Annotated in this window: 30 protein-coding genes and 3 pseudogenes (1 of these 33 cut by a window edge); 18 read left to right on the top strand and 15 right to left on the bottom strand. The window is 59.3% G+C overall.

Annotated features, from left to right (window positions below; all coding sequences use genetic code 11):
* The first annotated feature begins 272 nt into the window (after positions 1–272).
* From G8760_RS11725 to G8760_RS11690, 9 genes and pseudogenes are all read left to right on the top strand, one after another.
* A complete protein-coding gene (locus G8760_RS11725; protein ID WP_166351053.1) occupies positions 273–2,957 on the top strand; it encodes a family 78 glycoside hydrolase catalytic domain in 2,685 nt (894 codons plus the stop codon).
* A 224-nt stretch (positions 2,958–3,181) separates the two neighbouring features.
* Entirely contained in the window at positions 3,182–4,771 is a 1,590-nt protein-coding gene (locus tag G8760_RS11720) for an ABC transporter substrate-binding protein (protein WP_343074387.1), read from the top strand.
* A gap of 97 nt (positions 4,772–4,868) precedes the next feature.
* Positions 4,869–5,834: an ABC transporter permease gene (locus tag G8760_RS11715; protein WP_166351049.1), complete on the top strand. Its 966-nt coding sequence runs from the start codon at positions 4,869–4,871 to the stop codon at positions 5,832–5,834.
* A complete protein-coding gene (locus tag G8760_RS30810; RefSeq protein ID WP_207782258.1) occupies positions 5,831–7,795 on the top strand; it encodes an oligopeptide/dipeptide ABC transporter ATP-binding protein in 1,965 nt (654 codons plus the stop codon). Before G8760_RS11715 ends, G8760_RS30810 begins: the two co-directional genes overlap by 4 nt.
* A 184-nt stretch (positions 7,796–7,979) precedes the next feature.
* The gene (locus tag G8760_RS11705; protein ID WP_166351047.1) at positions 7,980–9,218 is read left to right on the top strand and encodes an alpha/beta hydrolase-fold protein; all 1,239 of its coding nucleotides are present in this window, start codon (positions 7,980–7,982) and stop codon (positions 9,216–9,218) included.
* Between the two features lie 203 nt (positions 9,219–9,421).
* Positions 9,422–9,619, top strand: a pseudogene (locus tag G8760_RS31115) (DUF5060 domain-containing protein); the annotation flags it as partial.
* Positions 9,620–9,640: 21 nt separating this feature from the next.
* A complete protein-coding gene (locus tag G8760_RS11700; RefSeq protein ID WP_246222509.1) occupies positions 9,641–11,089 on the top strand; it encodes an apiosidase-like domain-containing protein in 1,449 nt (482 codons plus the stop codon).
* A gap of 133 nt (positions 11,090–11,222) precedes the next feature.
* Positions 11,223–14,363 (top strand): class I adenylate-forming enzyme family protein, encoded by a 3,141-nt coding sequence (locus tag G8760_RS11695; protein WP_343074386.1) that lies wholly within the window; start codon positions 11,223–11,225, stop codon positions 14,361–14,363.
* A 1,336-nt stretch (positions 14,364–15,699) separates the two neighbouring features.
* Complete coding sequence (locus G8760_RS11690; protein WP_166351189.1) at positions 15,700–16,998, top strand: glycosyltransferase; 1,299 nt, start codon at positions 15,700–15,702, stop codon at positions 16,996–16,998.
* A gap of 403 nt (positions 16,999–17,401) precedes the next feature.
* Here G8760_RS11690 and G8760_RS11685 read toward each other — a convergent pair whose 3' ends face one another.
* From G8760_RS11685 to G8760_RS11665, 5 genes and pseudogenes are all read right to left on the bottom strand, one after another.
* Complete coding sequence (locus G8760_RS11685) at positions 17,402–17,641, bottom strand: tyrosine-type recombinase/integrase (RefSeq protein WP_166351041.1); 240 nt, start codon at positions 17,639–17,641, stop codon at positions 17,402–17,404.
* A 223-nt stretch (positions 17,642–17,864) separates the two neighbouring features.
* Positions 17,865–18,077 (bottom strand): annotated as a pseudogene (locus tag G8760_RS31110) (site-specific integrase); the annotation flags it as partial.
* A 152-nt stretch (positions 18,078–18,229) separates the two neighbouring features.
* Positions 18,230–20,053, bottom strand: a complete 1,824-nt coding sequence (locus G8760_RS11675; RefSeq protein ID WP_166351039.1) for an ABC transporter ATP-binding protein — start codon at positions 20,051–20,053, stop codon at positions 18,230–18,232.
* On the bottom strand, positions 20,053–21,798 hold the full coding sequence (locus G8760_RS11670; protein ID WP_207782257.1) for an ABC transporter ATP-binding protein: 1,746 nt from the start codon (positions 21,796–21,798) through the stop codon (positions 20,053–20,055). The genes G8760_RS11675 and G8760_RS11670 overlap by 1 nt, the downstream gene beginning before the upstream one ends.
* A 343-nt stretch (positions 21,799–22,141) precedes the next feature.
* Positions 22,142–22,502: pseudogene (locus G8760_RS11665) on the bottom strand (IS21 family transposase); the annotation flags it as partial.
* A gap of 520 nt (positions 22,503–23,022) precedes the next feature.
* Here G8760_RS11665 and G8760_RS31105 point away from each other — a divergent pair.
* Together G8760_RS31105 and G8760_RS11655 are read left to right on the top strand one after the other, a co-directional pair.
* Entirely contained in the window at positions 23,023–23,706 is a 684-nt protein-coding gene (locus G8760_RS31105) for a glycoside hydrolase family 78 protein (RefSeq protein WP_166351035.1), read from the top strand.
* 18 nt (positions 23,707–23,724) lie between these two features.
* On the top strand, positions 23,725–24,576 hold the full coding sequence (locus G8760_RS11655) for an ATP-binding cassette domain-containing protein (RefSeq protein WP_246222507.1): 852 nt from the start codon (positions 23,725–23,727) through the stop codon (positions 24,574–24,576).
* A 99-nt stretch (positions 24,577–24,675) separates the two neighbouring features.
* On the opposite strand, the gene G8760_RS11650 is transcribed toward G8760_RS11655, so the two are convergent.
* Positions 24,676–24,966, bottom strand: a complete 291-nt coding sequence (locus G8760_RS11650; protein WP_166351033.1) for a hypothetical protein — start codon at positions 24,964–24,966, stop codon at positions 24,676–24,678.
* A 411-nt stretch (positions 24,967–25,377) separates the two neighbouring features.
* A complete protein-coding gene (locus tag G8760_RS11645; protein ID WP_166351031.1) occupies positions 25,378–25,719 on the bottom strand; it encodes a hypothetical protein in 342 nt (113 codons plus the stop codon).
* A 265-nt stretch (positions 25,720–25,984) separates the two neighbouring features.
* Between G8760_RS11645 and G8760_RS11640 the strand changes: the two genes are divergently transcribed.
* Positions 25,985–26,704 (top strand): RES family NAD+ phosphorylase, encoded by a 720-nt coding sequence (locus G8760_RS11640; protein ID WP_166351030.1) that lies wholly within the window; start codon positions 25,985–25,987, stop codon positions 26,702–26,704.
* Here the strand turns inward: G8760_RS11640 and G8760_RS11635 are convergent.
* The 5 genes from G8760_RS11635 to G8760_RS11615 all read right to left on the bottom strand — a co-directional run bounded on the left by G8760_RS11635 (position 26,701) and on the right by G8760_RS11615 (position 31,402).
* Positions 26,701–27,642 (bottom strand): AbiTii domain-containing protein, encoded by a 942-nt coding sequence (locus G8760_RS11635; protein WP_166351028.1) that lies wholly within the window; start codon positions 27,640–27,642, stop codon positions 26,701–26,703. The genes G8760_RS11640 and G8760_RS11635 overlap by 4 nt on opposite strands.
* A 500-nt stretch (positions 27,643–28,142) precedes the next feature.
* Entirely contained in the window at positions 28,143–28,709 is a 567-nt protein-coding gene (locus G8760_RS11630; RefSeq protein WP_166351026.1) for a DUF6036 family nucleotidyltransferase, read from the bottom strand.
* Positions 28,709–29,227, bottom strand: a complete 519-nt coding sequence (locus G8760_RS11625; protein WP_207782256.1) for a helix-turn-helix domain-containing protein — start codon at positions 29,225–29,227, stop codon at positions 28,709–28,711. The genes G8760_RS11630 and G8760_RS11625 overlap by 1 nt, the downstream gene beginning before the upstream one ends.
* A gap of 398 nt (positions 29,228–29,625) precedes the next feature.
* On the bottom strand, positions 29,626–30,414 hold the full coding sequence (locus G8760_RS11620; protein WP_166351024.1) for a nucleotidyltransferase domain-containing protein: 789 nt from the start codon (positions 30,412–30,414) through the stop codon (positions 29,626–29,628).
* 94 nt (positions 30,415–30,508) lie between these two features.
* The gene (locus G8760_RS11615; RefSeq protein ID WP_166351022.1) at positions 30,509–31,402 is read right to left on the bottom strand and encodes an arginase family protein; all 894 of its coding nucleotides are present in this window, start codon (positions 31,400–31,402) and stop codon (positions 30,509–30,511) included.
* Between the two features lie 609 nt (positions 31,403–32,011).
* Here G8760_RS11615 and G8760_RS11610 point away from each other — a divergent pair.
* The 4 genes from G8760_RS11610 (at position 32,012) to G8760_RS11595 (ending at position 35,483) form a co-directional block, all read left to right on the top strand.
* Entirely contained in the window at positions 32,012–32,332 is a 321-nt protein-coding gene (locus tag G8760_RS11610) for a nucleotidyltransferase family protein (protein ID WP_166351020.1), read from the top strand.
* Complete coding sequence (locus tag G8760_RS11605; protein ID WP_166351018.1) at positions 32,329–32,736, top strand: HepT-like ribonuclease domain-containing protein; 408 nt, start codon at positions 32,329–32,331, stop codon at positions 32,734–32,736. Before G8760_RS11610 ends, G8760_RS11605 begins: the two co-directional genes overlap by 4 nt.
* Positions 32,737–33,362: 626 nt before the next feature.
* The gene (locus G8760_RS11600; RefSeq protein WP_166351016.1) at positions 33,363–34,457 is read left to right on the top strand and encodes a hypothetical protein; all 1,095 of its coding nucleotides are present in this window, start codon (positions 33,363–33,365) and stop codon (positions 34,455–34,457) included.
* Between the two features lie 507 nt (positions 34,458–34,964).
* Positions 34,965–35,483: a hypothetical protein gene (locus tag G8760_RS11595; RefSeq protein WP_207782255.1), complete on the top strand. Its 519-nt coding sequence runs from the start codon at positions 34,965–34,967 to the stop codon at positions 35,481–35,483.
* Here G8760_RS11595 and G8760_RS11590 read toward each other — a convergent pair.
* Positions 35,480–36,727, bottom strand: coding sequence for an IS30 family transposase (locus G8760_RS11590; RefSeq protein WP_343074396.1), 1,248 nt, complete (start codon positions 36,725–36,727; stop codon positions 35,480–35,482). The genes G8760_RS11595 and G8760_RS11590 overlap by 4 nt on opposite strands.
* A gap of 417 nt (positions 36,728–37,144) precedes the next feature.
* On the opposite strand from G8760_RS11590, the gene G8760_RS11585 reads away from it, so the two are divergent.
* Together G8760_RS11585 and G8760_RS11580 are read left to right on the top strand one after the other, a co-directional pair.
* Positions 37,145–37,546 (top strand): hypothetical protein, encoded by a 402-nt coding sequence (locus G8760_RS11585; protein WP_166351012.1) that lies wholly within the window; start codon positions 37,145–37,147, stop codon positions 37,544–37,546.
* Positions 37,547–38,954: 1,408 nt separating this feature from the next.
* Positions 38,955–43,445: a CHAT domain-containing protein gene (locus G8760_RS11580; RefSeq protein WP_207782253.1), complete on the top strand. Its 4,491-nt coding sequence runs from the start codon at positions 38,955–38,957 to the stop codon at positions 43,443–43,445.
* Between the two features lie 665 nt (positions 43,446–44,110).
* Here G8760_RS11580 and G8760_RS11575 read toward each other — a convergent pair.
* Both G8760_RS11575 and G8760_RS11570 read right to left on the bottom strand, forming a co-directional pair.
* Entirely contained in the window at positions 44,111–44,632 is a 522-nt protein-coding gene (locus tag G8760_RS11575) for an ASCH domain-containing protein (RefSeq protein ID WP_166351008.1), read from the bottom strand.
* Positions 44,629–44,820, bottom strand: partial view of a GNAT family N-acetyltransferase gene (locus tag G8760_RS11570; RefSeq protein ID WP_166351006.1) — the final stretch only. Its footprint extends 1,884 nt past the window's final position; the window shows 192 of its 2,076 coding nt (coding positions 1,885–2,076); its start codon lies off the right edge, out of view — the gene reads right to left on this strand; its stop codon occupies positions 44,629–44,631. Before G8760_RS11570 ends, G8760_RS11575 begins: the two co-directional genes overlap by 4 nt.

The following is a 44,820-nucleotide window of genomic DNA, read 5'->3' as shown; positions in this document are numbered from 1 at the left end:
ATGGTACCTGACCAGGCCTTAGTGGCATTTCCGTTACCGAAACACATGTATCGAAAACCTCACCAAAGCCTAGCTTGCGAGATTACGGAGGTTGAAAAGCACTGTTCAATTAGCCACACTAACCCCACGGGCCGATCCACAGCCAGGCAACCAACTCATACCCCTGTGACCAGGGCGTTCAGCAGCTCCATCGACTGTTGACTGATAATCACGGGCTTGTCAGCATCGCTCGTTATCCGGATGAGGCACCAGTGATCGAATGGAGGTTGTCAATGACCGCGCCGACGCACTTGAAAGTGGAGCATCTGGATCACCCGCTAGGGCTCATGATGCACCAGCCACGCCTGTCGTGGCACCTACCGGACGGTGCTCGGTGTCAGCTCGCCTATCAGTTACGCGCAGGGGAATGGGATTCAGGTCAGGTGGAGTCCGCCACCTCGATACTGGTGCCGTACGACGGTCCAACGCTTCGGTCGGGGCAACGGATCGACTGGACCGTACGAGTCTGGACTGATCTCGGGCAAAGCGACTGGGCCCAGCCAGCCTGGTGGGAAATGGGCCTGCTCAGCATCGACGACTGGGAGGCGCAATGGATCGAGCCACCGCACACCACAAGAGAACCCTCGACGCCACGACACCCAGCATGGTACCTGCACACAACCTGCACCCTGCCCCACAACATACAACGAGCCCGCCTCTATGCCACCGCCCACGGCATATACGAACTCGCCATCAACGGCAAACGAGTAGGCAACGCAGAACTAACCCCAGGATTCACCAACATCGACACACAACTCCATGCGCAGACGTTCGCAGTGTCGGACCTCGTTGTGCCTGGCAAGAACGTTCTGACGGCCGTCGTGTCCGGGGGGTGGTTGACATGGGCGAGACGACTCAGGGACCGGGACCAACGGCCTGGGCTCTTGGCGCAGCTCGACGTTTACGACGACGCAGGGACGCGCGTACGGATCGGGACTGGTCCAGACTGGACGGCCGCATCTGGCCCGCTGTTGCGAGCTGATCTGCAGCATGGTCATGAGGTGGATCTAAGTCGCCGAGGGAAGTTCTGGTTCTCTCCTGGCGCCACTGCTGCAGCCGGCTCGATAGCAGTGTCGGTCGTCGAGCACGACCTGTCGCGGCTCACCTCGTCACCCGCACCGCCGGTCCGGAGAGTGGAGGAGTTGCGCCCCGTCACCGTTGCCCGGATCGCACCATTACGGCATGTCGTCGACCTTGGACAGAACATCAATGGGTGGATTCGCCTATCCAACCTAGGGAAAGCCGGGACGGCGCTAACGCTGACACACGGCGAAGTACTGGACTCCACGGGTGATGTCACAGTCGAGCACATCAACGACTCGCCGCCCGAACATGCGCGATTTTTCCAGAGTGACCATGTGATCGCGAGTGGCAAGCCCGGTGAGTACGTTGAACTGCGACACGCCACTCATGGCTTCCGGTATGTGCGGGTCGAAGGTGCCAGCAACCTGACTGTCGATGATGTGACAGGTGTTGTCGTCCACACGGACAACCGCAGAACAGGCTGGTTCGAGTGTAGTGATCAACGCATCAACCGGCTACACGACGCTGTAGTGTGGACTCTGCGCGGCAATATGTGCGACATTCCAACCGACTGTCCGACAAGGGAACGAGCTGGCTGGACCGCCGACTGGCAGCTGTCGTTTCTCACGAGCGCCTTCCTCTTCGACGTCGCAGGATTCACGACCAAATGGTTGCGAGACCTCGCTGCTGAACAATTGCCCAGCGGTGCTGTGCGTCACTGTGCTCCGGAACACATGCCTGATGAGATTCAAAGCGAAGCTGGCATGCCGCCAGGGTCGGCGGGCTGGGGGGATGCTGCGGTAATCGTGCCATGGCGTGCGTATCTCGTCTATGGTGACACGGATCTTCTTCGGGCCCAGTGGTCGTCGATGACGGCGTGGCTGAGATATGCCGCCCAGAGGGCCCGAGAACGGCGCCACCATGCCCGCGTCGCCCAGCGCCAGATCCCGGCCGAGCATGAGCGCTACATCTGGGACACTGGCTTTCATTGGGGAGAATGGCTGGAGCCCGACATGCTCCCTAACAATGCTGGGCGAGAAGATATGCAGGCTTATGTCACCGGCTTGAGCGATGCTGATCATGGGCATATTGCAACGGCATATCTATATCATTCGGCAAGTCTTATGGCGAAGATCGCCAATGTGATTGGTCAAGATGACGACGCTCTGCGGTATGCGGAGTTGGCCGCTGTGACAAGAACCGGGTGGCAACAAGAGTTTCTCAGCTCGGATAACAAGCTCCGCCCTGACACTCAGTCCAATTACGTTAGGGCGCTAACATTCGGTTTAGTCCCGAGCGCACACCGCACGCAGGTGTCGCAGCGTTTATGCGACCTGATACGCCAAGCCGGTACTCGCCTCGCGACCGGGCATCTCGCCACGCCGGACTTACTGCCCGCGCTCGCTGACAATGGCCACACCGATCTTGCCTACCAGCTCCTTCTTCAAGAGGAAGCACCGTCGTGGCTTGCAATGCTCAACCGCGGCGCCACCACAATGTGGGAACACTGGTCGGGCCTCGACGAGGCGGGACGACCCAGTGCGCCGGCCGGCGTTGGGTCCCTGAATCACAACAGTAAGGGGGCGGTCGCTAGTTTTCTCCATCGTCATGTCGCCGGCATCCAGATCCTCGACCACGCTCCCGCGTACCGGACCTTCAGAATCGCTCCTCAACCCGGTGGCGGGCTCACCTTCGCCCGCGCCATGCATGACTCTCCATATGGCCGGATTGAGAGTTCCTGGACGGTTGAGAATGACTCGTTCGTGCTCGATGTCGTCGTGCCTCCGGGAACCCTAGCGGAGGTAGCTCTGCCAGACGGGCAGCTAGTCGAGGTGCAGGCGGGCCGGGCTCGCCATCGATGCCGCATGCCCTCAGTACCTGTCCAGTCAGCGTAAAGATGGCTCCGCCCGACCCCCGCAATCGCCATGATCTTCTCGCCATGGCCAATTTAGCTGGCCAACTATTTGGGAGGGAGCTTCTAACAACCCAAGACGGAAGGCGTGAAGGATCCCTTTGAGAATGCCGCTGATCTACAGGGCCTCGGCCGTAACGGCGCACGCGTCGCCGTGTCGGGCTGGTCACTAAGCTCTTCAACTCGACGAGAAGATCGGAATTGACAATGCCGACACGTAGAGATGGGAAACTTACACGACGACGCCTATTCTGGCTCACAGCCGGAGCAGCGGCCGTCTCCTGTTCGACCAACGACGACGGCGGGCCCGGCACATCGGGACAAGGTGTCGATGCTAAAACTCCCAATGAGAGGTCGCTTGTTTTGCGATTTCACGACCGGACCGTTGCGCCCGACACGCTCGATCCCGCAAGAGGAATGGGCGTTCCCCTAGGCTATGACTCACTGATTTACGAGGCTCCTGATGGATCACTTCAACCCCAAATAGCGGAGGAGTGGGGTTACGTGGGTGATGGGAATGAGACTTTTGAGATCAGGCTTCGCAGTGGACTGAGTTTCACGGATGGCGAGCCTGTGAACGCTGAGGCTGTCAAGGTCAATATCGACTATAGGCTCGATCCCGCGGCGGGCAGCCAGTCAGCAGCCTTTCTTGGGTCCGTGACTGACGTGGAACTTGTCGACGATCTGACGCTGCGAGTCCATGTGTCCGAGCCCGACCCTTTGATGCCAGCAATATTCACGCAGCACTGGGGCGGTCCAGGGATTCTCATCAGCCCAGCAGCGCTAGAGGATCCTGGTGTCCTTGCAACGGGCACGTTTGGTGTGGGGCGATACATGATCGATCCTGGACGCACAGTCATGGGTGATCACTACACGTGGATTCCTGATCCAAACTATTGGGACCAAGATGCTATTTTTTGGGACGAGATAGTGATTCATCATATGCCCGAACTAAGTGCCGCATTGGCTGCGTTGCAATCTGGGCAAATAGATCTAATGCGTGCCGACGCAACGATAATCGAGGCTGGTCAGGCGGCCGGATTCGCGGTCGAAGGTCCCGGCATGCCGATTGTCCAGGGGTTCGCACTCATCGACCGTGACGGGGAAACAGAGCCAGCCCTTGGTGACGTTCGGGTCCGGCAAGGCCTGAACTATGCGATTGATCGCGAAAAGATCGCAAGGGCTCTGTTCGGAGATCTAGGGATGCCAACCGACCAGATGTCTGCACCGTCCAGGTCGGGCTGGAACGATGAGCCGTTCTATCCTTATGACCCGGATCGCGCGGCCCAACTATTTGCGGAGGCGGGCTATGGCGAAGGCTTCTCGTTCCGAGTGCGTATTCCGCCGGATGACGCGTTCACGAGGCTTACCGAAGCGGTCGCCGACGATCTCCGCAAAGTCGGAGTTGAACTACAAGTCGATGCTGTTCCCGGAAATCAGTTCGATCAGGGGGATGGTTCGACTAATCGCGAATATGGAGCAATCCTGATGGGTTGGGGGATTCATCCTCCGTTCCGCATGGGCAGAAGTTGGTGGTTGCCCAATTCTCCGAATAATGCATTTGGGACGGTTGACGAGCAGCTTGTTGAGTTAGACGAGGAGCTTGCGATAGCCGACGCTGAAGTGCAGGAGGAGTTGGATCAACGAATTATATCCCGAGTCGCGGAACTGGCGTGGTTCCTTCCCATCGTTATATTCGGCGAAGCTGTCCTTTATGACGATCAAGTGGTGAATCTTCCATGGACTGATTTTGCGAGCTTCCCATGGCCGACCGAATTTCGACCCGCCGTCGAGTAGGGCAAGCCACTGGTGCACGTCTGCGCCTATCTTTAAGAACGATACGACGAGCTCATTTGGTGGAATGCTGGTTGACCTTGGAAGGAGGTGGATTGCGGTGTTTCGGCTGGTGGTCCGGCGATTGTTGGTTTCGGTTGTGCTGATATTCGTTATCTCTCTGCTTACCTTTGTGTTGCAGGCGTTGGCGCCAGGGGATATGGCTCAGACTATCCTGAGGTCTGGTTCCACTGGAGGGCTGGGTGGAGGTTATTCAGATGAACAGTATGCTGAACTGCGACAAGAACTGGGCATTGACCGGCCGCTCCTTGCACAATATGGAGGTTGGCTCGCAGGCGCGGTCGGTGGAGACTTGGGCACGTCTCCGATCAGTGGCCTAGATGTTAGGTCGGCGATCATCAGCCGGCTCCCGGTGACGATGTCGTTAGTGGTTCTTGGAACAATCGTAACGGTAATAGTTGGCGTTGGAATGGGAGTGGCCAGCGCCGTCCGGGGTGGCCGCCTGGGAAAGTTGATTGACGTACTGGCCTTGGTGGGGTTCGCGATGCCAAGCTTCTGGTTGGGTCTTCTGTTGATGAGCTTGTTTGCGGTGACGTTGGGGGTCCTTCCAGCAACGGGATATGTTCCCATTGATGTGTCAGTAGGCGACTGGGCGCGAAGCATGATCCTGCCTGTGTCGACCTTAGCACTATCCGGGATAGCTGTCTTCGCAAAACAATCGAGGGATTCAATGCTGGATGCTTTGTCGCGCGACTATGTCCAGATGCTGCGTGCAAATGGAGCATCGGAATCGTCGGTGGTTCTTCGGCACGCCCTGCGGAATGCCGCAATACCGGTCGTGACGCTAGCCGGGCTGATGTTCATAGGATTGTTCAGCGGGGCGGTGTTCATCGAAAATGTCTTCTCACTGCCGGGAGTGGGCCGACTATTGGTGCAGGCGACGAACCAACATGATCTACCGGTCGTGCAGGGAGTTGTAGTGATGCTTGCTCTCGTGGTGGTCGTGATCAATCTTGGCATAGATCTGCTGTATGGGTGGCTCAACCCTAAGGTGCGAGTGACATGAGTGACATGATCACGAGGGGTACTCAACTATCGAACGTGTCCCTTGCTGGCGACAGCTCCGGCGGAGGAGCCGGCAGACAGCCGGTGGCTCGCTTTATTCTGAGAAGTCCGCTAGCTGTGGCGTCGCTGTGCTATTTGGCAATTCTGCTTTTAGCAGCCGTAGCGGCTCCAGTACTTGCGCCATACGATCCAGGCGCCCTGGATCTCGAAAGAGTATTACTGGGACCGACAGCCGAGCATCTCCTTGGGACGGACCCGTTGGGGAGAGACGTGCTGAGTCGATTGATGTATGCGGGGCAAGTGAGTTTCGTAAATGCAAGTATCGCAGTGGTGACCTATCTGCTGGTAGGCGTTAGCAGTGGATTAATTGCGGGGTTCTTAGGCGGGTGGACAGACCGTGTGTTCGCGTGGGTGGTAGATCTATTGATTGCGATCCCTGCCCTTATCGTGCTACTGGTCGTTATTTCAGTATTCGGTGGCAATGTCGTCGTAGCCATGGTGGCGTTAGGGATCCTGGGAGCACCGGGCTTCGCCCGCGTAGTCCGAGCTGTGACCTTGGCTGTCAGGAACGAGCTGTATATTTCTGCCGCAAAAGTCATCGGGCTGCCTAACCGACACATCATCGCCAAACACGTCTTGCCCCAGGTGGCTGGTCCGATATTGGTGCATGGGTCGTTATTCTGCGGTGCAGCTCTGTTGATCGACGCTGGCCTCGCATATCTCGGATTTGCGGTCGATCCGGGAGCGCCAACATGGGGGGGAATGATAGTTGAGGCGAGTACCGTAATGCAGCAACAATTGTGGCTTCTTGTCCCCCCCGGAGTAACGCTGGGATTGGCGACCTTGTCATTCGCATTGCTAGGAGACTCTATTCGAGACGCCAGGGCCGAACGGAGCGCCAGAGTGGTCGTTCGGCCATCGCGCGGAAAGCACCGGGTAGAGGCAGAGCCAACGCCGGCGCCCTCTCAAGATGCCGCGGAAGGCCGGGAAATACCGCTACTCGAAGTGAAGTCGATGTGTGTGACGTTATCAACCGAGAACGGTCCTGCGGCCGTGGTTGAGAATGTCAGTTTACACATTGGGTCCGGCGAAACTGTGGGATTGGTAGGTGAGTCTGGGTGCGGGAAGTCGATCTTGGCTAAGAGCGTGCTGGGGCTACTGCCGGCGGGTGGGCGTGTGGCGGGAGGGAGCGTTGTCTTTGATGGCATAAACATGGTGACTGCGGAACGGCGGGCAGTTCGCCGGTTGCGAGGTTCTGAGATCGCGATGATCTCCCAAGAACCCATCGCAAGTCTCGACCCTGTGTTCACGGTGGGACAGCAGGTTGGCGAGCTGGTACGAAGACATCATGGTGAAGGACGGCGCGCGAGCCGGGAACGGATGATGGATCTACTGGCCGACGTAGCACTGCCGGATCCGGGCCAGGTGGCGCGACGTTACCCACATGAACTCTCCGGGGGAATGGCGCAGCGAGTTGCCATAGCCATGGCGCTGGCGGGCGAGCCTCGCTTGCTAATCGCGGACGAGCCGACCACGGCGCTGGACGTGACCGTGCAAGAAGAGATCCTTGAACTATTGAGAGATCTCCAGCACGAGCGAGGGATGGCCATTCTGCTGATTAGCCATGACTGGGGTGTTGTTGCGGAGAACTGCCGTAGAGCGTATGTCATGTATGCGGGACACGTCGTAGAGTCGTGTACGGTATCGGAGCTGTTCACTCAGCCGGCCCACCCCTACACCGTCGGCCTGCTTGCTTCTGCGCCCCGCCGAACCCAGCCGGGTGGAGTTATACCCGCGATTCCTGGCCGAGTCCCAAGTCCGGGCTACTGGCCGCGGGGCTGTCACTTTGCTCCCCGGTGCTACCTGGCATCCGTGGAATGCACTGAAGATAGTGTTCCTCTTGTGGAATCGGCACCCGGCCATCTCACACGCTGTCTTCATCATGAGCTGATAACTGCCTAAGAAAGGGAACTTCCGTCAGTGGCAGGTTCCAATGTGGTGGCGACTAACTGCAAAGACCTAGATTCCGCACGACGCATTTGTTCACACTCACGCGCGTGAAGTGGTTCTACGGCAGAGGTATCAACATGTGGCCGGATCATGACAAGTCAAAGGTGGAGAGGGCTCTAGTGAAGGGATGCAGCCCATGGGTGAGTTGGATGAATTGAGGTGGCGCCAGAAGGTTCCATCGCCCCGGATAGAAGCTCTTCGTAGGGAAGTGGAGGTCAGCCCCCACGCCACGGAGGAGTTCTGGGGAATGGTCAGAGACGCCGGCTCACCTCTGGTCGAGGAGATTCCGGACGAGCCCGATGCCCGTTGCGTCACATTTCTCTATCGAGATTCGAGCAGCGAACTTGAACATGTGGCGCTGTGCTGGTTCGTTGTCCTGTCTGACTTCGCGAACAACCTACTGCTCCGGGTGGGAGAATCGGACGTGATGGCGCTGAGTCTACGACTCCCAGTGGGGGTGCGGTCCGAGTATCTGCTCTCGCCCGATGAGCCCCTGAGGTCCGATATTGATCCACATCGATGGCGAGTCGACCCGTTGAACCCTCATAGGCTGGAAATACCGCATAATGAGTGGCGCCCAGATATTCCCACGCAGTATTCGCTGCTTGAACTCCCCGGTGCCGAAGAGCGCATCTGGAGCTTTCCGTCAGGGGACCGTGGCGGGAGGTCAGACATGCGAATTTACATCGACGACGGTGATGGAAGGGCTAGGCGGCTGTGGTTTCACAGGGTAGGATCATTCGCAACCTCACCTGAGCGACTCCTCATAATTCTCGACGGTTGGGACTTCCTTTTCTGTAAGAATACAGCTTCTGCATTGTCGAGGATGCATGAGCACGGCCATATCCCTACGACGGGCGTCGTCTTCGTAGATGCCGGTACTAGATTGATGCGAATGCAGGATCATTCGGAAATAAGCGCCTTCTCCGAATATTTGGCAACTAGGATCGTGCCAATTGCTGAGCGACACTTCGGACTTAAGCATGATGTGCGCGCCACTACTCTATGTGGGATGAGTAGTGGCGGATTTGTATCTCTCGCATCGGCGTTCCGCCATCCCGACACGTTTGGAAATGTCCTAGCCCTGGCAACCCCGGCTGAAATCCCTTCTGACGACCTGCCTGACGGATTGATCGGTGCGGCGGGAAAGGTCGCGCCTGACGAGCGGCCACGGATACATTTGCAGGCCGGTCTCTTAGAGGTCGACCCTCGCAGGTGGCCGGAGAGTCAGATACTCGGATCTAACCGGACCCTGTTCAAAGAGCTTGATTCGATGGGTTTCGATGTCGTGCTCGATGAGGTGCCGTGTGGTCACGGTATGACGGACTTCGCTGAGAGCATGGTCGGGGGAATTCGCCGTCTATTTGGGCGTTAACAGAAGGCTTCGGCGCTGGCATCGTGAAGACGATCGATTCCAAGCGGCGATACGTTGCGCGCGTTTAGTGTCCGGTTTCAGGGATGATCCGCCTTATGCAGAAGACCTCTGCGGTACTGCGACGGTCTTCGGCGAACGCTCTCGGATAAGTAGCTCGGAGCGTGCTAGCGGTAAAATGGCATCGAGTTGATGGAGTGTTGGTAATGAGGTCTTTTGAGGTTGCACAGCACAGGGTCGCAGAAGTCGGTCTTGGTAGTGCTGATGATGACGGATTTCACGCTGCCACGGTGGACGTTGTATTTGAGTCGCCAAACGGTGATACGAAGGTTGTTCCGGCGTTCGTGAGCTGCGGACAGTGGCGGGTTCGTTACTCTTCGGGAACTATCGGCACGCATAGATATCGAGCAAGCGTGAACGGAGCCATGAAAGCATTGACGCACCCGACCGGCGTCGTTGACGTGATCTCGGAGCCAAAGGCAAGCGGGGTGTTGCGGCACGGCCCAGTCCGGGTAGCGGATGACGGAAGGCATCTTGAACACGAGGACGGAAGTCCATTCTTGTGGCTCGCCGATACCTGGTGGCACGGCTTCACTGAAAGGATTTCCCAGAGAGAGTTTGGTGAGTTGGCCGGCACGCGCGCTCAGCAAGGGTTCTCCGTGGTGCAGATCGTAGCCGGCCTGTATCCCGAAACGATTCCCCTCGGCCCCGAGGGGCGAAGCACCAGCGGCTGGGTTTGGGAGGAGGATTTTAGCGCGCCGAACGTCTTGTGGTTCGACGAGGCGGACCGGAGGATCAGGGAGCTTCTCAAGCACGACCTCATACCATGCATCGTCGGGGCATGGGCCTACTATGTGCGGGTAATGGGCACGACGCGATTGTTGCGGCATTGGCGTGAGCTGATTGCACGTTGGGGCGCGTACCCCGTTGTGTGGTGCCTCGCGGGCGAGCCGCCATCCACATGGAAGCTTGAGCACGGCGACGACAATGCTGCGGACTCGCTAGGTAGGTCGATCGTCCCGCTCTTGGACCTGGACGAAGCCGCTGTCGCGGCGCAACTGGCCGGACTGAATGAAGTTGCGCGTGGAGTCCGAGAACTTGAACCGTTCGGGCGGCCAATAACCATCCATTCCATCCCGGCGAGGCAACCATGGGAGTTCCTTGAAGACGACCGCTTGGTGGACTTCTGGCTCTTGCAGACTGGGCACCAGGGTGTGCGTAGCCTGGCACCCTCGGTCGGGGCCCTGCACGAGGCGTTAGCACATGAGCCAACAAAGCCGGTGATTAACGGTGAATCCTGCTATGAAGGCATCGCGGGCTCCAGTTGGCAGGAAACTCAGCGCTTCCTGTTCTGGACACACATGCTGTCGGGAGCCGCCGGTCACTCGTATGGCGCTCATGGCATCTGGGCGTTCAACACTCCTGACCTTCCTGGGCTCTTTTCCGGGCTGGCGCCCACCTGGAAAGACGCCGCAGAGTTCCCTGGAGCGGCACAACTGGGCGTCGGGCGTCGCTTGCTACTCGAATTGCCCTGGCATGCGTTCAAGCCTCACCCGGAATGGGTTGAACCGCACTTTAGCGAGAAGGATCTGTGCCTTCCCTATGCGGCAGGCGTAGAGAATGGTCCTCGTCTCTTCTATTTTCCCGGCCATGGACTGATCGGTGATCAACTGTCGCTTGCCCAGGTAAGGCTGCGAGAACTCGGAGATCGGCGCTGGCGTGGACAGATCATCGATCCCAGAACCGGTAGTCCGGGACCTGACTTAGTAATCGAGTCAGATGACGACGGCACCGCGCTGCTTCAGAGCGGCTACCGCGGATGGGCTCCTCTGCCGAGCTGGGAGGACTGGCTTCTGCTGCTGCGGCCTGTCTGATCCTTGGCGATGGCGCGTCCTGGCATGACGGGTTGTCCGTGGATGGCAAAGGCGTCCGAGCTGTCACAGAAGACGCGTTGCCTGCCTGTTCTGCGCTTGTAACACGAAAGGTGAAACTCGTCCCGGCGCGCGGATGCCGCACACCTACCAGGCTCTTCGTATGGCACAACACACTACGGATACGACCGTGCCGGCCAGCCTCCGGGCACGAGCGGCGGAGCGTCCGGCTGACGTCGCGCACGAAGTTGTAGGTGTGGGCAAGCTGGAGTTCGGTCAATGGGAGAGGCGGTCAAACGCCCTCGCCAGAGGACTCTTGGAGCGTGGCGTGCAGCAGGGGGACCGCATTGTGCTTCCCTGCTCTCCGATGTCCTGGATCGACTATGCAGTTGCCTACGTTGGAGTCCAGAAGGCCGGTGCCATCGCGGTGCCGGTGCTTGAACTGCACGGCCAGCAACACATCACTCGACTGATTGTGGAGGCAGGAGCTGTCGGTGTGGTTGGAGGGCCGCATAGCTCTGCCGATGCCGCTTGGGCTCTCAGCAACGCGGAGCTAGAGGAGGGGCAGCTGGATACGCCAGTTGCGTTGGCCCTTGGTCCCGGAGATGACGCGGAAATCCTCTTCACGTCAGGAACTACTGGTGCACCCAAAGGAGTGGTCGCGACCCACGCTAGCGTGCTGTTCACGCACTCCAAGAGCAAGCGTCGTGGGGGGACCCGTCGGGTGTTGCACGCGCTACCGCCAGGAAGCCTGGCGGGCCAAGGACTTCTTCTGCAGCCCCTCGACATGACTGCGCACACAATTATTACCCTGCCGGAATTCAGTAACCGGGAGTTCCTCGCAGCAGTCGAAAATTATCATGCGACCGATGTCGTACTGATACCAGCTTTGGTCGGCTCGTTGGTAAGATTCGACAGCGCAACGGTCTTCGATCTATCGTCCGTGAAGGTCGTCAGGACGATGAGTGCACCGATAGCACCAGCTCTGCTAAGGAAGCTAGACGGCCTATTTCCGACTGCGGCGACTGTCAATATGTATACATCGACGGAGGCTTGGCCAGCGCGAACGCGTGTCCGGTACGATCCGATGCGTCCCGGATCAGTCGGCCGAGCCGACAGATCGGGCTCTATCAGGATCGTAAATGACCATGGAGATATCCTCGAACGAGGCATGCGCGGTCATGTGGAGTTGGGCATGGACGCGGCGCCGCGGCGACGTTACCTTAATGATCCTGAAGCATCAGCGAAGGTATTCCTTCCTGATGGATGGGTCCGGACCGGAGACATCGGGTATCTAGATTCAGACGGGTACCTTTATCTCGTTGATCGAAGCTCAGACCTGGTGATCTCAGGAGGCGTAAACATATCGACGATCGAGGTCGAGGCGGCCATTCGTGAATTCCAAGAAGTGATCGATGTTGCGGTCGTGGGGATGCCTCACCGAATACTTGGCGAGTATCTAGTTGCAGCGGTCAAGGTAGCGCAAAACTTCTCCACAGAAACATTTCAATCGTTCTTAGAGGAGCGCCTCGGGCCAATTAGGTCACCAAAGAGAGTCGTTGAAATAGAGGAAATTCCACGCAATGCAACGGGGAAGGTTCTCAAGAATAGTCTTCGCGAACAGCTTGCCAGTTACCTTCGTGGCAGCCGTGCCGTGCCAAGCGCGAGTACCCTGGAAGCCACCCTTCAGCGATTCTGGGCAGACGCACTAGGCGAGGAAGCTCCTAGTTCAAATTTGAGCTTCATCGAGATGGGAGGAACATCACTTGGCGCGATGGAGGTCGTCGGCCGTGTTCGGAGCGAGCTGAAGTTTGATATTAAGCAGCGTGACGTGCTAATGGCCACCAATCTGAGTGATTTCTGTGCACGAGTATTGAACGCTTCAACGGTCGGAGAAGCGCGTAGCCGACCAACGCGACAGGCTTACCGAAAGGAGACTCTCAATCTAGAGTACGGCCATCCTACCGTCTTCAGGCGCAATTTTCCGACCACGTACTCGCAGAGATGGTTCTTCTATGCGCACAGGGGGGAATGGTCGAAGGTAAATATCCCTGTACTCTTCCAGCTTCCAGAAGCGTACGACAGGACTGTGCTTGACTTAGCCCTAGAAGACCTTGTCGTGCGACACGAGTCCCTAAGGACGACGTTCATTCGTTCAGGTCATGGAGTTGAACAACTGGTCCATGAACGTGGGCGCATCGCGCTAGAAGCCTTCGATGGATTCGGGACAGAGCAGACTGGCGAAGAGGGATGGGTTCGGCACATTCAGGAGGCGATGTATTCGCCGTTCTACCTGCAGGGTGGATCGTTGGCAAGAGCCCGGCTATGCCAGGTTGAAGCAGATAGACATATCTTAGTGCTGAGCGCTCATCATACCATTTGCGACGGTTGGTCATCGGGGGTGATCTACCGTGACCTCGTCGAACTATACCGAGCACGGTATGAGCGTCGACTCCCCAGACTTCCTCGACTCGAAATGCAGCTTGCTGACTATGCACTGTGGGAGAACAGTGTTGATCTGGGCGAGTATAGGGAGTTTTGGAAAGGGCATATAGGGCAAAAGCGTCCCCGGTTGCGAATCGATGTTCCCTTTGACTCAGAAAACGGATCTGCGAGGATGAGGGGACGAAGGTGCGAGCCGATCCCGACCTCGAGTGCCCGCGAAATGCATACACTAGCGCGAGAACTCGGAACGACCCAAGCGCGAGTTCTCGGCGCGGTCGTGATCGCGTCGATTCGAGATTATATAGAGGGAACGGTGACAATTGGACTGGCGACGGCAAATAGAAGGCGAACGGAGTTCCTGAATGTGGTTGGCAACCTGGCAGACTTCTTACCGGTTCGTGTGGAAGTGCCAAAGAGTCTGACACTCCGAGAATTGGTAGCAGCCTTCGATGAGTCAGTGTCGGAGGCCTATGATCACTGGCTACCATTTGATTCCCTCTCAGATATGTTCGACGATCGCGACCGCCGAAGGCCACCGACGGATATAGCTATAAACTATATGCCGCGACCGGCGCGTAATATAGAGGATGGTGGGGTGCAGTTCCGAAGACTATTCGAGGATGAGGATTTTCATGAAACCGTCGATATCCCTGATCTTGTGATGGAACGATCAGATCTGAGAAGCGATATAGACTATACTTTCCATCCACAGCCAGACGGTTCAATTAAGACGACAATATTCGCGAATGTGGCGGTGCTGAGCGAAGCTCATGTCGACCAATTAGCAGTTAGATTAAGCGAAACCTTGCAACTGCTGAAGACTAGTAGTTAAAGGGCAAGGTCGCTAACCTGCTCGTTCTGCCGGCGGTATTTTGGGGGCTTTGGAGTGTCGGCATCGCGGAGCAGGAATGAGCTGGTGCTCTAATGCGCCACTGCGCAGAGATACATTCCGACGTTGCTGGCTCATCCAAATCGACCTGTAGGCGCGGCCTAAAGTCTCCGGTCTTGAACAAGGATCTCCAGATGGGGTGTCGAACGCGTGTGGTTATGGTGACCGGTGCTGCGATCGCGATGATGCCCTTATGTCGCGGTTGTTGGAGCGTGGGTATGGCAGTCGTGGTGCGACCGATCGGATGCGAGTGCGATGAGTACCCTGAACAGCTAACTGGTCAGATGCACGCTGGTCGAAGCAGGAACGTGTTGGACGGCTCGGGGTGTGAGCTTGACGCGGCCGTCAAGATAGACCGGCGTGGTTCTGATGGTCGCATGGCCGGAACCATTACCGGCGATGGTCGCGATGTCGATCATGGCGGAGCTCTCGGTCCCGTAGGTCTGCCCCTGCCGGTGCGGCCGAACTCTTTCACCTCGCATGGATTCACACCCGCGGGATGGTGCCGCAGACGGGCACAGCGACGACGCCTGGATCTGATCATTGACCGGCCAGCACACTTGCTAGCCGCCGAGCCTGCCGTGACAGTCGTGATGACGTACTTCTCGCCTACCCGAGCTGTCAGCATGCGGAAGCTCCTCGACCGAATGGCTCTCGCCCGGGTGCATAGGCTCCCTGGTGCGCCATCCTTTGGTATCGAGCCGCAGAGGGGCGATCTCACGACGCTGCAAGCTTCGCCCCGTTGACGGCATCAGAATCGGCGGATCCGGAAGACCTTTCGGAGAAGGTGATGCTGAGGCTCCCTGTCACGCTCCTCCACAACAATTCATCGCGCGACTTCGACCATGTGCTAAACGAGTACCATCTTCAATCCAGATCTGAGAGAGCTGAGCTTCGGAACACGGTGGCTGGTGGATGGCATAGCGACGTTAAAGTAGCCCCCTTGATGGGCAGGTCAAAAACGCCCAGAGTTGTGTTGTCGAGAGTCTGATAATCGGCGCTTAAGGAGACGCTGCAGAGGGTTTCGTCTGCCCTTCTTGAACGAGAATAGGTTGCATAAGGATGAAATCTGGAGGATGTGGCGATGTGAGGAACTGAAGCCTAATGACCTTCGGGTGATTTTACTCCTAGTTCAGGGAAGGGCATTTTGTATATTCTCTCCCTATCTTAACATTATTCGTGTCACGACATGATGGCCCCGGCGTTCTAAGGCCAATGCGGTGAAGGGAATTTGTATGGAGCAGGTAAGGTTTCCCCGAAAGGATAGGGGCAGGGTGTCATGAAGATTCTATTGATCACGCACGGCAGTCGCGGCGATGTGCAGCCGTTTGTTGCTTTAGCCAAGGAGCTACAGGGTGTCGGTCATGACGTGACGTTGGCAGGGCCAACGGCATCTGTTGGAATGGGCGAGCCATACTGTTCGCGGGTTGTGCGCCTTCACGATGGACCGAATGTCCTAGCTGATGATATCGAAGTTGTGCGTGGCCTTGAGACCAAATTCCGCGGCCTTCGAGGGAAGAGACACTTCTTTCGGACGATCCGCAAGACTCGTGCTCTTGTGCGGACCTATCTTGACGAAGTGGCGGAGATGGCTAGGAAAATCAAGGCCGATGGTCAGGTTCATGATGTAGTGATACACCACGTAACCGTCCCTGGGCACGACGTCGCCGAATATCTCGGCGTGCCATCCATTGTAGTGTGCCCCCAACCCTACTGGGTGGCGACCAAGGCGTTTCCAGATCCATCATTACCCTTCAAAATACCGTCGTTCCTGAACCGAGCCTCGTATATCACGAGCCCACTTGTCGTTTGGGCGTTTGCTGGTCGACATGCCGATTGGCGAAAGGCAGAGTTGGGTGTTGGTCAACGCCGTGGCGGGATGTTCCGACAGGCGGACGGCTCTCCGACCACGGTTCTGCATCCGTTCACGAAACACCTTCTTCCTGACGCGGTCGACTATCCGTCCTGGGTGCACACGACCGGGTTTTGGTACCTAAATGCCGACGAGGATTGGCAGCCGCCGGAATCCTTGGCGACATTTATCGATAGCGGTTCGCCGCCTATCTGCGTAACGTTCGGCAGTTCGGTAGCGTCGGATTCTGCGCGGCTGGGTAAGCAGGTCGGCGAGGCAATACGGTCCGCAGGGGTGCGGGCGGTCGTGGTCGAGGGATGGAGCGGGCTTGATGCGGCCGACCTCGGCGAGAGCGTGATTCTGACAAACAATATTCCCTATGACTGGCTATTTAGACACGTCAGCCTTGTCGTACATCACGGCGGAATGGGCACCACGGGGATGGTCCTTGCAGCCGGTAAGCCACAAGTTGTCTGCCCGTCGATCCCTGACCAATGGTTCAGTGCTCGGCGAATGCGCTCTCTCGGTATTGCACCAGGGCCGGTCGCTCAGAGGCGATTGACGGCCGATGATCTTACCAACGCAATCCAAGTAGCGCTGAATGATCCGGCGGCGAGGGCTGCGGCGCATGAATTGTCGACAAAGGTCAGGGACGAGCCTGGCGTGTCATCGGCAGTACGGGTAATTGAGTCAGTTGTACGTGAGGCTGCGATTCCTCAGGCATGAAGGTCCTTGTCGTATAGCCATAGATCGTGATCTTCATAGCGTGCTCACCACTCGGTGTTTGATAATCGCAATGTAGCGCTCGGCCTGATGGCGGCGGGATCGAGGTTGACTAATGCGGACGGCGCTCCTTGTTTTCGTCCGTGGCCGAGTGCAGACAACACGACTCCTTGCGGTGGCAGCGACGACCCGGCGGCGACGAGGCCGACTCCTGGTTGGTCATTAACCGGCGCTCCGCGGCGCATCTCCCTGTTGCCAGTCCGTAGCTCCGCGAGAGCCGGGGGCGGTGGTGTCATGCGGGCCCTCAACGAGCGATCGGTTCAGACCGTCACCCCGGCTTCCGCCGGGTTCCAACAACAAGCACCCTACGGGCACCCGTGAGAAGGATGGTGCCCTAGTAACCGAGCTACCGTGCGTTGACGGAGGTGTCGATGTCGGCGCGTAGGAGCGCCATCGCGGCGGTGTGTCGCAGCGTGTGTGGCGTGACGTGCTTGGTGTTGATGGACGGGCATTCGTTCCCGGCGGTAGTGGCGTGCTTGTTCACGAGTCGTTGCACCGCGTCGGGTGACGTGCGGCTCCCGCGTAGGGTGGGGAAGACGAATGCGGCCGGGTTGCTGCTGATCCCGGGCAGCCATGTTCGAAGCACGGCAGTGGGTCTGTTTCGTCAGTGGTGTTGCGCGGCCCTTCCTGCCCTCGTCGACGGCGTGGTCGCGGCGTCCGAACCATGTGGTGCGGTCTGGGGCTGCGGGCAGCGCTTCTGGCTCGTTGGCTGTGAGGTAGGCGACGACCGCTCGGTCGGTTCGGCGCTGTCGGACAGCCAGGACCTGGCTAGTCGTCAGGGCGTGTTCGGGGTCTCGGGGCATCGCATAACGGTAGAAGGAGTGGATCGCCGCGAGCCGCGCGTTGCGTGTTGCCGCGGAATTATGTCGGTCGGTGTCGAGGTGTTCGAGAAACGCCCCGAGGGTGACGGCGTCGAGGTCGCCGAGCACGAGGCTGCTCGGCCGTTTGTGGGTTCTGGCTGCCGCAGACACGAGTAGCAGTCGGATCGCGTCCCGGTAGGCGGCGATCGTGGAGCTGCTCACCTGGCGCTGACGAGCTGAATCCACTCGGTGCAACCAAGTACCCTGAGGCAGGTCAGCGTGGGCCAAGAAGACACCGTGAGCCGCTTAGCACCCGTCCTCGGGTAGAAGTTCGGATCCTGCATGCCACCTGCCGCCGAACAGGAGATTGGGGCCTATTTCGCAGGGGACCCAGGACGGTGCTTCGTAGGTTGGTAATTTGGTGACTGGTGCCGGAAATATGTGTTGAAGACCTCGCTGTAGCGGCCGCCGGAGTTGAGTAGCAGGGCATGGCTACCTTCTTCGATGATGCGTCCGTGGCCAAGGACAATGATCCGGTTAACCTGCTCGATAGTCGACAGCCGGTGAGCAATGATGATTGACGTGCGACCGGCGAGAACAACATCGAGCCCTTCGGAAATTTGTGCCTCCGTCAGCGGATCAACGCTGGCAGTCGCTTCGTCTAGGACTACGATGGCCGGGTCCTGAATCATGAGCCTGGATAGCGCTACGAGTTGGCGTTGTCCCATGGACAGGGCCTGGCCGAATTCGCCGACGTTCGTCTCTAGTCCGTCGAGGAGACCATCGAGCCAGTCGCCACCGGCGATCTGGCGTGCTGCGGCTAGTACTTCCTCATCTGTAGCCGTAGGGCGCGGATAGCGAATGTTGTCGGCGACCGTACCGCTGAAGAGAAAGGGCACCTGGGGCACGGCGCCTACATGTCGGCGGTACTCGCTCAAATTGAAGCTGCGGATGCTGCGGCCGTCTATCAACAATTCGCCACTGGAAAATTCATAGAAACGGGCAATTAGCTTTGACAGGGTCGACTTCCCTGCGCCGGTGTGGCCTACCAAGGCAACTGTCTCGCCGGCATCGATGGTGAGGTTGAAGTCGCGTAGCACGGGTGCATTTTGCTCATAGCCGAATGTCAACTTTCGGAACTCGATGTGTCCGGCCACGTTGCCGACCGGGTGCGAGTCTTGCTGGACGACCCTTGGAGCGGCGTCTATTAGTGCGAACACACGTTCTGCTGCCGCGAGGCCCTGCTGAAACTGTGACCAGAACGCCGCGATGGCGGTGAGAGGCAGCCAGAAGAAGGCGACTGCCTGAAGGAATAGGTACCAATCACCAGCGCTTAGCCGCCCGTCAAGGACGGATGTGCCACCGAGCTGTACGAGCATTACTGTTGCAAGGCCAGCAACGAGAACAAGTATGGGGAGCATGGCGGAAAAGACGAAGCCTTGCCGTAGAGTTACCGCGTAGCTCTGATAGTTGATCGGCTGGAATTCCGAGTAGACGGTGTGTTCTTGGCGGAAGTTTTTTACGACAGAGATGCCTCCCATGACCTCCTGGGTGTTTGCGTTGACACGAGCAAGGGAGCGTTGCGCGTGCTGGGTGCTTCGCCGGGCGATTCGCCGGAACAGCAGAGCGAGGCCTATGATGATTGGCATTACCAGCAAGGTCAGAAAGGCCAATTCGGCGTCCCGTAGGAAGAGTAGGACCGTGATAAAGCCTACCATCAGCACCTGGCTGAGTAGGATCATGGTGAGATGGACAACGTTAGCAAAGTCCTCAGTATCAGATGTTATCCGGCTGACGATCTTTCCGGATGGAAATTTGTCATAGAAAGACATGTCCCGCTCGAGCGCCGCATCGAATGCGTCATTCCGCAATTTGAGGACCACGTCGCCTGTGACTTTTGCGCTGAACCATTGGCGGAAGAAGCTGAATGTCCACGCGAGTATGCCAATAAGGAAGATAGCTCCGGTCAGCAAGAGCCCAGTATCGGCGATGGAATCCGCCTCCATTGAGTCGACGCCTAGGCTAATCAACAAAGGAACGGCGGACTGCGTCAACGAATGCAGTACGATCATCACTACGACGAATATCATGGCTGGTAACTTTAATCGGAAGTATCCTAAAACTCGGCGCAAGAGTTCAATGTCGCGGTACGTGCGATCGTATCGTTCGACATCGAGGCCGTCCAGAATGAACGCCATTAGGCCACCGGTTTCTGGTCAGGTCCATTGGTATTACCGGTTCCAACGGAGAGCCTAACCTCGTTATAGCGCGCGAAGAGTCGTCTGTAGAGTGAGCACCGCTGGAGTAGTTCGTCATGTCCACCACAATCGACAACCTGGCCTCGCCGTAGTAAAACGACCTTGTCGGCCCGGCGAATCTGGGAGAGCCGGTAGGTGATGAGCAACGTTGTTCGCCCAGCCGACATGCGGTTTATGGCCGTCTGGATCCGGTCTTCAGTCGCCGAGTCGATGGCGCTGGTGGAGTCGTCTAGGACTAACACCGCTGGATTGGTGATCAGCGCGCGGGCGATAGCGAGCCGCTGGCGTTGCCCGCCCGATAGGTTGACACCCCGGTCTCCGAGGACGGTGTCAATATTATGGTCTAGCTCTTTAATGAACTCATGGGCTTGTGCGTCCTTGATAGCTTGCTCCACGTCGAACCGATCAGCGCGTTGGCCCAGACTGAACGCGATGTTCTCCGCGACTGATCTTGAGAAGAGTACGACGTCTTGCTCGATGGTCGAGATCTGCGATCTGAGCGAATCGAGGTTCCATTCTCGAATATCAACGCCATCGACCAGGATTCGACCAGAATGGACATCGTAGATTCGGGGAAGTAGTTTGGTCAGCGTGCTTTTGCCGGCGCCGGTCTCACCAACGATTGCTACGGTCTCACCGGGCTTCGCAACGAACGTTACGTTGTTCAGAATCGTGGCGCCATCGTCGTAGCCGAATGTCACGTTCTCGAATACAATCTCGCCACGCATCGGCGCCTGGTGGCCGGCCGGATTGTGATCGAGCTCGGTGGCGGTATTCATTACGGTCAGGATGCGTCTGGCTGAGGCAATGCCAAGCTGTACCACAGGGTAAGTGATCAGCGACACCATAGTTGGGACACTCAGCAGCCAGAAGAGCCCCATAAATGCCACGACGTCGCCGAGCGACAGGGCGCCGGCGTCGTACAGGACCAGCCCATGCCACAATGCGCCGGCCAGAGCGACGGCGAGAAGGAGCGTTGGCAAGTATCGAGCCTGAATGAGACCATTGCGTACGAACGAGTCCCGATAGCGACGAGCGTTTTCACCGAATCGGCGCCGTTCTTGCGGCTCTTGCGCGGCGACCTTCACGACCTCGATGCCGCGGACCACTTCGTTGAGGCCAGCATTGAGATCTCCAAACTGACTTCTCATCCGCGTAGAGACCGGACCGAGCTGACGCATGTAGTGCCACAGGGCGAGGACGAACATAGCTAAGAAGAGCGTAGGTACCAGAAGTAGGCGATGGTCGATGGCTGCAATGAACAGCAGCGCGATGAAGCCTTGCATGCTGGAGTCTATGATCTGGTCCAGTCCTGGATTGACCATCTGCGACAACTGGCGGATGTCGTTGGCAACACGAGCCATAAGGTCGCCCACCCGTTGACGATTGTGGAACGTGTGGCTCTTGCCAAGTAGGTTTAAGTAGAGTTCGTCGCGTGCATCTCGTTCGAGGCGCTTGGCGAGGACCTGACTGGTCAGGCGGGCGGTGAGGTCAAATCCGCCACGCGCAACGACCGCGGCAAGCAAGGCTAGCGAGACGACGGCCAGACCACCAGCTCGGTCAGGCCCGGTGCCCAGTACGGCGTCGAACGCGCGGCCTGTAAGGAGGGGCACTGCCGAGTTCACGGTCACGGTCACTGCCGAGCCAATGACGAAGACCGCCAAGATGAGCAGATGCCGCCGCATGTGCGACCATATCCAACGAATTGGGCCGCGCCGGTTCGACCTCTTCGTATCAGCGAGAGTGAACTCCGACTTCAGCATGGGCACAAGCGACGTCCGACAGGGCCAATGATTGCGGGTTTCTGAAACGTAGGGGTGAACGCACGTCGATGGGCAAGCAGAGAAACGGGAGTCCACTCGTCAGCTTCTATCCATGGGCTGCATACGTCCATGTTGCGAATTCAAGCTGACAAGCGTCCCGCGGAGAAGGATGCCGTTTCCGGCGCGGTGTCGTCACAACAGCCAGGTTCAGGGCCCCGACGGGTCTGGCTCGAGCTTCATGATCGAAAACAATCCGTCGTAGCTGCTGCAGCCACAGTCCCGGCTCGGTGACCCAGGGCCGGTAGACGCGGCGCCGACTGAGCCGGCGCTGATTCTTGGCCTGGGCGACCGTGCGTCGGGTGGTGCGCTCGCCGCCGGCGAAACCAATCGGGGTGATACGCCGGTGCACGACGCCCGCGCGGAATCTACCATCGCAAGCGGACCGCCAGCTCCTCGATCTTCGGGAGGACCTCATCGATAGCGCGGGCGCGGTGCCGCCGCTGATTGGGAGGCTGCCCGGCAGCCCGCATCTTCACATACCGGGCCACAGTGTGATGGTCACGGCCAGCAAGCTCGGCTGCGGCACGGTAACTGCCCGTGAGGTCGTAGGTCTCGAGTATCTCCATGATCGCCCCCTACTGTTCTTCACCGATCGACTCTTGCCGACCGGATCTGGATGGGCTCCAGCGGGCAGATAGCTGGCCGTCCATGGGGAAACGATGGCCATCAACCAGGCCCCAAAGTGGCCACCTATGGGGAGGTGGCCATAGCCGCTGTCACAGGCATGGCCGCGGCCAGGTCGTGTCATGGGACCCCTCTATTCGATAACAACTCCATGGGTAGGGGGAACGTTGCAAAGCCGTGACTGATCAATATGGTACCTGACCAGGCCTTAGTGGCATTTCCGTTACCGAAACACATGTATCGAAAACCTCACCAAAGCCTAGCTTGCGAGATTACGGAGGTTGAAAAGCACTGTTCAATTAGCCACACTAACCCCACGGGCCGATCCACAGCCAGGCAACCAACTCATACCCCTGTGACCAGGGCGTTCAGCAGCTCCATCGACTGTTGACTGATAATCACGGGCTTGTCAGCATCGCTCGTTATCCGGATGAGGCACCAGTGATCGAATGGAGGTTGTCAATGACCGCGCCGACGCACTTGAAAGTGGAGCATCTGGATCACCCGCTAGGGCTCATGATGCACCAGCCACGCCTGTCGTGGCACCTACCGGACGGTGCTCGGTGTCAGCTCGCCTATCAGTTACGCGCAGGGGAATGGGATTCAGGTCAGGTGGAGTCCGCCACCTCGATACTGGTGCCGTACGACGGTCCAACGCTTCGGTCGGGGCAACGGATCGACTGGACCGTACGAGTCTGGACTGATCTCGGGCAAAGCGACTGGGCCCAGCCAGCCTGGTGGGAAATGGGCCTGCTCAGCATCGACGACTGGGAGGCGCAATGGATCGAGCCACCGCACACCACAAGAGAACCCTCGACGCCACGACACCCAGCATGGTACCTGCACACAACCTGCACCCTGCCCCACAACATACAACGAGCCCGCCTCTATGCCACCGCCCACGGCATATACGAACTCGCCATCAACGGCAAACGAGTAGGCAACGCAGAACTAACCCCAGGATTCACCAACATCGTTGACGGCGATTCATTCAAGCCGCAGCTCAAGTCTATGGCCAACTGCCGGTCTTTGACGAGTGCCCTATTGGTGGGTCTTGCGGCATCCGGCGGCGTACCCCTCGGGCAGCTTAATGGACTGCGGGGCCGCGCTCCACCGCTCACATCACGTGGGGGGATGCCTCGATGACCTAAAATACCTAGATTTATGCTGGAGGCGGCCATGACTGAGCAATTACTACGGCTCGTTAACCTCACCGTTAGCTACCCTGGCCGACGAAAGAATGATGCGGTGCAGGTGGTCAAGAACGTCGATCTTCACCTTGATGAGGGAGAGACGTTGGGACTTGTAGGAGAGTCAGGGTCGGGAAAGTCAACCATTGGAAACGCTATAGTCGGCCTGGTTGCGCCCGCGCAGGGGCATATTCTTTTTCGCGGCCGTGACATTACTCACGTTTCTCAACGTCAACGCCAGGAAATTGGTCGAGATATCCAAATCATTTTTCAAGATCCGTACAGTTCGCTCAACCCATCCCGAAACATCGGTCAGACATTGGGTGAACCTCTCCGTGTCGTACAGCGGCTTCATCGGAGTGAGGCGGCGGAGCGTGTTCGCGAGGTGTTAACTCAGGTCGGCATGCCGGTCGACGCCGCAAGTCGGTATCCGGCTGAGTTCTCTGGGGGGCAGCGCCAGCGTATTGCAATAGCGCGCGCGCTAGTGCTGAGGCCGAGCCTGATAGTTTGTGACGAGCCAACGAGTGCACTCGATCTCTCAGTGCAAGCTCAAATACTTAACCTACTCCTAGATCTGCAATTGCGTCTTGGACTAAGCTACCTATTCATCTCACACGACATCGACGTCGTCCGGCACATGTCTCACCGCGCTGCTGTTCTTCTTCAGGGGAACGTAGTGGAGCAGGGGCCGGCAATGGATGTGACTGATAGGCCTGCCCACCCGTACACCCGTAAACTGATCGCTGCGGTACCTAGAGCCGATGAGCATGCGTACATTAGCGAACCGCTAGAAGAGCCGAACTACATTGCGCTTTCCTCTACTTAGCCGACGAAGTTTCGGTGACCCTGTTCGGAACTACCGTCGCGCCACGACGTCGTTCGGTATCGTATGCCCAGCCCTATGTTCAGTTGGTAGATCTTGCTATCAACGGGGGCTGTCATCACGACGCTGGTCCACGTTTGTGTCCCAGTTGACGCCGGGGTTGACGGAATGCCGGAGCGGTAGAGTCTGCAGTAGCTTCTCATATGCCTGCGCGCCACTGGTCAACATCCCCAACAGATCTGTCTGGCGAAGAGAGCAAACCAGCCTACGGGCATCTTGATCGACCACGAAGACCTGTTCTGATCTGACCTGGGCGATGAGCTGCAAGCACTCGCTGATCGTTGAGGTAACTGGCAGCATCACGGGGGACGCATCTGCAATCGGCTTCGCCATTTCCCCACTCCTTCCGGGTGGATTGTCTAGTTCTAGGCTGACATCTCGAGGCTCGATGCGCGAGGGGACCACTTCCGGAGCGGATGCCCCGTGAATCATGCGGCAGGAGCGGAGTGCACATCGGACCTTCATGCGTCAGTCTAGCCCGCGCGAAGTGATAACAGCGGCAGTGAGAAATGAGTCAGAATTGGTTACAGGATAACTAGGTGATGGGTGCTAATTAGGCCGAGGTGGGCGGGGTCGAATTAGTGAAGATGATGTATTGGACGTCCAAGAATTGTCCGCTCGTGCGGATTGTCGCTTTATCTCTACCCAAGGTATCGAATTGTTCACCCGTCCGGAAGGGTGTCCGTAATGTTGGAGAAGCTTTCTCAGTGCGCCTTGGTGAAGGGTCTCAGGGGACATGTCGCTCTAATTGACGCGCATACTTAGATCGTCCATAGGTTGTATTGGCAGGTAGCCGGCTGCAGAAATGGGTTCGCGATCAAGAAAGATCGCTGTCCAGTTCTCGGGATTGTCCATGAAATCGACTACCGTCTCGGCAGCTGCTTCCCAGGCCTGCTCATCCCAGCTATCTCCCCGCTCAGCCAAGTATTCGGAGAGGGCAAATTGCAGGAATAGGCTGCGGACAGCATAGATCGACTTCACCCCAGCGGGCCAGTCGGCGCGAGCTCTGCACCTGAGTATGAACCGGTCAGCTGCACGGAGTGTTCCCTGGATCAGCTGTGAGTCGATGTCGAATGGTGTCGCCATGACGGCCTCCACTGTTTGAAACTGTCATATCATAGATAGAACCGTAGCAGTTCGACGATGCTGTTGAGTAGCGTCTGACGTTCCTTTGGGGAAGGGCTGCGGTTCAGGCCAGGGCGCGTTAGGGTGCGTGCCCATGCTTGGTACGCAGGGCCACAGAGGAGGATCGTCGCAGGTCAGCACGGTACAGGCACGTCGACGTCAGGAGCCACAACGGCTCGGAGCCTTCCTAGCGAACTTACGGCACTACGTCGACGGGCAGCTGGGTTTGCTCGTCGAAGTGTCCGCCCGCACGGAGTTCTATAGCGGGCGGCTCATGGATCGACCGGGTGTTCTGGAGCCGACCGTCAAGGAACTGCGCCCCGCGCCTTCGAGGAAGGCGTCTGCCAACCGTATGAGTCCCGCGGGCATCTCGATGTTCTACGCTTCCGCCGACCCACAGACTGCGATCGCGGAGATTGCAGGTCACGGCCCGGAGCCGTACGCTATGATCGGCCGATTCCTCAACACCCGGCCGTTGAGACTGCTCGACCTGACTCGTGCCCCGGCGATGCCGGGCTACTTCGACGTGCAACGACACGGCGAGCTTCGGATGGCCATATTCCGCCGGTCATTCGTCGCGGCGATAACGAGACCGGTGATCCCCGATGGCCGCCAACATATTGAGTACACCCCGACGCAGGTGATCACCGAGTATCTGCGTCTCGTGCCTGAGACCATTATCGACGGCATCGCGCTCCCCAGCGCACAGACTGATGAGAAGACCTACGTCTTGTTCTTCAACGGCGAGGACTGCGCAGCCGCCGAAGAACTTAACCTGGACGGGACGCGACCCCTCAGCCCGCAGCTCGCCTCAATCGGCTCTGACGAGCCACCGACGTTTACCCTTGCTCACGATGACGTCCAAGTGTGGAGGGTGCGGCGCGCGTATGAGGGTGAACTGTTCGAGCCGTACGGTGCTCGCCGCCGCAGCGACGTCGATACCTAGGAGAAGACCCCCGGGAATGCCTGCTTTAGCAATGCCACCAGGCCGTCGTACGCTGCGTTGCCGGCCACGCCACCCGCCAGCAAGTATCCGCCATTTTTGACCCGGTCCAAGAAGCGGCGGGTGGCCTCCGCGGGCTGATTGCCGTCGGTCCGGAGGGCCTCGGCGAGAGACTCAACTCCGTCGGGCTGGAGGAATGTGGTGGCCGCCCGAAGGAGTCCGTCGATATCGCCGGGATCGACCCGAATCGCCGTGGCACTCTCACCGGATGCAATGGTCGCGTGGTCACCGATCGTGATGGTGGACCCGTTGGCGAACAGCTGAGTGAGGTGGACCTGGACCTCGCGTTCCAGGCGGGGCTCGTCTGCGGTTGTGGGCCCACCTGTGTCGCCAACCTGCGGCGAAACATCTTCGAGGCTCAGCGCGAGATCCAGAGCAGTCGACTTCACCCGATCGAGGATCCCCGTCAGGTGGGTACGGGGCATGGTCACGCCCGCATGGTTCAGGATCATCATCTCCATGCTTGGCACCTTGCCCTCCTCTGCTAGCTGCCGATAGAGGGCGATCCACGCAACAGGTAGCGTCAATTGTGGGTCCGCGTCGCCGCGAGTCAGCGCTTCGAGTTCGGCCACTGGTTCACGGAAGGCCATGCCCTCCATGACATTCGAAAGTCGGTCTGGCAACTCGGCGGCGGTTAGGGATCGCGATATTGATCCGCCCATTAGACCGTCGTACTGAAGCTTGATTGGCAGGTGCCGCCCGGCACGGTATGTCGGGACCTCGGCATCGCTCGCATAACCGTTGAGTTCACCCCTCAGCCACTGGCTGAGTTCGTCCGCACCTATCCGACGGCTGACGACGAGGAGCCTGCGAAGCGCGTCGGGCAGCGAAACGTTGGGATCTGACAACGCTTCGATCGCGTTCTCCATCGCGGTGGGCACGGTCAATAGTCTGCCGTTACAGATAGACAATTCGACTACACCACGCCGGTCGTCGCAGACTTGCGCTGCGACGATTATCCTCTGGGTATCCCGGCCGCGATCGTCGGCTCTCTGATCGGTCACTCTGTCACGCTGCGGATGAAGGGCGATCTCGATCGCGACATAAGAGACCGCCACGCCTAGCAGGGCCGATCGGAAAGCCGCAGGTCAGGCGGTTCGGTCGAGGATGGTGCGCGTGTGGCAGGTGGTCAAGTCCCCCCTCGGACACTCCGTAGGTCTCTGACCTGCATGAATGCTCTAATGTTCGGTGTATCGCCGACTTGAACCACCACGCAGGCGCTTGGTGGACCGACAAGCTCGGGTGAATTGTCATCGCTCAGGTTCGCCTGGGTATGGGTAGCCGGGAACCAGAGTCTGCGGTATGCATACCCCGATGCGTCGGCTCGAGCACACCAAGGGAGGGCGGCTTCCCGGATTGGTCTGGTTGGCTCCCGCTTTCGTTAGGCTTGCTGGGGTTTGAGCCATGACAGTGCTCGTTCGCGTGCTGAGGTGTGGGTGTTGGGGACCGTGGCCAGACGCGCTACGACAAGGTCACGGTCGACGAGTCCGGCTTCGAGGAGTGCGGCGACGAAGTTGCGGTCCTTCTCGCGGAACGCGCATAGCTTGGCGGCACAGAGGTCTTCTTTGTCCACGCACCAGCCGGTGAAGCGTGGCCGGCCGGCGGGTGCGGCGGTGTTGGCGTTTTGGACCTTGACGAGGCGTTCGCGCCATCCGTCGGGCAGGACGGAGGTGTCGAGGTCGACGCCGTCGATGCTGAAGCCGTGCAGTTCCTGGAAAGAGGAGAATTCGCCGGCGACACCTTCGATCAGGTCGGCAAGCTGGGCCGTCTCTGTGTTGGTGTTGGCGATCGGGAGGATATCGACCTCGATTGACATGGTGGCCTCGGCAGGCAGCTCTTCCTCGTCGAAGGTGGCGAGGATTGCCTGGGAGCCGGCCACGATCACTTCGGGTTGGTCGATGATCTGGCAGGCGGTGCGGATGGCGTGTTCTAGCTGGTCGCGTCGCATCAGGCGGGTGTTCGGAGCGCGTCGGTGCGTTCTTGTGGTGATAGCAGTCCGCTCATGGGTGAGACTTCGCGCATCTCGATGGAGTCTCGGTCGAGTCCGGTGAGCACGCGATGCAGCTGGGGGAGGTCGCTGTTGTCTATCAGTTGTTGCCAGCGGTCGAGATTGCGAACATGTGGCTGGCCGCGTACTTGGCTTGTGAGGCGGTTCAGGTTACGTTCGATGGCCGGGCGCCATTCGTTCAGGCTCGACCGGTTGAGGTGCGTGGAGAGGCGGCGGTGCAGTTGCCATGAGCGCCGTTCGGATCTGGTGAGTGTGGGCTGGACCGGCTTGCGTACGACCTGTAAGCGGTAGCCCATGCAGGAGAGCAGTCGGTCGAGTTGGTCATCGCTGAGGTCGATGGTGCCGGACATGAACTTGCTGATGCTGGGCTGTCGGACGCCGCTCAACCGGGACAGCTCGGACTGGGTGGTGCTCGTTTCGAGCATCACCTCACGCAGCACGTCGTTCCTGTCGGACACAGCACAACTATAGCAAGGAAAGCTATAAGGGCCGATTGTGCGGACTCTTCGGCGACGGGCCGGTCCCGGAACGGTCCGACTCGGCGAAACGCTGGTCAACTCCCTAGCGGGAGCGCCGTGTGTGGTGGGTGGCCAGGTCGTATTGCAAGTCTCTGAACTGCATGAATGCGAGTATGTTGACTCGGCGGGGACTTGGCCCATGCACCTGCTTTGTGGGTCTACGTGGTTGCGTAATCCATGTCGTTGCCGGTGTGGGCGGATGTGACGTGGTCGGGGCTGCCGCCTGCGGCACTACCTAGATCAGTCCGTCAGCGCGCGGATGCGGTAGTTGCGGAAGCCGCTCAAGCCAGTGGGAGCAGGCCCGATTACCACGCTGGCGAGTACTGCCAGGGTGCTCTTTAGGGGAGGTCCACCTGGATTGTTGCACGTAGGTGCTTTCGCAATGCGTCTTCCAATGGGGCGGGCCATGGTGCCCCTAGTCGGGCCATGAGGTTGCGCGCGGTGGGAAGGAAGAGGTCGGCGCATGCGAGGTGCACCGCCAGCACACTTTCGCGCGTCGCAGCCAGCGCGGGCAGGTCTGCCAAACCTCGAAGCTGCTCGTCTTGGAGAGTTCTCTCCAAGCTCAGTGCACCACCGCGATCTTCAGCCACAACGTCCTCGATGGAAAGCTGCACAAGCAGTCCTCGCAGAAGACTGGCACCAGAGACGCCAACCACGAAGTCCTGGCGGCCGAGGACGACCGGTAGGAGTCCCATCACCCTGAGAAATTCGACAACTAGCGAGGAAACTTTCTGAGGGTCGGGCTGCAATAGATCGCCTACGGGCTTGAACTGTGCTGTGATGTTTGCCCGGTCGAACAGTGTCTTGTGTGTCGTCCGGGAGCGGGTCGACGCGTCGTCGGGCACTCCGATTGACACGTCGTAGCGAAACCACTCGGGCGTGATGTGTGTGAATGTCGTGCCGAAGACGGCTTGGCGAAGTACCGTGGGCCCAATGCGATCGGAGGTCGCAGGCCACTCTTTAACGAAGGCGTCCTTGTCCGCGGTGGTGACGACTAGCCATACGTCGACATCGCTGAACTGATCCTCTGTCCCGCGCCCTCGGCTTCCCGATAGCCAAGCGCCTAGAACGCGTTGATCCTCACGAAGAATGTCAGTGATACGTGTGATGAGTTGGTCTTGGTCCACGGGGCAACTCCTCTGACGCAGATCCTAAATCCGGGCAGGCTAACACCCGGCGCTCCTGCATCACGTATCCGCGCCGCAGAGCTGATCCCATGCTTCATGCCTTGGCCTGAATGGTCTTGCGGGTGAGGTTCACGATCGTGTTGGCATCGGAATGGTCGGGGTCTTGTTGGGGGTCGTAGATCGTCACGCTCAAGCCGATGCAGCCGCCGGTGTTTGCTGCGGTGGTGAGCTGGTTGAGATTCAGGCCGTCGGGGTCATCCGCGTGTTCGGGTAACCCTTGGGCTTGGAAAACCGTGGGGTCGAGGACGTCGAGGTCGAGGTGTAGCCACCACTGTTGTGCGTTTGTTCGTAAGTGGGCCGTGGCTGCCTTCGCCGCCTTGTGGGGATCGTGGCGCATTTGGTCCAGGTTGCGTGACCACACGCCGATATCGGCTAGGGAGCCGGCATTGAACTTTCGCCGCCAGTCTGCATCGTGCTGGCCGAGCATGGCCAGGTTGTCGAAAACGAGGGCTGGTAGGTGTGTTGCGAGAGGGCCGGTGAGGAGGCGGCCGGTGATGCCGAGCAGCAGTGCGATCTCGCAGTTGGCGGCCTCGCCATCCTCGACTACATCCAGCGGCATGGTGTCCTCGTGGCCGTCGAGGAACAGCAGGCCGGGCTGGTCGATCGCCTCATGCAGGGCGGTGACCACGCCCAGGAGCAGTGAGCAGTCCGCGCCGACCATGACCGGGAACCGTTCGGCGGCCAGCACAGCGGGGACACGTTCGTGTAGTTGTTCGGTCATGGCCAACAGTGCGGGCTCGTTGAGCAGACCGGTCTGCGGGCCCCGGGTGTTCTCGCCTTCCGGCAGGCTCAGATCACCGGTGTCATGGACGGTATGCGGCGCTAGAGCCACCACCAGACTTGCTTCCCGCAGCGCGGAGGGAGCCTGACTCTGGTGGCCGGGGCGGCCGTATCCATCGAAGGGCACCCCGATCAGCTCGATCTCCACCGGTTCTCACCACGATCCGGTCGCCGCTGGACTCCGTCCGGGTCGCAGACGTCCCACCCGGCTGGCAGTGCTACGCCGAGGCGAAAGCGTTCCGCTGATCCCTGACGATTCAGTGTCCCAAGTTGCCTGCGGCGACTTCAAATAGGTGAGCCTGAGTGACAGACCGTCATCGTCGACATTTACAGCAATTCCTCGCAGCCGGGGGAGAGCTCCGTCGGTACCGCGTCGCCGGCGCACACTGACCTGCCCGCGCTGTCTGTCGTGTTTTTCCGTATGAGCCCTTCGGTGCACGTGTGTGGGAGTAGCGTGACAACGTTGCGTCCTGCGACGCTTGGTTCGTGGCTCCTGAAGAGCATCTTGACTCAAGCCGGCCAGTAGAGCGGCAGGTCAGGCGGTTAGGTCGAGGATGGTGTGCGTGTGGTAAGTGGCCAAGTCCCCCTCGGACACTCCGTAGGTCTCTGACCTGCAAGGATGCGTGATCTTCGGTGTGTCGCCGATTTTGAACCCGGAGGTCGTTGTGATGCGTCGGCCGGGCGTGGCTACGCGCTTGGCGCTCGTGGAGTGTGCGGCTAGTCCCCGAAGGAGTTCGACTGAGGCTACGCTGGTGCTATGAGAACGAACCGCCTGCCGAGTAGTGTGCTGCGTCGGACGTTGGATCTTCATCGTGACGAGGTGCAGGCTGTGTTGTGCCGGTACGGCGCGTCGAATCCGCGTGTGTTCGGCTCGGTAGCCCGCGGTGAGGCACGAGCCGACAGTGACATCGACATTCTGGTTGACCTTGACCCGCAGGCGGGGAACGCGTTGTTGCGGGTGGCCGGGCTGGGGGAGGAGCTGTCGCTGGTTCTCGGGGTTCGCGTTGATGTCGTTACAGAAGAGTTTCTCCGTCATGGTGTGTCGCAGGCGGCTCGTGCGGAGGCTGTCGCTTTGTGAGCCGCAGTGACCGTGAACGTCTGCTAGACATGCTCGACGCGCTCGATCGATGTCTGCGTTTCAGTCCTCATCTCGATGCTGTCGACCCCGTGCTGTCGGAGATGGCGTTTGACGCTGTCGTGCGTAATCTTGCGGTTGTCGGGGAGGTCGCGCGTGTGCTTTCGGATGAGACTCGTGGCCTCTTCGAGGCGGTGCCGTGGCATAGCATCGCTGGACTGCGAAACGTCGTGGTCCACGAGTACTTCCGCATCAACGCAGACGTGGTCCGCGACGTGGTCGATTCTGAGCTGGCACCTCTCGCCGACGCTGTGCGTGAGTATCTCGAAGAGTCGGAGCAAGACACGCCAGCCGATCTAACACGAGCCGATGCCTCTGTCGAACCAGCCGACGAGGACATTCAGTAACATCATCTCGGGTCGTCGCTGTGGAGGCAGCTTCGTTTGCAACGATCAACGGCCCAGCACGAGCACCGTCTGCGTGTGGTAGCTGGTCATGTCCCTCCTCGGACACTCTGTAGGTCTCTGACCTGCATGAATGCGGGTAGAATCGACCGGGTGGGGGTACTTGCACCCCCACCCGGTGCTCTTTCTAGGTCGTCGTGTGATTCGCGTTGTGGTCTGGCTTGGATGGCGTGATGCCTGTCGATGCCGAGACCTGCGGGCAGCCTCCTTTGCCAGAGGCCGCACCTCGGCCGATCCGAGCGGCGTTGTTGCCCGAAGCGGCGGGCGTCTTCGATCGCGAGTTTCGTTGTCCTCGGCGGAGGCGCCAGAGACGCTGGACTTGACAGGTGTGTTTGCTTTGTTGTGTCGCTGGCGGCAGGCGGGTCGCGAGCCGAGCGGACGGGACGGCCCACCGTACGGATGCACTGGGACATCTTCCAGCCTCGACCGTTGGCACGGCGTGAGTTGTGGTAGCTGGCCCGCATCCCGAGTCTGCTTTGATCGCAGAAGAGTCAGGCGCAGCCAACAAGATGAGTTGCGGCACCGCTCGAAGCCAAATGTCGCGTGGGTCTCTGACTACCATCAGGGTCATGCTCGGCTTCCACGCGCTGAACGCTCGCGACAACACGCTGCTTCCTTGGATCTTCTTCGAGCTCGCGGGCTCGGATCCTGCGGTGTTCCAGCGCACGATGCAAGCCGAGGCTAGGCAGATCCGCGACTTGCTGGCCTCGCGTGGCGTTCACTATGAGGATCTCAGGTCCGCCCTGGTGCCGACGACTAATGGTGTCCAGGCCGTTTTCCTCTACGACTGGTTGGATGAGCCGTCGTGGAACTATGCCGTTGCATTCTCCCGGGACTATCTCCCATGTCTCCGCGGTGACCTAAGGACGAGCATGCTTCACGGGGATCTGCATAACGGGCAAGGCGCCATTCCCGTCGATGCGTTTGAGGGAGCCCTCGTAAAGCCCCGCACCCAGCCTGTGAACTGGCAGACTCAGTACGCCGTCTACTTCAGCAATCTACATCCACGCGACGTTGCTCGGCTTCATGAGTCGCTCTCGAAACAACCTCGATATACCGGGTACGTTGACGTGTCGTTCACGTGCCCGGCCCGCGACTTCCTCCCCCAAACGGTTACGTCTCACTGGGTGATCCTTGGGGACAAGGCGATCTTGAGTCACGGCGGTGACGAGCCCCTAGTGAGCGACGAGGACCTGGTCGGATTCGATCTGCCGGCCCACGGCTACAAGGTGGTAAGTCTTCTCGACGCCTATTTCGAGTGTTTCCTCTCCTACAAGATCGAAGCGACGGACGCATACCAGGCGGTAAACGATCGGATTCTCAGCCTCGCGGCCATCACTGGCGAGCTTATCGACGTTGAGTCTGTCGAAGTGTTCGTCCACCCCGACAAGCTCGATAAGTATTTGCTTCGTGATGAGAACAAACTCAGGCTCATGACCAACATCGGGCTTCAGGACGTGACAGCGGACGAGCTCGCCGCTGCGATTAGGACGAAGCTCAGAAAAAACTACGTCTACGATTTCCGCTTCGCCCCGGACGGAACGCCGCTCTTCGCCGTCGCTGCCGAGTTCGATAAGCCAAACGAAGGAGGACTCACGCGTCGTCTCCTAGCGCTGAAACATGACGAAACGCGTGGCGCTATCAGTCTCGTGACGATGTACTGAACCGCAGGATTCTACGAACGGGATGATCCATGGCTACCAGGTGGCCTGGGACAGGTCATCGAGACTCCGGCAAGCAGGCGACGCTTGCGTTTCGTGCCAGCTGATGGTTAACAGCCAACTTGGCCACGGCGTATTGACCTAGCTGCGACGTGGCGGTTTCCAGCCCTGCCGTCTGGGGGTCAGTTTTCACGCGCCGCTGACAGCCGACAACGGCGGGATCGAATCAATGCGTCTCCATGCTGTCGGCCTTCGCGCGTTGGATTCGACCATGCAGCAGCGGTCGCGCCAGACCGCCGTCGGGTGGGCTACCCATTGGCGTAGCGCTGGTGTCTTGCGAGGATCGGACGGTCTCTGGAAGCAATTGGAGGCTCGTCATTTCAGGTCGTGACACGGCACTCCGCACAGGGCAGACTTGGTGTATGGATTCCTGCAGCCAGGTCTTCGAGCAGTTGAAGACTTTCCGCGACGTTCTTGGATCCGCGGCCTAGGTCTGATCGGGATGACAACATGCCGATCGTGACGTTCGCCGATCTGCCAGAACCCAACGAAGTCACGTACGCCGAGGGGCGCCGCACTACACGGACGTACGCAAGCAAAACCTTTACCGCGGTCTTCGGTCAGGACCAGGGGCACCCATCGCGTTACATCTACAGGGTTTTCGATGAAACGTCAACCGATGACGACGATGACTGGGAGTGGGCGAACGAAGTGGTATTCACAACACCTGGCGGGCGCAAACAGGTTCAGCTTCAAGTAGCACGTTCAGCGGGTGCCGTACGTAAGGTCCGAATCCAGAAGGTTCCCACCTCGGGTGACCGCACTCGACTAGAGAACGTTCTAGAGCTCAACCGGGACCAGGCAACCCGCCTCATCGACATGTTGCGGGCCATCGATGCTATCCCGATCGAAGGTGAGAACACCGTTCATGTTGATGACCAACTGCTCCGCGATGTGTTCGCCGACCCCACGGCGATAGCTGTCGGCGGCAAGCGAATACTGAGCAGGGTTCGGCATGGCAGGTTCTAGTTAACGTCGCAACACGCGGACAGATTTGGAGAGGTTAGCAGTGCCTGGAACACCTCGGCCGGGGAGTGGTCGTTGAGGACGATTCTGGGCCGGTTGTTCAGTTCGGTCTCGACGGCCATGAGATGCTCCGGCGAGTAGGCGCTGAGGTCGCTGCCTTTCGGGAAGTAGTCGCGTAAGAGTCCGTTCGTGTTCTCGTTCGAGCCACGCTGCCAGGGCGAGCGGGAGTCGCAGAAGTAGACCGGTGCACCGAGCGACTTCGCGATGGTGAGGTGGCGGGCCATCTCGGTTCCTTGATCCCACGTGATCGAGCGCATCAGTGCCGGTGGCAGGTTGGCCATGGTGGATTTCAATGCCTCGTGAAGGGCGTCGCCGTCGCGTTGGGGAAGGTGCAGCAGGCGCAGCATCCGAGTCTGGCGTTCAACGAGTGTGCCGATGGCTGAGGCCTGGTTCCTGCCGATGATCAAGTCTCCCTCCCAGTGGCCGGCTTGGGAGCGGTCTTCGGGCTGGAAGGGGCGCTGATGAACGGTGAGCATTGGCTGCTCAAACCGTGGACGACGCCTATCGGTCTTCTGCTGCGCGCGCCGGTGATCCCGCCCGGTCCGTAGCGGCGAGCGCTTGTGCGGGACAAGCTTTGATGGCCTCAGCAGCACCGACCCGGGCTGGTAGACAGCCTGGTAGATACTCTCGTGACACAGCCACATCGATGCATCGCCCGGGAACCGGCGCCGCAGGTGGCGGCTGATCTGCTGAGGGCTCCAGCGCTGCGCTAGCAACTCAACGACCAGTTGCCTGAGTTCGGCGTTGGTCTCGATACGTCGCCGATGATGGCGTGCCCGTCGAGCGGTCGCCCGGCGGTGGGCCTCAAACGGCCGATAGCCGGCGCGCTGCCCGCTGCTGGCGTTGCGCCGCAATTCACGTGAGACTGTCGAGGGTGCCCGCCCGAGCCGGTGCGCGATCTGCCTGATGCTGACACCAGCGTAGTGTAGGTCGGCGATCTCGATCCGCTCGTCCTGCGACAAGAACCGCGGACTGATACGGCGTACCTCCAGCCGTTCCAACGCAGGAACGAATCCAACAACCTGGCCATGGCGGTACGTCTTATAACCGCGAGACCAGTTGTTCCCCGTCGTACGTGAAACACCGACTTCCCGAGCCGCAGCGAGGATGCTCCACCCCCGCTCCCGCAACTGCATAAACCGCGCACGCTTGGCCGATTGCGGACGCCGCCCCGGCCCTTTCTTCACCCGACGAGACGACAACACAACCCCAGACTCTAGGAGGTGTTGCGACCACCGATAGAAACCACCCTTCCGCTACCTGCTCAAAATTCAGCTGCCGTTGACATTATGAAGACAACCTGGCCGTCTCCAGTCGGATTGTCGATCGAACCAGTGCGCATCACAGGAAATTCTGTACTCCAGGCTGTTGCCGTTGCAGTTGGACAGCCTAAGCTTCTGATGTCGGAATGAGGGGTGGGATCTGGATGACGACGATTGGGAATATGGGTGGTACGAGGTCGCCGGCCGGTAGGTAGCCACATTTGTCGTTACCTGGTGCCGAAGCGAACACTGTAGCCGCTGAACGGCGGCGGCGTCCTCGGCGGCGACCGGAACGGTGGTACCTCTATGTTCGAGTAGCAGTCCTGGACGGAGGGGCGGGGAATGGGCTTTGAGGGCGTGGTCGCGGCGGCGCGGGCGGTGCGCTGGTACCTGCCAGAGTTAGTCGGTCCCGTAGCTGGCCAGATTGACGAGACACTGGCTGAGCTGCTGGCAGAGGAATGGGATGAGGATGTCGGAGTTCGACTGAGGCAAGTTATGGAACGTGCCGAGGGAACGTCGGCGTTCTTGGAGGCTGTTCTGGATGACACGCCGGACTTCCGCCCTCCTCAGGTTCGGTCGCGCACGCTCAAGAGCGACGCCTACGACGGTCTGCCAGGGCTTGTCGGGCAGGTCGAGGCGCCGATGTTCCATTGTCCGGCCGGAGACTACGACTGGTGGCGGCCAGCGGTGGGCACGCCGATTCCGAAGTGTCCGACGCATGAATGCATGCTCGTACGGGCCTAGGCGGCTGTTGTGGATGCTTTTTGGAGTCCGGTGATGACGAGGCTGGCCGACAGGTGGGCCGCGATAGCTGCGCCGGCAGTCGTCTTTTGGGGTGGCGCCGTGCTGACTGGCGTACTGGCCGCGGGTGGACCTAGGCGGCTGGCTGAGCTATCAGACTGGTTGGAAGGTCTGGGCGACGCCCTGCAGCTGGGTGTCGCAGTCGGCGGTCTGTGTGTGGTCGTTGCCTCCGTCATAGTTGTTTCCCGCTTGACGACGCCGGCGCTGCGGCTATTGGAGGGCTACTGGCCGGGGTGCCTTTCGCGTATTCGTTCCAAATTGATTGACAGGGCGCATGCCAGGCTCGAGAAGACCGAGTTGTCGTGGCAGGAGCTGCTAGCCAAACGACGCACCGACGGAGACTTGTCGTCGGATGATCAAGACGCGCTCGCAGTTCTAGAGCTTCGTCTACATCGGTTTCCTAGTGACCCCAGCAGGTTGATGCCGACGCGCGTGGGGAACATTCTGCGGGCAGTAGAGTCTCAACCTCGCGACAAGTACGGGCTTGACGGAGTGAGTACGTGGCCTCGGCTATGGCTCGTGCTACCTGACAGCACGCGGCACGAACTGGTGGCAGCCCGCCAAGCGTTGAATAGCGCCGTAGGCGCCACGCTCTGGTCGACGCTGTTCGCCGTGTTGATCCCATCAACCTTGCTCTTTGTCGGCCTCAGCAATCGATGGCCTGCGGGCGTTCTGCTCGTTGTCTGTGCTTTGTCCGCATCGGCCGCGGGGTGTGTGGCATATACGGCTATTCGGTGGTGGATGCCAGCGCGAGCGGAAGCGTTTGGATATCTTGTGGAGTCTGCGTATGACTTGTATCGCCTAGCTCTTTATGAGCAATTGCGATGGCCCTTGCCGACGGATCCACGCCAGGAACGTGAGGCGGGTCGTGAAATCACTGAGTATCTCTGGCGTGGGTCGGATAATCCCGCGCCGCGGTTCACGCGCTATCGTGCGGAGCTGATTGGGGAGCAGCCGGATGCGTGAGATTACTCTCTGGTCCTCGCCTGCACAAATTTCTAAGACGATTTGGCGTCGAACAAGATCCACTACTCATGCTTGATCCGAAGCGCTTCGCGGACCCCAACATTTCTGGGAGATATCCGCCGAACGGCAACTGTCGACAAGCAGAACGGCTCGCCATTGGACTACTCCACTGGCGCCACCTAGGTCAAGCAGAAGCGCGGACCAGGGAGATTGTGCAACATCCTTTTGGCGCTAATCAAGAGGGTGCGCGAGGTCTGGCTGACAGCGTTGCTCGAACATCCGAGGATGCTACAAGACTATCGCGACTGCCGACATTGAACAGCGCGCGAACTAACAGTCGGCGCTATCCAACACCTGCGACACGCTAGAGAGCGAGGATCAGACGATGCTAGACGCTGCAATCACTAATCTCGAGAATGCCGTGGCCGGCACTCCTACTGATTCCCCTGAATACATCTCACTTCTGGTTAACCTGAGTTCCGCCTTGAGTGTACGATACGGGCGTTCAGGTAGGCAATCGGATCTGGTCCGCGCGGTTGAAATGAGCGAGCAGGCGGTGCAAGCCACGCCCACGCACGATCCTAATCGGGCCGGTCGGATGTCGAATCTGGGTGTCGCGCTGCGGTTGCGATATGAGCGCTTTGGTGACCTGTCGGATCTCGACCGTGCCGTCGACATGCTTAATGGGGCCGACGAGGCTGCTCTCAGTGAGGATCCGGAGCGTGGAGGCTACCTCTACAATCTCGGGGTCGCGCTGCGCGTGCGCTATCGAAGCACCTGTGGACAAGCTGATTTGGATCGGGCAGTCGATGTGCTCGAGCGGGCAGATGCTGTGCTGCGGAGCCGCTATGAAGAGGCTGGTGACTTGAATGACTTGAATACTCAGATCGCCGTACTCGACGAACTTGTTGCGCTCCTTCCTGGCATTGAGCCCGCGTATGTGCTGGACAGGTTGGCGACTGCTCTTGCCCGCCGAGCTGAGCAGACTGGAGACCACGCGGACCTAGATCTGGCGGTCGATCTGAGCGAACGGGCTGTTGCAGCTGCACCGGAGGACAGTCCCGAGCGAGCTGCATACTTGTCCAATCTGGGGTTCACGCTTCGTCATCGCTACGAGCGCACCGGCGAGACTGGGGATTTGGACCGCGCTGTGGAGGAGAGCGAACAAGCCGTGGCGGCTGCACCGCCTGGAAGCGTTTATCGAAGCACAGCACTGACAAATGCCACAGTGGTCCTGGCTACACAATGCCGACGCACTGGTGAGCAAGCGCATTTGACGCGAGCCATTCAGATAGGCGAAAAGGCTGTGGACGCGATGTCGCTTGACAATCCTGATCGCAGGGAGCTGCTTTCTGATTTGAGCAGCCTGCTACTGCTCGAATACGACTCATCCAAGGAAAGGGGAAACCTGGACCGGATGGTCGAGTTAAGAGAGGACGCCTTGGAAATCACGCCCGCCACTGACCCTAACCGTGCGTTCTACCTGTCGGAGCTCGGTGTGGCGTTGGGGGACAGATTCGAGCGTACTGGGCAACTGGCGGATCTAGACCGTGCGATCAACCTGGTAGAAAAAGCGGTGACAGTCGCCGTAGCGGACTCCGACCGTGCTTCCTACATGTCTAACCTCGGGCTGTACTTGCGTAATCGGTACCGGCAAACCTGGGACCTATCGGACCTAGAGCGTTCCATCCAGACGGGAGAAGGTGCGATCGAAATCGGTCAACCCGCCGATCCGAACCGAGCCGTACATCTTTCCAACCTAGCCCTCGCCCTGGAAGATCGGTCCGAACAGACAGGTAACACCGAGGACGTCGAACGTGCAATCGCGTTGATCACTGAGGCATTTACCACTATCACACCCCGCCACCCGGATCGTGGGCACTTCATGAGTATCCTCTCGTCAGCACTACATAGACGTTTTCGCATACATGGCGATCGAGAAGACTTGGACCGTGCCGTTGAAATAGCGGAGGAAGTAATAACCATTCCGCCCACGCATCCGACCCGATCTGAAGATCTATCCAACCTCGGCGCCGTACTACGTGAACGATTCGTCCAGACAGGGGACATGGCGGACCTCGATCGGGCAATCGAGTTGGAACAACAGGCGCTAGCAGACGCTGGTGTCGATGACCGTAACCGGGCCGCCTACCTATCGAACCTCGGGCTCGCCCTATGCGATCGGTTCGAGCGGACCCGGGACCTCGCGGATCTGAATGGCGCAATTAACCTGGCGGAGCGAGGACTTGTCGACACTCCCGTTGGCCATGTGAGCCGTGCTACTAATCTTTCGAATCTTGGTATGGCGCTGCGGGCCAGGTTTGAGCAGAGCGGAGACATTGCAGACCTAAATCGGGCGATTGACGTGGGCGAAGAAGCTATCGCGACCACATCGAGCACCCAGCCCAACCGCGCTGACTACGTATCGAACGTCGTCCTCGCACTTCGGAGCCGGTACTCGCGGACCGGAGACTTAGCCGATTTGGATCGCGCCATCGAACTGGCGGAGCGGGGCCTCGTGGACACTCCGCTAGGCCGCATGAGCAGCGCTGCATATCTTTCTAACATCGGAATCGCGCTGCGGGCCAGGTTCGAGGGAACTGGCGACCTGGCGGATCTAGATCGGGCGATCGAGCTGGGAGAGGAAGTCGTAGCGGCCACTCCGGCTGACCATCCTCAACACATCTCGTACCTATCGAACCTCAGTCTCGCCTTGCGTGTTCGGTTCGAACGGACTGGAGTCTTAGAAGACCTGGATCGCGCGATCGAGTCTGGACGAGAAGCGGTCACGGCAAGTCCACGCAGCAACCCAAATCGCGGAGGAATGCTAGGCAATCTTTGCGCCGTGCTGCACGTTCGGTTCGAGGAGACCGCACAACTGGCAGATCTCGAACTGGCAGTAGAAATGGGAAGAGAGGCGATAGCGGCCACACGGCCAGCCGACCCCAACCGCTCAGGACTGCTGAGTAATTTGAGCATCGCGTTGCGCGCGCGGTTCAAGCGGCTAGGAAATCCAGCCGATTTGGACCGGGCAATCGAGCTGGGAGCCGAAGGCGTCGCCGCGATTCCACAAGATCACCCTGACCGCGCCACGTTCCTAGCCAATCTAGGTTCTGCGCTGGAGGACAGGTTCGAGCAGACCGGGCAGCAAACGGACTCGAACCGGGCGAAGGCTTGTCATCGCGAGGCCGCCGGTGTCACCTCGGCGCCGCCACTGGTGCGCGCCTCGTCAGCGGCTAGATGGGGCTTCGCCGTGGATCCGACCGATGCCCCAGGTGAGGCAGTCAGAGCGTTTTCCGCTGCTATTGAGCTGGTGGGTGAAGTGGCTTCACGGCGACTCACCCGGTCAGACCAAGAGCACCTGTTGACTGGGTTCCCAGGGCTAGGCTCAGCAGCGGCAGCCGCATGCGTGGAGGCAGAGCTTTCACATCGTGCGGTCGAGTTGTTCGAACAGGGCCGAGCCGTGTTGTTTGGGCGGGCGTTGGATACCCGCACCGACATTACCGACTTGGCCGACGTTCACCAGGAATTGGCGGAGTGGTTTACCGACCTCGTTGACTTGCTTGACAATGCCAATACTGCAGATAATTTCGCGATTTCACTGGACAACGCTTCTGAGCAACGAGCGCAGGCCAGCGCTGGCCTACATCGACGTCAACGGGCCGCCAGCCAATTGGAACAGTTGTTGACCGAGATCCGGACTAAGCCTGGATTCGAAACGTTCCTGCTGCCTCGCCCATTGGCAGAGTTGCTGCCAGCCGCTGAGTCGGGACCGGTCGTATTGTTGAACGTGGCAGAACGACGTTCCGACGCGCTAATCATGCACCCGGCCGGAGTAGATGTAGTGCCCCTTCACTCGCTTGAGCCGGATCTAGTGGTCAGACAAGTAGATACATTCTTCGCCGCACTCCATGAAATACAACAGTCGTCAGGATGGGAAGCGACACAGAGAGCAGAGTCCAGCTTGACGGCTGTCCTGGGCTGGATGTGGGATGCGATTACCGGACCTGTCCTCGACCACCTGGGCTACACAAACTCGCCAGATGAGGGTACCGGGTGGCCGCGTATATACTGGTGCCCGTCGGGCCCGCTAGCGTTCTTACCACTCCACGCCGCAGGGCATCACCACACGCGGTTCGATACCCAGCCGGCGGCAGTACTAGATAGAGTTGTGTCCTCTACTATCCCCACGGTCCGCACACTCCTAAAAGGGCGACGGCGGAATACCTTGCCGTCGGGAAATGCGAGACCAGGCTTTGCGGAGCACCGAGTGTTAGTAGTGGCCATGCCGCAAACACCGGCACAGGCCGACCTGCCCGGTGCGATAGCTGAGGCCGAACTGATCAACGAGCTCCTACCCGGCCGCGTCGATCTACTTGGAATGCCCGGCGGCATGCCCGCAACACGCTCCGCTGTCGTCGAGATGCTGTCCAACCACGCCTGGGCACACTTCTCGTGTCACGCGACAAGCGATCTGGCGGATCCCTCCTCCAGCCATCTGCTTCTGACGGACTACCAGGACCAGCCGCTGACGGTCCTTGACCTTACCCGATCTCGTCTCGAGGGGGTCGAACTCGCATTCCTCTCCGCATGCACGACTGCTCGACCTGGCGCAGACCTGCCTGATGAGCCGATTCATCTCGCAGCGGCTTGTCAACTTGCTGGATATCGGCACGTAATCGGCACGTTGTGGCCGATTGACGACCTGGACGCAGTTCGGGTTACCCGGACGATCTACGAGACCCTGATTGGCGCGGAGGCCGGTCCAGACGCCGACGCGGCTGCAATAGCACTTCACAAAGCCACGCGTAACTTGCGACACCTTTACGCGAGCCAGCCAAGTCGGTGGGCGCCTTACACCCATACTGGTCCGTGAGTCCTATACGACGTGCATGTCGTCGAGAACCGTGCAGAAGGCACGAGTCAACGCACGTCTACTTGAGTCAGAGCTGACACTCTGGGCCGTAGGGGAAAGCGATCGCTTGCGGAGCTGCGATGTCGATTGGGTTGACTGTAGAATGAATGTGTGTTCTCTTGCAGGGTGAGAGATAGCCGTTCGTGAAACGGGGCATGAACAGTTGTCTTCTGTTGTGTGCGACAGTTTATATCAAATGTGTGCCGAGATTTCTGTTCGCACCGCGGCCTGGAGTGGGTCGTTGCAGAGCAGCGACGGATTTTCGGTTCCGCATTTTGTGGGACCTCAAGGGCGCACGTCGACGCCTTTTGGAGATGGCGCTGACCTCTGAGCTACCACCACGTGTGTCGCTAAGCGATCCAAACTCTTAGTTCCTTCGAATCCAGTCCCGCGGCTGGTTTGTCGGCGGCGGCTGAAACAGACTCCGTCGCGCGCAAGCTCTAGTCGTGCGGCCGATGTAGCGCAACAAGGCCCGCTGATCGCCTCGACGAACGCTACGGGACTGCGGGCGCCGCAGGTCGCTGCCGCGACGCTACGCAAGCCGACCGGTTTGGCGCAGCAAATGAACTATGAAGATTGTCATGCGTCCAAAGACGTAATCTGGGGTTGTCTTGTTCGCAGGCTGGCTAGGCGGGTGGGCTGGGCGCGGAGTAGGTCCATTGTGGGTCGTCCGCCCCATCGTCAGGTGAAGGGGGCTCTGTGTGGGGCTTTCGGGTTGCTGCTGATATTGCCGTCCACACCATAGGCGGGTCCTGCGCTGTGATGTAGCGGAAGCTCTGTGGCGGACTGAATCCGTTTGCGTCAGCGCGTAGGTGACTGAGCGGTAGGGGGTCGCGCAACGTCCGCGGCTCGCGAACATGTATCAGATGGGCGATGTTCAAGCCGTAGAGGTACGTGTCGAACTCTTCGCGGGAGAGGCCGAGGTGGTGTTCGTGCTCCTTCCAGGCCACGTCCGGATCGAGTACATCGACTGTGGCCAGTTCTGCGGTTCCGAGGATGGCCATAGTGGGCGAGCTCGCGTAGAGAACCAGGAGAGTGCCAGCTGGTGCCCTGATCGGTCGTCTCCGTACCTCCACGGTCTTCGTCTCCGCCAGGATGGCCTTCGCGAAGCGTGGTCGAAGGGACAGCAAGATCGCCGGTTGCTTCATGCGCCGCGGCCTTCGGCGTAGAGAGCGGTAAACAGTGCTGTCGAGATCCGTCGCGGTCCTTGCGGCGCCCGGTTCGACGATCCGTGAGTGAGGCTCAGCTGGCGGAATCGCTGGCGACTGATCGGATTCAGAAAGACCTCTGTGTGGGTGAAACGGAGCGCCTGTACGCGGCCGTTCCGTGAGGCGCG

The sequence above is a fragment of the Phytoactinopolyspora limicola genome, from assembly GCF_011320225.1.
GTDB classification, from domain to species: domain Bacteria; phylum Actinomycetota; class Actinomycetes; order Jiangellales; family Jiangellaceae; genus Phytoactinopolyspora; species Phytoactinopolyspora limicola.
This window is presented reverse-complemented; position numbering and strand designations above follow the sequence as displayed.

Bases quoted from the DNA above. Each gene is read 5' to 3' on its own strand.
- G8760_RS11650 (WP_166351033.1), bottom strand. From the start codon at position 24,966: ATGGCGAAGCCGATTGCAGATGCGTCCCCCGTGATGCTGCCAGTTACC.
- G8760_RS11600 (WP_166351016.1), top strand. From the start codon at position 33,363: ATGCTCGGCTTCCACGCGCTGAACGCTCGCGACAACACGCTGCTTCCT.
- G8760_RS11645 (WP_166351031.1), bottom strand. From the start codon at position 25,719: ATGGCGACACCATTCGACATCGACTCACAGCTGATCCAGGGAACACTC.
- G8760_RS11610 (WP_166351020.1), top strand. From the start codon at position 32,012: ATGAGAACGAACCGCCTGCCGAGTAGTGTGCTGCGTCGGACGTTGGAT.
- G8760_RS30810 (WP_207782258.1), top strand. From the start codon at position 5,831: ATGAGTGACATGATCACGAGGGGTACTCAACTATCGAACGTGTCCCTT.
- G8760_RS11675 (WP_166351039.1), bottom strand. From the start codon at position 20,053: ATGGCGTTCATTCTGGACGGCCTCGATGTCGAACGATACGATCGCACG.
- G8760_RS11580 (WP_207782253.1), top strand. From the start codon at position 38,955: ATGCTAGACGCTGCAATCACTAATCTCGAGAATGCCGTGGCCGGCACT.
- G8760_RS11670 (WP_207782257.1), bottom strand. From the start codon at position 21,798: ATGCGGCGGCATCTGCTCATCTTGGCGGTCTTCGTCATTGGCTCGGCA.
- G8760_RS11630 (WP_166351026.1), bottom strand. From the start codon at position 28,709: ATGCGACGCGACCAGCTAGAACACGCCATCCGCACCGCCTGCCAGATC.
- G8760_RS11585 (WP_166351012.1), top strand. From the start codon at position 37,145: ATGGGCTTTGAGGGCGTGGTCGCGGCGGCGCGGGCGGTGCGCTGGTAC.
- G8760_RS11695 (WP_343074386.1), top strand. From the start codon at position 11,223: ATGCCGCACACCTACCAGGCTCTTCGTATGGCACAACACACTACGGAT.
- G8760_RS11725 (WP_166351053.1), top strand. From the start codon at position 273: ATGACCGCGCCGACGCACTTGAAAGTGGAGCATCTGGATCACCCGCTA.
- G8760_RS11720 (WP_343074387.1), top strand. From the start codon at position 3,182: ATGCCGACACGTAGAGATGGGAAACTTACACGACGACGCCTATTCTGG.
- G8760_RS11595 (WP_207782255.1), top strand. From the start codon at position 34,965: ATGCCGATCGTGACGTTCGCCGATCTGCCAGAACCCAACGAAGTCACG.
- G8760_RS11700 (WP_246222509.1), top strand. From the start codon at position 9,641: ATGAAAGCATTGACGCACCCGACCGGCGTCGTTGACGTGATCTCGGAG.
- G8760_RS11655 (WP_246222507.1), top strand. From the start codon at position 23,725: ATGCTGGAGGCGGCCATGACTGAGCAATTACTACGGCTCGTTAACCTC.
- G8760_RS11705 (WP_166351047.1), top strand. From the start codon at position 7,980: ATGGGTGAGTTGGATGAATTGAGGTGGCGCCAGAAGGTTCCATCGCCC.
- G8760_RS31105 (WP_166351035.1), top strand. From the start codon at position 23,023: ATGACCGCGCCGACGCACTTGAAAGTGGAGCATCTGGATCACCCGCTA.
- G8760_RS11575 (WP_166351008.1), bottom strand. From the start codon at position 44,632: ATGAAGCAACCGGCGATCTTGCTGTCCCTTCGACCACGCTTCGCGAAG.
- G8760_RS11690 (WP_166351189.1), top strand. From the start codon at position 15,700: ATGAAGATTCTATTGATCACGCACGGCAGTCGCGGCGATGTGCAGCCG.